The sequence below is a fragment of the Methylophaga sp. UBA2012 genome, assembly GCF_002335235.1.
Classification (GTDB): Bacteria; Pseudomonadota; Gammaproteobacteria; order Nitrosococcales; family Methylophagaceae; genus Methylophaga; species Methylophaga thalassica.
Map to the genome: position 1 here is coordinate 1 of NZ_DDCG01000006.1, position 40,889 is coordinate 40,889.

Sequence of the window (40,889 nt, forward strand, 5' to 3'; positions counted from 1 at the left end):
ATATAAGGGAAAGTATGCGCACCACAGGTATCACTCATTAATAAAGAGTCACACTCGGTATAGTTGCGAGCGTTTTCCGCGTTAGGTCCAATTCGTACCAGACCTCGATAAGCATTTTGTGAACGACCAGCCGAGATACCTTTGGAAATGATCGTTGAACTGGTGTTTTTACCCAGATGAATCATCTTGGTACCCGTATCGGCTTGCTGCATATTATTGGTGACGGCAACTGAATAGAATTCACCTACCGAATTATCACCTTGTAAAACAACGCTCGGATACTTCCAGGTAATCGCAGAACCAGTTTCTACCTGTGTCCAGGAGACTTTTGATGACTCACCACGGCATGCAGCACGTTTTGTCACAAAGTTATAGATACCGCCTTTGCCATTTTCATCACCGGGGTACCAGTTTTGAACGGTCGAATACTTGATTTCAGCACGGTCCATTGCCACCAATTCCACCACCGCTGCATGGAGCTGATTTTCATCACGCATTGGTGCGGTACAGCCTTCCAGATAACTGACATAAGCATCATCATCAGCAATGATTAATGTACGCTCAAACTGTCCGGTATTGGCGGCGTTGATACGGAAGTAAGTTGATAATTCCATTGGGCAACGTACACCTTTAGGAATGTAAACAAACGAGCCATCAGTGAATACCGCCGAGTTCAGCGCGGCATAAAAGTTATCTTTATGTGGAACGACGCTACCAATATATTTTTTCACTAATTCAGGATGTTCCTGAATTGCTTCTGAAATAGGCATAAACAAGATGCCTTCTTCAGCTAATTTATCTTTGAATGTATTGGAAACAGAGACACTATCAAAAACGGCATCAACAGCTACACCAGCCAGACGCGCTCTTTCATCTAATGGTACGCCGAGTTTTTCATAGGTTTTTAACAGCTCAGGATCGACTTCATCCAGACTTTTAGGACCATCAGTTTTTTTCTTTGGAGCAGAGTAATAACTGATTTCCTGATAGTTGATGGCCGGATAATGAACATGAGCCCACTCTGGCGTTTCCATAGTTAACCAGTGTCGATACGCTTCTAAACGCCATTCGAGCATCCAGTCAGGTTCATTTTTGATGAGTGATATTTGTTTGATCACATCCTCATTCAAACCAGGCGGCAGGCTGTCTACTTCAATATCAGTGACAAACCCTGCTTTGTATTCTTTTTGTGTAATCGCTTCAAGTTGTTGACTTTGTTCAGTCATGGAACTCACCATCCTGTAAAGTTGTTTTATTCACCTCGTTATAAGATGAATAGAATCTGATCGGACTGATACCCAGTGAAGTCTGTGGTGTCAGCATATCCGATAGTTTTACTTCGTCTAATGCCTGAAAAACGGCATCATTAATTTTGGTCCAATTAGTCTGTACGGCACAGTGCGTTTCCTGATCACAGTGACTGTCACTGCTCACACACTCGGTCAAAGCAATCGGTCCTTCGATCGCTGTAATAATTTCTGCAATGGTAATCTCATCAGCTTGACGGCTCAGACTATAGCCGCCCATTACGCCGCGTTCAGACTTTAACAGCCCTGAATGAGACAATAACTTTAAAACTTTTCTTACCGTTGGCAGTGGTACTTTTACTGCTTCAGCAATAGCATGTGCACTATGTTGAAGTTGAAGATTTGAGGCAAAATAGCTCATCAGCACAATGCCATAATCTGTCAATTTTCCCATTCGCAACATTGGTGCACCTCCTAATTGGTACTATTATAGTATCAATTAAAGCAATAACCAAGTGTTTTTCTCAGTTATTAGCTCATTGTAGTCGTGAAAATATTGTGGATTTAGCGTATGGTATTGAACTTTTAGCCTATGCTAATGAACTTTTAAGGCAGAGCATTGTACTAAATCGGGCACACACCTTATCTATACATTGAGAGCATTATATGAAATTAAAAACACTCGCGATTTTACCTTTACTATTATTTGGAGCAAACGTAATGGCAGCTGACAACGCCACAACATTAGATACAGATAAACAAAAAATTAGTTACATCTTTGGTATTCAAGTTGGTCAGAATATGATGCAAGAAGGTGTGGATCTTGATATTGAAGCATTTAAAGCGGGTGTAGCAGATATGCTGGCTGGCCAAAAACCACAACTTGATCAAACGACAGCAGAACAAGTTGTGCAAGCTTACCAAGCACAAAAAGCACAAGAATTAGCAAAAGTCATGAATGAAAAACAAGCTGAAGCTAAAGCTTACATGGAAAAAAATGCTAAGAAAGAAGGTGTTGTAACGACTGACAGTGGTCTGCAATATGAAATTCTGAAAGAAGGTGATGGCGCCACTCCGACAGAAAATGACAAAGTTATTGCTAACTACAAAGGTACTTTAATCGATGGTACCGTTTTCGATAGCTCATATGATCGTGGCGAACCAGCTACCTTCCCTGTCAATGGCGTAATTCAAGGCTGGCAGGAAGCATTAAAAATGATGAAAGAAGGTTCAAAATGGCGCATCGTTGTTCCTGCTAACCTAGCCTATGGTCCACGTGGCGCCGGTAACCTGATTGGTCCAAACGAAACCTTAATTTTTGAAATTGAGCTGATTGCAATCACTAAGTAATTGCCTGCTTCGATTCTTAAAAAGGCCGCCTTTAAGGCGGCTTTTTTATTTCTCTCTTTTTAGCATTGTTGTTAATTTTTGCCAGTCAAAATAAGGGCCAGGATCGGTTTTCCGTCCTGGAGCAATATGCTCATGTCCAGTTATTTTCTCGTATGTCAGCTTTGGATAGACGTGGCATAATGCTTTTATTACTTGCACAAGTTCAGTGTATTGAACTTCAGCAAACGGTTTGTCGTCACACCCTTCCAGCTCTATTCCGATAGTAAAGTCATTACACTTTTCCCTTCCTTGCCACTGCGATATGCCTGCGTGCCAAGCTCGTTGATGAAATGGTACAAACTGGACAACTTCACCATTACGTCTAATCAAAATATGAGATGAGACTTTTAAGCCATCTAACTGCTCGAAGTAAGGATGAGCGGAGCAATCCAGCTTATTCAGAAACAGATCATCAATAAATGTGTCGCCAAACTCACCAGGTGGCAAGCTGATATTGTGGATCACAATACCGCTAATATCATGTTGGTCAGGCCGCTCATCATGATTAGGTGACAGCGTAATTATTGCGTTTTCGATCAGACCCGATTGTTTATTTATTTTCACTAAGACGTCTCATTATGTAGATTAATCATGCCGCACACGTTAACCTGTTTTGATTTGCCATTACCTTATCGATATGACCATAGAAAATCCACTCCCCGACGCATTTATAGATTCACAAGTTAAACTTGCTTTGCTTGAAGACATTGGTCAGGCAGATCTGACCGCTAATCTGATTCCGATTGATGCAGTATCAAACGCCACATTAATCACACGTGAGGATGCAACAATTTGTGGCATGCAATGGTTTGAACGCGTTTTTAAACAACTTGATGCATCAATAAGCCTTAGCTGGAAAGCCCAAGATGGTGATCGAGTGAAGGCCAATACGATTATTTGTGAGTTACACGGACCAGCCAGAGCCTTATTAACAGGTGAACGTACGGCAATGAATTTTTTACAGACATTGTCCGGCACCGCTACACTCTCTTCGATTTATAGCGATGCTGTAGCCGGATTGCCTGTTAAAGTATTGGATACGCGTAAAACATTACCAGGCTGGCGTGTTGCTCAAAAATACGCAGTAAAATGTGGCGGCTGCTTTAATCACAGAGTCGGTCTATATGACGGTATTCTTATTAAAGAAAATCATATTATGGCAGCGGGTTCCATCAGCAATGCTATAAATCAGGCGAAAGCCCTATCTGCTGGCGTACCAATAGAAGTTGAAGTTGAAAATTTCTCAGAACTCGAACAGGCGCTTGCGAGCGGAGTCGATATTATTATGTTAGATAATTTTAGTATTGATGATTTAAAACAGGCCGTTGCTATCAACCAAGGCCGAGCAGAACTTGAAGCTTCAGGTAATATTACTTTGAATAATATTCGTCGTGTTGCAGAAACAGGCGTAGATAGAATCTCAGTAGGCGCATTAACAAAAGATATTAAAGCCGTTGATCTTTCTTTACGTTTTTCATAGATAAAAAAAACCGCAGTGCACTTAGCGAAATATGCACTGCGGTTGAGAGAGTAAAACGAGAAAATTTATTCTAAACCGACTTGCCAGAGCTCAAGGTTTTTCTCAATAATCTTCCCAGAACTCGCATCGACCTCCACTTTCATTTCTTTTCCATCTTTTGTGGCAATATCAAATTCATAGGTGGCTTTTCCACCTTCTTCAATTTCATATTCCACTTCAACCACTTCGCCAGGATAGAGCGCTAAGGCAATTTGTCTTGCCTCTAACTCGCTAATTTTGGCGTGTGCTTTAAATTTCGGATGGTTCGGATGATCGACTTCTTGTTCCACTTCTATAATTTCGCCCGTTTTTACTAAGCACTCAAGGTCCCAGTCAGCACCATCAATACCACGGATATCAAATTCATAAACATCACGCTCGTCTTCGACTTTACGTTCAACCTTAATAACATGACCTGGTTTCAAGGTTTTAGCCGCTGTTAAACAACGCTCGAAATACTGAGGTGTTTCCTCGGCCCATAGCAAACATGGAAATAATAATGTGAAACAAAGAAATAGAACTTTCATTTATGTACCTTACAAATGAAAAGGGGCTGAAATCAGCCCCTTTTAAATAGATGATTACATGGTTAGTTTGAAACCAATCCATCCTGCACGAGGTGCACTTGTACCGACGAAATGTTCATCACTGTCATAAGCATCCAGACCCGGTGCTTCATCAGGCTCACCGTATAAACCAAAAGTGTTGTACTCGCTGTCGAATAAATTATCGACTTTTGCGAAGAACTGCAGATGCTCATTGACTTTGTAACGGCTGTGCAGGTTCACAACACGATAACCCGCAATTTTCTTATCGTCATTGGCTTCATCACCACGGTAGTACTGACTAGAGTGATATGACGCGGTTAAACCTGCAGAAAATTGTTGCGTGAATGCATAGTCCAGACCTACATTTAAGTTATGTGCAGGAATGCTTGGCAGACGATCACCTTTAGACACGTTATATAAATCACCATCACGTGAATAAGTGAAATCATCTTCAAATGTCGCACGAACATAACCATAGTTTGCTGACCAGCTTAGCTTCTCATATTGTCCGGCCATACCCAGTTCAACACCCGCACGCGCTGTTTTATCAATATTTCTGAAGTTACCTAAGCCTAAACGCCCACTCACATCATCCGATTGACTTTCATCTTCTGGGAAAAACAATAAATCATCTTTTAACTGGGTGTAATAAACATTGGCATACCAGTTGAATAATTCTTGTTGGCCACGTAGACCTGTTTCAATGGTTCTGGCAACAACATCATCTAACGGTGGATCTGCTAAGAACGCATTTGGATAAGCACAAGGTGAATCTGGTTCAGCACAAGTCAATTCAGTTGCTGTTGGTGCACGATTTGATTCGTTATAGCTGACATAAGAAGTCATAGTATCTGTCAATTTATACGTTAAACCCAATGAAGGATTTAAACGTTTAAATGTATGAGAATTTCCTGACTCATTCAGATCTTGATCACCACCTTCACTCGTACCTGAAATATCCACTTCAATCCAGTTATAACGAGCGCCAACCGTCATGGCTAGACGATCAGTTAATGAATGCGTATTAGTGAAGAAAATACTATAAGTATCGGTCTTAACGTTACCATCGACTACTGTGTCATCAAGAACATATCCAGTACCTACTGTACCTCGAGTATCATCGAAAGTAGCCAATTCTGTTTGTGAGGAATAATCCACATTTGAATGATCAAAACCTACACCCACAATTAATTGATTATCGCGACCAAACAAATCATTTAAAAAGGTTGATTGTAAAGCAAAGCCAAAGCTGTCTTGCTCTGTTTTACTTGTATTATTCGCTGCAAGGTCTTCAGTACCATCTAGACCCAAGGTAGTGCCATCAACAATCGGATTACCATCTTCATCTTCAATGTCTGTGCCATTAAATTCATTCTCGGTACCATCACCATTAAATGAATCACGATCACTCTTACGATAGTAAGTGTTAGCAGCCAACATAGTTTTATCATTTAACCAGTGAGTGCCATTCAGGGTAAACATACGCAGTTTATTTTGCGTATTATCTGGATGCGTGAACACTGCTTCACGGTCTGCATCGACTAACAGAGTAGGAGATGCCCCATTACCATTTAAATCACTATCAACCGCAGTGATACCAAAATCTAATGTGGTGTCTTCATCAGCATAGCTTAAGTTTGTGAAAAACTGCTCTACACGCGATGGAGAGTAATCACGCCAGCCATCTTCTTTAGTAATAGAACCAGTCACAAAGTAAGCAAAATTACCATCACTACCACCACTTTCAATGGTGCCTGAGTCACGACCAAATGAGCCTGTGTAAGCTTCTAAGCTATGTCCAGGATTTGTGAAACCTGTTTTGGTTTTAATCGATAAAGCACCACCCAGTGTATTCAAACCAAACAGCGGGTTTGAGCCTGGAATCAGGTTCATGCTGGCAATCGCAGACTCTGGAATTAATTCAAAGTTAACCGCGTCACCAAACGGCTCATTAACACGAATGCCATCAACATAGACAGACAAACCTTGAGAGTTACCCACTAAAGGTGAAGCCGTAAAGCCACGGAATTGCAGATCAGGCTGGAATGGGTTGTTTTGTGCCTGATTCAGACTGACACTGCCCAATGTTTTATTCATGAAATCAGAAATATCTAACGCCTGAACACGCTCGATATCCTCATCAGTTGCTGTCTGCACATTCGCAGCAACTTGATCCTTAGGTAAGCCTACTCCATGTAGAGGGGTTGTTCCCACGACTTCAATGTCACTTAATTTAACATCATCGTCAGCAGCAAAACTCGCACTGGAAAACAGCGCGGAAGCTAGCATGACGCAAATCAGCTTTCTCTTTTGCGGAAATTGCATTACCTATACTCTCCTGAGTTATTTTTATGGTTGTAAAACTCAGATAAGGCTGCACATATAGTGCCAACTTCCTTAATGCTTTTTTTACAAACACTTACAAATCTTTAACTTTATGGATATGGCACAAACGGCTGCAATAAACCAACCACAATGGCTGATATCAACCAGATCTAAACCAGGCCAATTTCTCATGTAAGCGTGTGACTTCACCAATGATAAGCAATGTAGGTGCTATCGGTTTTTCACGCTCAGCAAGCTCGGGTAACTCTGCTATCGTACTTAACCAGACTTTTTGATTTTCAGTTGTTCCTTGCTGAACCAATGCGGCAGGCATATCGGCTGGCATTCCATGCTCTTGTAACTTCTGACTTAGCTGGGGCAGGCCCGCTAACCCCATATACACAACCACTGTTTGTCTGGGTTTGACTAATACTGACCAATTTAAATCTAATTCACCTTCTTTTAATTGGCCGGTTACGAAGACGCAGCTTTGTGCATAGTCTCTATGTGTCAGGGGAATACCGGCATAAGATGCGCAGCCTGATGCTGCTGTGATGCCCGGTACAACCTGAAACGGAATAGCATTTTCAGCCAGTGTATCGATCTCCTCACCACCACGGCCAAATATAAAGGGATCGCCCCCTTTTAAGCGTAATACCCGCTTACCCTGCTTCGCGTGTTCCAGTAATAAATTATTGATTTCTTCCTGTCTGACGGCATGCCATGCCCGCTGTTTACCAACATAGACTAATTCAGCTTCTTTACGAACCAGCGCCAGAATTTCTTTACTCACCAGACGATCATAAAAAACAATGTCGGCCTGTTGCATGAGTCTTAGTGCTTTAAATGTCAGTAATTCCGGATCACCAGGTCCAGCACCCACCAAAAAGACTTCGCCGGTTTCAACAGTTTTGATTTCATCAGCCAGTTGCTGCTGTAATATCTGTTCGGCAATCCCTTCCCGCCCAGCCATCACGTGCTCAGCAATAGGACCAGACAAAACGCTATCCCAGAACTGCCTTCTCTGACGGAGTTCACCAAATTTCTGTTTGACTGTCTCGCGGTACTTACCCATTAATTCACCCAGCTTACTATACGCAGGCGGAATTAATGTTTCTAAACGGGCACGTAAGTTTCTGGCTAAAACTGGTGATTCACCACCACTGGATACCGCTACAATAATCGGCGATCGATCTAATACAGAAGCAAAAATAAAGTCGCTGTCATCAGGATTGTCTGTCAGATTAGTTAATATATGTTTTTGCTTAGCAATATCATGTACCAGATGATTAACTTGTTCATTATCTGTTGTCGCAATAATCAGGCGTTGATCCGTAATATGCTCAGCTTTAAATATGGATTGCACCCAGCGAAGCTGGCCTTGTTTAACCAGCGTCCCAAGTGCATCACTGATTTCAGGTGACACCACGCTGACCTTGGCCTGTGCTTTCAGTAATAACTTCACTTTTCGTGTAGCAACGCTACCACCACCGACAACCAGACAGTCTTGCTGTTTTAAATCTAAAAATATTGGTAAATAATCCATCTATCTATCTTTTAAAGGTAAGGCCAGCCCTTGTAAGACATAACCATTTTCCATATTTTGAACAATTGCCACTAATGACATATCAGCTAATTTCCACGACTTTTCGAGAGCAACTTCAGTCGTCATATCCGCTTTACCGTTGGCATCTAACTTAAACGGCCCTAACCACTTTCTCACGAGATGTTGATGATTAAATGTGGCGCCGGCATTATCGCCTCCCCTTACCTCACTAATCACATTATTTTCAGTCAAAGCGAGATACAACTGGCTATATTGCTTATTTTCATCGCCTTCAACGCTTACCCGACTATGAACAGAAAGACTGTTTTTATCTTGCTTTGCCTCGAGGTTGATATTAGCTTCAGGCTTAAACTCACTGACAAAATTGATGGCATCAAGCCCATGAGCGCGCCAATCATGTAGCACTTCACCACTGATAAAGAACTCAGGGGTATACACTGTTTGGAATAAATTTAATCTGGCCAGCTGCTTTTGTCTGTCAGTAAAAACCGGACTGGCAAATTTATCAACCCAGCCCTTCTTCTGGTCAAGATAATCGACATGGAAATTTAATATCACCACATCGTTATCTGTAAGCCCTTTCTGTGGCAGTTGTTTAACCCAGCGTTCTGCCGCCGGACATAAGCCACAGCCTTCAGCAGTAAATAGCTCTATTACTACAAGGTGCTTGTCAGTCGTTTTTGCCTGCCAATCACCAGCACAAGCGAGAGAGCTTATAAGCATGCTAGAGAAGGCAAATATTAGACATAATCGTTTCAACATAGCGCCTTCCTCCTTTCTGTCATTACTATACTGACTCTCTGTCAGCCTGAATAATTCTCTCACTGCTATCTTCAACAACAGCCATTTCTCTCAAAACGGCTGTCGCAAAACAGCCCGAAGGTAAAAAGAATGTGAGTTGTAAACGTGAGTTATGCCACTGCCAGTTAAATTCTGTCGGCACCAGACGTAAAGCCCGTCGCTCCTGTTTCAGGCCCTGCCTTGATAATCCCTGAACCCAAGCCTGCCATGCGTCAAGCACGGCTGTTTCCAGCTGCTTGCATTCATCATGACTCTGAAGTTCTCCCTGCCCTGCAAGTGCCCCTGTAGGGTGAATATCAAAGGTTTTCAGGCGCTCAAATAACTCAGTATCATCATTTTCTGACTGAAAACAACTGTGGTTGCCATTTAACTGCATCACATCACCCGGAATAAATTGATTCCAGTTTTGTGCTTTTACTCGCTCGCTGACAACAAGATTAAACAACCATGACCGTGCAGCAGAAAGATACAGACTTTTTTTATTACGGCTTTTAGGTTTTCTACCCTGCTCAAACCACTGCTCAACACCATGTAAATTGCCCATCTGATAACCAAAGCGCTGTTCACCAAAATAATTAGGTACGCCTTGCTTTTGTATCTGACTGAGTGCCGATTCCCAGCTATCTCTATCGCCATCAAGTACTTCAAGATTTAGCTTAAAGCTATTGCCAGACAAAGCGCCTCGTTTTAACTTCTTATTATGGCGTGTAATAAGGTTAATTTTTATCAGATCCGACTCAAAGGCGGACCAATCAGGTTCAGCCACACCCTCGGTATTCACACTAAACCACTGTGTCGTCACCGCATGGCGATCTTTTAGTCCTGCATAACCAATGGCCACCTCATCGACACCTGCAAATTGTGCCAGCTGTTTCGCCAGCCAATCGGTATTGGTATCCGTTTTGGTGATCTGTAACATCACATGTGGCCCAGACCCTGCCGGTTCGAAAGGCAGTTTTTCTTCCACCTTAAAATCTTCCGGCGTTTGGCGAATACGGCAACGGTAACTCAAGGCGGCTGGATTAACTCGGGCTAATGACTCAAAATCAAATGCTGACAATGTCATTAGTCCGCTTGTCTAATCAAGGCAACTGCATGCGTGGCAATACCTTCTTTTCGACCAGCAAAGCCTAATTTTTCGGTCGTGGTTGCTTTGATATTAATCGCCGTTACATCTACTTCCATGTCTACAGCCAGTAACGCTCGCATTTGTGGAATAAAAGGTGCCATCTTGGGTGCCTGAGCAACAATCGTGGCATCCACATTACCAACACACCAGCCGCGTTCTGAAAGATCACTAATCACTCGCCGTAAAAGTACACGGCTATCTATTCCTTTAAATGCGTCATCATTGTCAGGAAAATGATGACCAATATCCCAGAGGCCAGCAGCACCTAACAAGGCATCACAGATCGCATGAATAAGCACATCACCATCTGAATGCGCTTCAAGACCATGTGTATGTGGAATGGTGACCCCACCGATGATTAATGGTGCATCCTCAATAAAGCGATGAACATCATAGCCATGCCCTATACGCATTAATTGCCTCCAGCCTGTTGACGTAAATAAAGTGCTGCAAGCGCTAAGTCCTGCGGTACGGTGATTTTGATATTGTCGCTGTGCCCTTCCACCATGCGCGGCTGATAACCAGCTAACTCTATCGCGCTGGCTTCATCCGTCACAGCTAATGACTTTTCTGCCGCTGAGATTAATGCCTCAGAAAGCGGTGCCAAGCGAAACATCTGCGGCGTGGCAGCTCGCCATAAACCCTGGCGGCAAACGGTTTCCTGGATCATATTATTGTCATCCACACGTTTAACGGTATCGGAGACGGGAACCCCGAGAATCCCCCCGACGGCATCATCCGCAAGTGTATCTAACATGGCATCAATATCAGCATGTCGCAGACAGGGTCTGGCTGCATCATGCACTAATACCCATGGGTTATGCTCAATGTGCTGCTGTAATAGTTTTAAAGCATTAGACACGGAATCTGAGCGATCTTTACCGCCTTTAGCGATTAATAATTCACAGGATAAAGACAGTGATAAAGACGGCCACCATTGATCATTTTCTGCTAATGCAATCACAATCCCTTCAATGGCTGGGTGTGAAGCCAATCTCTCAAGCGTTAACTGTAAAACAGGCTTATCATCGATCAATAAATATTGCTTTGGTATCTCAGCCTGCATACGACTACCAATACCGGCAGCAGGCACCACAGCCCAAACAGCCTGTTTACTGCTCATCTGGTTTATCAATAATCTGGAAAAAGGTTTCGCCAGGTTTCACCATACCGAGTTCGCTACGCGCTCTCTCTTCCAAGGCATCAAGACCACTTTTCAGATCTTGCACCTCAGCAGCTAACACTTGGTTACGTTCTTTTAACTCAGTGTTATCAAGACGTTGCTTTTCTACAGCTTGGTGAAGGCGTAATAAAGAAGGAAGCCCGTCATGACTGAGCCACAATCGGTATTGAAGTAATACCAAAATTGCGGCTAACAAAATCATGACGGGTTTAGACATAAGACCTAGGCTTGTTGGACGTTAAACGCCTTCATCCCAGGGTAACTGGCGGCATCACCTAATTCAGCTTCGATGCGAATCAATTGATTATATTTTGCTACACGGTCAGAGCGTGATAATGAGCCAGTTTTGATTTGGCCAGCATTTGTCGCTACCGCTAAGTCAGCAATCGTCGTGTCTTCAGTTTCACCACTACGATGAGAAACAATAGCCGTGTAACCGTTGGCTTTCGCTAAATTAATCGCGTCCAGTGTTTCAGATAAAGTACCAATTTGATTTACTTTGATAAGAATCGAGTTGGCAACGCCTTTATCAATACCTTGTTGCAGGATTTTCGGGTTAGTCACAAACAAGTCATCACCGACCAACTGTACTTTGTCACCGATTTTATCAGTCAACAATTTCCAGCCTTCCCAATCGTTTTCATCCATACCATCTTCGATGCTGATGATAGGGTATTTATTTGCCCAATCAGCCAGTAAGTCAGCAAACTCTGCGGATGTTAATGAGCGGTTTTCAGAAGCCAGAACATACATGCCATCTTTGTAGAATTCTGAACTCGCAGCATCCAGTGCCAGCATAATGTCTTTACCAGCTTCATAACCGGCATTTTTGATCGCTTCCAGAATGACTTCTATCGCTGACTCATTAGACGGTAGATCCGGTGCAAAACCACCTTCATCACCCACCGCTGTATTCAGACCACGGCTATGCAGCACTTTTTTCAATTCATGGAAGACTTCAGCACCATAACGCACGGCTTCTGTCAGGCTTGATGCACCGACAGGCATAATCATAAATTCTTGTAAATCAACGCTGTTATCCGCATGTGAACCACCGTTGATGATATTCATCATCGGTACTGGCATCACCGCTTTTTCTTCAGTTGACAGATATTTGTACAGCGTTTTCTTTGAATCAGCAGCGGCTGCTCGCGCTGTCGCCATAGAAATAGCTAATAACGCATTGGCACCTAAACGGCTCTTGTTTTCCGTACCGTCAGTTGCAATCAATTTATTGTCTAAAGCACGTTGGTCATGAGCATCCATCCCCAACACCGCTTCTCTTAATTCGCCGTTAACCGCTTCAACCGCTTTAAGAACGCCTTTACCCAAGTAACGGCCTTTATCACCATCACGCAATTCAACTGCTTCACGCTCACCAGTTGAGGCACCTGATGGCACCGCTGCACGTCCAAACGCACCGCTTTCCAGAATAACGTCAGCTTCGACCGTTGGGTTACCACGTGAATCGATGATTTCTCTTGCTTTTACATCAATGATTTTGCTCAATGCTCTGCTCCCGTAATGTTTTTTTGATATCGACTGTTATCGACGAGCTAACAGCTCATCTTCGATAAAGTCTTGTTGTTTTACTGTTGCATCTATTGCTTGCAGCATTTCTAACAATGCTGTCATTTTATGTAATGGCCAGGAATTAGGCCCATCACTTAAGGCTTTTTCAGGTTCTGGATGCGTTTCCATAAACACACCGGCAATACCCGTGGCTACCGCAGCACGTGCCAATACGGGTACAAACTCACGTTGGCCGCCTGAGGCTCCACCTTGTCCACCGGGTTGCTGAACAGAATGTGTCGCATCATAAACCACCGGACAATCCATATTTCGCATGGTAGGTAGACCACGCATATCAGAAATTAAGGTGTTATAACCAAAGGATGTGCCACGTTCACACAACATAATTTGTTGGTTACCGGTCGACTTGGCTTTGTCTGCGACGTGTTGCATATCCCAGGGCGCTAAAAACTGGCCTTTTTTGATATTGACCGGCAAGCCTTGACTGGCCACATTGACGATGAAGTTCGTCTGACGGCATAAGAACGCTGGCGTCTGTAACACATCCACGACACTGGCGACTTCGGCTAACGGCGTGTCTTCATGCACATCTGTCAGCACTGGCAGATTAAATTCTTTTTTCACTTTTTCCAGAATCGCTAAGCCTGCTTCCAGACCCGGTCCACGATAACTCTTTGTCGAGGTACGATTGGCTTTATCGAAAGACGATTTATAAATGAACGGAATGCCCAGCTTGTCAGTGATTTCTTTCAACTGACCTGCCACATCCATGGTCATTTGTTCACTTTCAATGACGCAGGTGCCCGCGATTAAAAATAAAGGCTGTCTGCCGCCCACTTCATGACCACATAACTGCATGGTGTTACCCTCTATTTTTTTTGTTAGCTTTGGCCGCATTAATAAACCCTTCAAATAAAGGGTGGCCATGGCGCGGTGTCGATGTAAATTCTGGATGGAACTGGCAGGCAACAAACCATTGATGTTCTGGAATCTCAATCATTTCGGCCAGCGTTTCATCTTTCGACATGCCAGAGAAAACTAAACCTGCTTGCTCAAGTTTCTCTTTATAGTTGCTGTTGAACTCGTAGCGGTGACGATGACGTTCGACAATTTCTTGCTCACCATAAATTTTCTGGGCCAGACTGCCTGGTTTCAATACACAGGGATAACCACCTAAACGCATGGTACCGCCAAGATCAGAATCATGATCACGCTGTTCCACACTGCCGTCTTCTTTTTGCCATTCCGTAATCAGGCCGATAACAGGATCAACAGTATTTAAGTCAAACTCTGTACTGTAAGCTTCTGGCATACCGGCTTTGTGACGGGCGTACTCAATCACAGCAACCTGCATACCTAAACAAATGCCCAGATACGGAACATTATTTTCGCGGGCAAACTGGGCAGTTTGGATCATGCCTTCAACACCGCGTTCGCCGAAGCCACCCGGCACCAGAATCGCATCCATATCTTTGATGCAGTCTGGTCCTTGCTGTTCAATCAGCTCAGAATCAACATAATGCACGTTGACTTTAGTTCTGGTGTGAATGCCCGCATGTATCAATGATTCAGACAGTGATTTATAAGCTTCAGTCAGTTCCATATACTTACCGACCATAGCAATATTGACTTCACCTTCCGGCTTCGTCAGGTTGTTATAAACCTGTTGCCATTGGCTTAAATCAGCCGGTTTTGCATCTAAGCCTAATTGCTTGACGACGATGTCATCTAAGCCCTGGCGGTGTAATTCCATTGGAATTTTATAGATACTGTCGACATCGACACATGACACAACGTTATTAACGGTCACATTGGTGAATAAAGCAATTTTCTTACGTTCAGATTCCGGCAGAGGACGATCCATACGGCAGACCAGCACATCAGGCTGAATACCAATGGTTCTGAGCTCTTTAACAGAATGCTGGGTAGGTTTGGTTTTGATTTCACCCGCAGACGCGATATACGGCACCAGCGTTAAATGTAAGAACAGGGCACGTTCACGGCCTAACTCAGATCCCATCTGACGAATGGTTTCAAGGAACGGCAAGGATTCAATATCACCGACCGTACCACCAATTTCAATCAAGGCGACATCGGCATCACCAGCACCTTCAAAAATACAGCGTTTAATTTCATCTGTAATGTGCGGGATAACCTGAACGGTATTACCTAAATACTCACCACGACGTTCTTTACGAATCACGTTCTCATAAATCTGTCCGGTCGTATAGTTATTGCTACGGGTCATATCCGCATCAATAAAACGCTCATAGTGACCGAGATCAAGATCAGTTTCTGCACCGTCTTCTGTGACAAAAACCTCACCGTGCTGAAGCGGGCTCATCGTGCCGGGATCAACGTTGATGTATGGGTCAAGTTTTACCAACGTGACTTTCAGTCCACGAGCTTCAAGAATAGCAGCCAGTGACGCCGCGGCAATCCCCTTACCCAGGGAAGACACAACACCACCAGTGACGAAAATAAATTTAGTCATAATATGGAGAGTTCAATAAAAAACGACGCGGCCAGAATGGCTGCGCTCAAAATAGCGTATAAATTATCAGAATTGCCCTTCTCGCTCAATCTAAATCTGGTCGAAAATCACCTGCCAGATAAGGCAGCCAGCCTTTTTCGCCAGTCTCGGCTGCATAATGTTCGGCATAACCATAGCCAACGACAGCGACTAACTCGGTTCCAACAAAAAACAGCGGAATAATTGACCGCTTCCAAGGAGGAACAGACCACTCCTGAAAAAGTTGTTTTAATGATTTATGTTGCGAATGCCCCCTGAGCCGGATCTTTTCCCCACCCTGACGATAACGCATGATTATATCGCCATTCAGTACCGATGTTTTCAAGCCATCACCAGAAGTGAGCTGCCATTTGAGCGTGCAGCCGTTGGACAAAACAAGTTCAGCAGGACCAGTGAAAGTGACTTCTGCTTGTAGAGGTTCTGAATGTGTCGATGTCTGAAGATATAACTCATCACGATAACGCCTGACTTCAACATTGGACCAGCGAACTATCGGCGTTTTGTCTTCAGCGGCACTGATCACATCCTCAATAATGCGCTGTAAAATCGCGGTAGACGGCAACTCATAACCAGCTGTTTCAATCATAAACCGCAACAGGTTCCGTTGTCGCTCTGCAGGCAGTTGCTTCACAGCAGCAATAGACAAATGTCCATCATCTTGCAACTGACACTGTGCTCTGTCCTGTTCCGCCAATTGTGCTAATAACAGGCTAGTCTCCTGACAATGCGCGGCACTACGAGCGATTGTTTTTTCCAGCGAGGGCCAGCGCTCCTGTAATAAAGGCCAGAGGGTTTGCCGTAAATAATTGCGATTAATCTCAGTGTCCTGATTACTGGGATCATCAATCCAGTCAAGCTGATGAAGTTCAGCGTAATGAACAATCTCGTGTTTAGACACATCCAACAGTGGTCGGATAATGGTCATACCATGCGAGTGACTTTCCGGCCACATAGCAGAAAGACCCAATGGGCCGGCACCACGAAATAATTGTAATAAAAGTGTCTCGGCCTGATCATGCTGATGTTGGGCTGTCACCAGTACTTCATCAGGCAGCAGTTCCTCGCTCAAAGCCTGATAGCGGGCTTTTCTGGCTGCCGCTTCCATGCCTAATTCATTAATGTCCTGAACATCGACATCAATATTTTTAAATGGAATATCAAGCTTGTTGGCAACCTCAGCGCAGTGTTGAGCCCACTGCGCTGCTGCGTGATTTAAACCGTGATTGATGTGTACTGCACGAACCTGAGCGAGCTGTGGATGCTGTGTGGTTGCTAACAGGTGTAAAAAGACGTGAGAGTCAACACCACCACTATAGGCAAGACAAACAGAACGTCCTGCCGCCAGTGTTGTGATGTCAGTGATGATTTTCTGGGGATTTAATGCCACCCCGTTTTTTATCCCTCAAAAGCGCCGTAATTCAGTAGTTTTTCCTGACGGCGTTTGATTAATTTATCAGCTGGGATTTTTTCTAATTCTTTTAGTTTAATTTCAATGGCTTGCTTGACACGTTTTGCCATCTCAGGAACATTGCGATGCGCGCCACCTAAGGGTTCAGCGACGACTTCATCGATTAATTTCAGTTCTTTCAATCGTGATGAGGTCACACCTAATGTGGCAGCTGCATCCGAGGCTTTTTCTGCACTCTTCCATAAAATAGAGGCACAGCCTTCTGGTGAAATCACTGAGTAAATACCATATTCAAGCATCATCAAATGATCAGCAACACCTACCGCTAATGCACCGCCAGAACCGCCCTCACCGATAACCGTACTGATAATTGGCGTTTTTAATTGTGCCATTTCAAACAGATTACGGGCGATCGCTTCACTTTGACCACGCTCTTCGGCACCAATGCCAGGGTATGCACCAGGTGTATCGATAAAGGTAATCACAGGCATACCAAACCGTTCCGCCATTCTCATCACACGTAATGCCTTACGATAACCTTCTGGTCGGGGCATGCCGAAGTTTCTGGCGACTTTTTCTTTAGTATCACGGCCTTTTTGATGACCGATAACAACAACGGGTCGCCCATTCAAACGACCAATACCTGTTACCAGAGCAGCATCATCGGCATAAGTGCGATCGCCATGTAACTCTTCGAAATCAGTCAGTAATAATTTAATGTAATCAAGGGTGTATGGACGCTGAGGATGACGCGCCATTTGGGTGATTTGCCAGGGCGTTAATGAGGCGAAAATCGATTTTGTCAGACTTTCACTTTTTTCCTTTAACTTTTGAATCTCTTCAGTGATGTTTAAATCACTGTCATTACTCATATAACGCAACTCATCAATTTTCGCTTCCAGCTCAGCGATGGGTTGTTCGTAGTCAAGGAAATTTAACTGCATCAGGATTACCTTAGATATTCAAAAATGGGTGAATTATACACATTAAGCCAGTAATACACTTAGCTGAGAATTAATTCATCTGGTGCGTCTGACCCGGCACTGTCATCACCAAGACGAATCGCCAGACTCAAATCGTTGCGTGAATCGGCATTCATCAATGCGTCTTCTTCTGTGATCTTACCACTGCGATAAAGGCCAAGCAGCGCCTGATCAAATGTGATGGTGCCTTTTTCATTACTATCACGCATGGCATCTTTGATACTGCCAATTTCTCCTTTATTAATCAAATCGGAGATATAAGGCGAGTTGATCATCACTTCCACTGCCGGCACACGACCCGCGTCTTTCGTGGGTAATAAGCGTTGAGAAATAATGGCACGTAAGTTCAAAGATAAATCCATCAGTAACTGACGGTGCAAAATTTCAGGGAAAAAGTTAATAATCCTGTCCAGCGCCTGATTCGCGTTATTGGCATGCAGTGTCGCTAAACATAAATGACCGGTTTCAGCGTAATTAATCGCGTGTTTCATCGTTTCCATATCACGGATTTCACCGATAAGAATCACGTCAGGTGCTTCACGTAAGGCATTCTTTAGGGCATTTTCGTAAGATAAGGTATCAATACCCACTTCACGCTGTTGCACAATTGAACGTTCATGTTTGTGCACAAACTCCAGCGGATCTTCAATGGTAAGAATATGTGAACTGGAATTACGGTTACGATGACCGATCATTGATGCCAAGGTCGTTGATTTACCGGAGCCAGTTGCACCCACTACCAGAATCAGTCCGCGTTTCTCCATGACCACATCACCGAGCACATCAGGCAGGCCAATTTGTTCAAAGGTGGGGATCGTCGTTCTGATATAGCGAATGACAATCGAACATTCACCACGTTGACGGAAAATATTCACCCGGAAACGCCCCACACCTTTGAGAGGGACAGCAAAGTTCATCTCAAGCGTGCTTTCAAACTCTTTTGCTTGCTCATCCGTCATCATCGAATAAGCCATTTCTTTCACATCACCCGGGGCTAATTTCTGCGTGCCGACCGGTCTGATAACACCCTGAATTTTGATATGGGGTTCAGTGCCGGTGCAGAAAAACATATCTGAGGCATCCTTGTCTGCCATCAGTCTGAAATAAGGTGTCATATCCACTTTGCGAGTCCTCTTGCAACAATGCTCAGATAGTGTGTTTATCGTACAACAATGCGAGTTTCCATACTATTATGCCTGTCACGCTTTATACGCGTTCAGTTTGCCACCGTGGCACGGTATCTGATCGTGACTTTTTGACTTTCCGGCAACATAGCTAACTGACTCATCAATGTATCACTCGGGGTAACCTGCCAGTCATCACCTAACATAATCACGGTACTCGCCTGTTCATTCTGATATAACAATTCCAGTGATAAAGCGCCGCCTTTGAAGGGCGTGAGCATATTTTTTATTTGCTCAACCCATTGGCTGGCCATCTCTTTATTATCAATATTAATCTGCAAGGAATGACCAAATGCTTCGCGTGCACCCGTGATATCAAATACTTTTTCTGCGGTCGCTGCCAAGCCACCAGTGAAGTTATCCTGGCCGATTTTGCCTTGAATCACTACCAGCTTGTCAGGCTGAATAAAGCTCTGATATTGGTCATAAACATCGGCAAACACACGCACTTCCAGACGACCACTCTGATCATCCAATGTGATAAAAGCCATACGACCACCATTTTTTGACTTCATGGTGCGAATCGCCACCACCAATCCAGCGGTTAACACAGGCTTCTCATTGCGCTGGTAACCTTTTGACTCAGGCGCATCCAGTTCATTGATACGTTTGGGAATGAATTCAGCCAGTTCTTGCTGATAACGATCAATCGGATGACCACTCAGGTACAAACCCAGGGTGTCTTTTTCAGCCTGTAATAAATGTTCTTCTGCCCACTCCGCGGCCTGTTCCAGAGGCTCATCCTGACCGTTATCTACTTCCGGACTGAGTCCAAACAGATCATTCTGACCACTATCTTTATTACGCCGGTGTTGATCGGCAATCTGCATGGCTTTGGTGAGGCTGGCTTCAATACTGGCTCGATGACCACCTAATGAATCCATCGCACCCGCTTTCACCAGTGACTCCATCACGCGTCGATTAATCTTACGCATATCGACCCGGCGGCAGAAATCATACAACGAGCTAAAGGCATCGCCTTGTTCACGTTCTGACACAATACCAGCCAGGGCTGACTCACCCACCCCTTTAATCGCGCCTAAGCCATAGCGAATCGTTCTTTCATCTTCAACGGTAAACTTGATTTTGCTGTGGTTAACATCCGGTGGTAACACCTTCAGTTTCATATCACGACATTCATCAATCAGGCCAACGACTTTATCGGTATTATCCATATCCGCTGATAACACGGCCGCCATAAACGCCGCTGGATAATGCGCTTTTAGCCACGCCGTCTGATAGGCCACTAAGGCATAGGCTGCTGAGTGAGATTTATTAAAACCATACTCCGCGAATTTTTCCATCAGATCGAAAATAGGACCGGCTTCTTTTTCTTCAATGCCACGTTTAGCTGCGCCTTCCAGGAACAATAAACGTTGCTTAGCCATTTCTTCCGGTTTTTTCTTACCCATGGCTCGACGCAACATATCGGCGCCACCCAGGCTGTAGTTCGCCAGAATCTGAGCGATCTGCATAACCTGTTCCTGGTAAACAATAACCCCGTAGGTCGGCTTCAATACAGGTTCAAGATCAGGGTGCGGATAATCGACTTTTGCCCGACCATGTTTACGGTTAACAAAGTCATCCACCATGCCTGATTGCAATGGACCTGGACGGAATAAAGCCACCAGCGCCACGATATCCTCAAAGGTATCTGGCTGCAGACGTTTGACCAGCTCTTTCATTCCGCGTGATTCAAGCTGGAATACCGCTGTAGTTTCACAGCGTTTTAATAAAGCATAGGTCGGTTTATCATCCAACGGTAAGTTGGCAATATCGATTTTATCGGCTTCTTCTTTAGGTAACAGGCTGCGAACATTTTTCATCGCCCAGTCAATGACGGTCAGTGTTTTCAGCCCCAGGAAGTCAAACTTCACCAGCCCTACACTTTCCACATCATCTTTATCAAACTGAGAAACCAGCCCCGCCCCGTTGTGCTCACTATAAATGGGCGTGTATTCCGTTAATACCTTCGGGGCGATGACCACACCACCGGCATGTTTGCCGACATTTCTTGTTAACCCTTCCAGCTGTAAGGCCAGATCAATCAGGGTTTTAACTTCTTCCTCATTGTCATAACGCTCTTTCAGCAATGGCTCCTGCTCCATTGCTTTACTGAGCGTCATTTTTAATTCAAACGGGACCAATTTCGCTAACTGATCCACAAAGCCATAGGGATGACCTAATACACGCCCCACGTCACGCAGTACCGCTTTGGCGGCCATGGTCCCGAAAGTGATGATCTGTGATACGTGATCCCGACCATAATGTTGTGATACATATTCAATGACCCGGTCGCGACCATCCATACAAAAGTCGACGTCAAAGTCAGGTAGGGAAACACGTTCAGGGTTAAGGAAACGTTCAAACAGCAAGTCATACTGCAAGGGATCAAGATCGGTGATTTTTAAGGCATAAGCCACTAATGAACCCGCACCAGAACCCCGTCCGGGGCCAACGGGAACATCATTATTTTTGGCCCACTGAATGAAGTCAGCAACGATCAGGAAGTAACCTGGGAACCCCATTTGGTTGATCACATCCAGCTCAACCTGCAATCGTTCTTCATAACGGGGTTTATTCGCTTCTCTGTCTGCTTCATCGGGAAACAAGACTTCTAAGCGTTCAGCCAGACCTTTGAAAGACTCTTCACTAAAGAACTGTTCAATGGTCATGCCTTCCGGTACCGGGAAGTCAGGCAGATAATGTTCGCCAAGCGTGAGTTGCAGATTACAGCGTTTGGCAATTTCAACGGTGTTTTCTATCGCTTCCGGAATGTCCTCAAATAAGGAGGTCATTTCTTCTGCACTTCGCAGATATTGATGTTCAGAGTAATTACGTGGCCGACGCGGATCATCCAGTTGCCGACCTTCATGAATACACACTTTGGCCTCATGTGCTTCGAATTGATCCGGCGTTAAAAAGCGTACATCGTTGGTCGCAACCACTGGCAAGTCTTTTTCAGCCGCTAATGCGATAGCCGCCCGGATAAACCGTTCTTCATCTTCCCGTCCGGTACGGATGAGTTCCATATACAAACGATCAGGAAATAATGGCTGCCAAAAGGCTAATTGCTGCTCAATTTCGTCTTTCTGATGATTCAGTAAGGCTTTACCCAAAATACCTTCACGACCGCCCGATAAACAAATCAGTCCATCGGTCTGGCCCTGCAACCAGTCAGCTTCCAGCATCGGTACACCAAGGTGCTGACCTTCCATGTAGGCTTTTGATAACAGGCGTGACAGATTATGAAACCCTTCAAGATTCATACATAACAACACAAAGCGTGTGCTTTGTTTTGCATCACTAGGATCGCGTAAACGCAGATCAGCACCTAATATCGGTTTCACACCGGCTTGAATGGCGGCATTAAATAATTTCACTGCCGCGAATAAATTATGATGATCGGTGATCGCAATAGCAGGCATACCTGCATCGGCCACTTGCTTGACCAAGGGTTTGACTCTGACTAAACCATCAACCAGAGAGTAGTCAGTGTGAAGATGAAGATGAACAAACGCTTTGGGCATTAAAACAATACACCTGTTTTGAAAAGTTAATTATCGAGGAAATTCTACCGGTCCCGGGATTTCATCGCCCAGGGTCTGGCTGACAATTGATTCCGCTTCCTGTTGTCCGCGTGTAAAGGCTTCTTGTTGACTCATTCCTTGTCTGAACGCACTGGGTTTTGGATGCTCAACATCGCCTTTTTTCAGGTACAAAGTCTGGGTGGGGAAAGCAAATTCTACTTCCAGCTGTCTTGCCAACCGCAATACATCTAATAAAAACCGGTGTCGTTCACGTAACTCAGTATTCCAGTCGGGTGTTGCCCAGAACACATAGACCAGAATTTGTAAGGAATCTGCTGCATATTCATTGAAATACACCTGATAATAATCTTTGCGCATATAAGGATGCATTTGAATGATTTTTCTGATGCCTTCACAGAACGCTTCAATTTTTTCAGGTGAAGTGTCATAAGTCACAGAGAGTTTGGTGCTCATACGACGGTAACGCCGTGCCCCCATATTATCTATCTTGGTGGTTGTTAATATGGAATTTGGCATTGTCACTAATGAGTTATAAAAGGTACGGATTCGGGTACTACGGAATCCAACCTCTTCCACCATACCTTCGATATCACCAATGACTACCCAATCACCAATATGAAACGGTCTGTCTAATAAAACGGTGATAGATCCAAAAAAGTTACCCAGCAAATCTTTTGCGGCTAAAGCAAAGGCCAAACCACCTAAACCGAGACCAGCTAATAAACTGGTGACATCAATGTTTAGATTATCCGCTGCAAAGACGATGCCCATCACCACAACAAATACTTTTAAGCTTTTGCTGATCATCGGCACCAGTAAGTCATCAAACTTGGTCGTCGTTTTTGCTGCCCGCGAAGTCCAATGTGCATCAAAAATATCGACAATTCTGAATGCACTCCAAATTCCGGAAATGGATACCAGTAACTTCACTGCTACCAACAAAATGAGCAAAGCCGTATCTGGCAATCCCAATAAATTTAGTCCTGACCACCACATTAACGCCATTGCCATCAAACCCAATGGACGTAATACATTACTGTCGAGATGAGTGAACATGCCCTGCTTTTTCTTCCAGCGGGTGACATTGAGTTTTAGCATCCAGGCAAGGCCTTTATCAGCAATGGAGCCTATGACAATGACCACAAACAGCCCAATCCACTGCCAATACTCAAGTAAAAACCCTTGCTTGAGAAAGCCCGGCATTTCTGCACGTAATTGAACACTGGCAGGTAACGACACCTGTGATGATGATTTATTAGTCAGACTTTTATCATCGGTCAATGCATTAAAGATATCTGGGATCGCATCAACTGTTTGGGTGCTGAATAACCAGTTTTTTTGCTCATTCTGGCGTAAGACAATATTGCCGCTGTCAGTTCTTAGATAAACGTACTCGTCTTGCTTTGAATGAGTTGGTATAGAGGAAAGTTTGGGCACATCCGATAACTGGATGATAGTGAATAATAAGCGCGCTGTTTCTTGACCACGCTCACGACGAATCAAAGAGCTGACTTCGGATAAATCTAATGTATCGACAGCTCGGGACATCATTTCATTATCACCCGCTGACACTCGTGTCATTGCATGAATGAACTGCTGCACAGCAACGCGAGGTGAATCTAAATGCACTGAGTCGGAATCTGAGGATTTTTCAACTTGTTCAACTTGAGATGTATTTGTCTGTGCACCGATAGCTGCTGCGCCAGGGTACACCCCGCCAGCTTCGATATTAAAAGCAAATAAACTAAGCAGACAAAAAATGATTATCTTATTCATGACAAGTTTAATTCCAGAGAAGGATCAGGGGCATAGTCTGCCACTGTGTTCACTGCTTGTTTCCATTCTGCACTCATGAGTAATTCTTTGCGCGGTACCGAATGACGTCCATGCAAACGGACCAGCCGTGCGTGTCTCAAAGGATCTGTTTCGACTCTCAGGCCATCAATCACCTGCTCTACACTGCCCGGATTATTACATACCAGTACCATGTCACAGCCAGCAGATAATGCAGCTTCCGCCCGCTCCAAAGGCCCGCCCATAATAGCCGCCCCTTCCATACTCAGATCATCACTCAGAATAGCGCCTTGAAATTGCAACTTACCCCGTAACATTTCCTGAAGCCAAAATGGTGAAAAACAGGCCGGTAATTTGTCATTATTCTCGTAGACAATATGTGCAGGCATAATGCCGGCCAACTCTGTTTGGCATAAGCGTGAAAATGGCAACATATCAGCCTGAAGCATATCTTCCAGATGACGGCTGTCAACAGGCAAGCCAAGATGTGAGTCAATTTCTACTGCGCCATGACCAGGAAAATGTTTTCCTACCGCCGACATCCAGGCCCGTTTCATTCCCTGAATATAAGCACGGGCAATATCCGTGACAGCAAGCGGATCCCGATGAAAGGCTCTATCGCCAATCACCTGACTGACACCATAATCTAAGTCCAGTACTGGCGCGAAACTAAAATCGACACCGACGGCTCTTAATTCTGCCGCCATTAACCAGCCGGTTTGTTCTGCTCTTTCCAGCGTCAATTTTGGATGTTGATGATATTCCTGACCAATAGCAGCCACGGGTGGTAGACGACTAAAACCTTGTCTGAACCGTTGTACCCGGCCCCCTTCGTGATCCACAGAAATCAATAAATGCGGCTGTCTGAGTTGATGGATGTCATCACACAAACGTGTAATCTGCTCTACCGACTCAAAATTACGACTAAATAAAATTACACCACCAACCAGCGGGTGTTTGAGAATATCTTTTTCTGTTTCGCTCAGCTCAGTACTGAGCAGATCGACCATCAATGGGCCTAATGCCATAGTGATTTAACCTTATTCGTGGATCCAGACTTTGAGGCCAGCTTGTACCTGGTTAAACAAAGACAACACATCCTGATTACGCATACGGACACAGCCATGAGACAACGCCTGCCCCATTGGCAGCGAATCAGGACAGCCATGGATATAAATATACCGGCGCATTGTATCAACATTTCCCAGTCTGTTTTTACCGACTTCCAATCCACTGAGCCAGAGAATGCGTGTGAGAATCCAGTCACGGCCTGGAAATTTATCAGCGAGAGCTTGACTAAAAATCTCTGCTGTCGGACGTCTTCCAACAAAGACACTATTGATAGGCTGATGCTCACCAATTTTGGCACGAATAATATGCCAGCCACGCGGTGTACAACCACTGCCGTTCTGTTCACCAGCGCCATTGAGTGCAGTAGACACAGGTGCATCAAACAATATCTGATCCTGCTGACGCAGCCAACAATGCTGCTCTTTCAGCGAAATATCCAGCCAGACTTCATTGTCTTTTATAAGGTCGGTATTATTCATTCGTTATTAACGGATTCTTCAGTATGTGGCAATAAATGAGACTCATCCTCTTCCTCTATTGCTTCAACAATCATGGTTAACGGTTCTGTTTCATAATCACGTTCAACCGTTTCTAATTGTGGCAACGATTTACTGACCTTCGTCGACAACTGACCAAAACGGTCGACTTTGCCATAAAGCCCTTGTTTGCCGGCGATCCCTTTGATGACCTGATTATATTGATTACTGACAGTGCCCAAGGTATTACCTAGTTTTTGCAAACGCTCGGCAACAATCGCAACCTGATTATAGATATCGCCAGCTTTCTCACTGATTTCCCGTGCTTCAGCATTACTACGTTCCATCATCCACAGATTCGATACCGTTCTGAGAATGGGTATCAATGTGGTATGAGACACCAGGACAATGCCTTTTTTATAACCATACTCAAACAAATCTTTATTATTTTTCAGTGCTTCAATATAAGCGGGTTCAATCGGCATAAACATCAACACAAAGCTGGGACTACGCATACCAACAACATTGGTGTAATCCTTCGAAGCCAAATCGTCGATATGTTTACGTACCGCTCTGACATGGTCAGCCATCGCCACAGTGTAGGCCTCTGGTGTATCTGCTGATACAGCCCGGTCATAGGCATTCAAGGACACTTTGCTGTCAATAATGATGTGTTTATTATCGGGCAGCTTAATCAAATAATCCGTTTGTTTCTGTTTGCCTTCGGCATCTTTAAACGCTGTTTGCACTTCAAAATGGGCATCTTCAATCAGGCCACTCATTTCCAGTGTACGTCTGAGTTGTGCCTCACCCCAGGCACCACGCTGCTGAGAGTCACCTTTTAAAGCAGAAGTCAGGTTATGCGCGTCCTCACTCATTTTCAGACCGATATCCAATACCTTTTTGATCTCGGCATTCAGATTGGTATTGCCTTTGATCGAAGCATCATGGACTTCGTTGATACGTTTTTGAAACCCTTCAATTTGCTCACGAAACGGTTTCAGTAATACATCAATACTGGACTTGCTGGTATCGGTAAATGTTTTGCCTTTTTCTTCAAAAATCTTATTGGCAAGATTCTCAAATTCTTTGGTCATGGCCTGTTTGGTTTCAGCCAATTGCGCCATTTGTTCTTTGAAATGCTCTTCCCTTCTCTCGAGTGTCGTTTTTAACTCGGTATGTTGATTGGACAGTGAATGATAGGCTTGTTGTAACTCTTGAAACGCGTCCAACTGCTGCTGCAGCTCTGTCTTTTTATCGGTGAATTGTTGTTGTAAAGATTGGTTATTAGCCTGAGCAGTTTCAAAGTGTTTTTCGGCCTGATGTAACTGTTGTTTTGTCTGCTCAAGACTTTGATTTAACTGCTGAACCTGCTGTTTATATTCAGCTACTGTCTCAGTCAAGCGTGACTCGGTCGACAACGCCGTTTGTAACTGTTGCTCCTGTCGGCTGTGACTGAGTTGTAACTCATATAATTGCGATTGCAAGGCGGTTAATTTGCGACTATGACGCAAGGCAAATAACAAATACGCCAGTGCAGCAGAAACACAGCCAACAATCACGAATAAACCAATAAGTTGATCGGGTGACAGACTTTCTAGCATTGTGATTCCTGCTGGTTAGAGGGTGATTTATCAACCTTCCATATGACGGCTGAATAAGCCTTACAAGATAACAAAGCCAGCGTAGAAATGCGATATTAGCTAGTGTTTATGTGCAGCCTTTTTGACGCCCCATACGGTGATAACACGACTCAGCATAAGGGGAAATAAGCTCAGCCAGGCAAGCCATAAAAATACATCATGATGATGCTGTTTAGGCACACGTTCTTCCACAATCAAAGGCTGTGATTGCTGTTTATGAATTTCATCAATGGCTTGTGCAAATTCATCTAAAGAACCAGCTTCAAAAGCCTGATACGGCACCCCAAGAGTTTTAAATGTCTTATGCAATTTCCGTTCAGGCATATCAATCCACAGCAGGCTGTCATTATCGCTGGGTTCCAGTGTCATGCCTCGCATCGAACGCAGATAAATCCAATATAAGTTCAGGCGCATTTTCTTAAAAACCTTCTGCAGATATTGTTTCTGTTCCGTCGATAAAATCTGGCCACCATCGGAAATGAGCAGAATATTTCGTGAACCCCGGTAAGGTTGGTCTTTATACATATTTACCGCCAGACTCAGTGCTTGAAAAATATCGGTTTGAGATAATCCTCTCCCAAGCCCACCCGCATTGATAGTCGCCAGCACAGCATCTTTGTTATAAGTGAGCTTCAATATTTCTGTTGATTTGGTGCTAAAAAATACATAACCAAAACGATCGTCAGGACGGCGTTTCACAAACTCAGCCAAATAATCGCGCGATACTTCGCGTTTGCTCTTTTTAACGCCGGTATAGCGTTGTAAGGTATTGCGTGGCGGACGGGCAAATTGGTCGTCCATGCTACGACTGCGGTCTAATAAAATGACAAACTCTGCCCCTTGACGGGTGCGTTCAACAATTTGTTCGGGAATATATGGATCTGCCAGCGTTAAAATCAGGCAAATCATCACGACTGAAGTGGCTAACTTGCTGAGTACGGAAAGAATGCCTGACAAGTTATCTTTCGGTATAAAACCTTGCCAGGCTATTTTTTTTGTCGTGTTTTGAAAAAGCCAGGGCAATAAAGCCAATGGCAGTCCGTAAAAAAAGACAGGATGAGCCCAACTGAGCTCAGACATCAGTCGCTCCCACACTGCTATACACTGGGGAGCGCTGACACAACATCAAGTGAAAATGACAATCCATGTCAAACATAGGTTATTCCATTTAGTCATTAATCGTCTGTTCGTACAAACCACCTGTATGGCAAAAATACTAATAAAATCAGAATCAAAGCTGCTCCGGAAAACCAGGCGTATAAGTCGTAATCAATAGTTTGCTCACGGGTATTGGACTCATCACGAATGGTGTCTACCAAATCAACCGGATCGTTAGGGGAAGACACAAAAGCAAATCCGACGCGATTCGCCAATGTGGATAAATGTGATTTTTTCTGTGATGATAAATGCTCAGTTCTGGGTCTATTCACCTGCACATCTTTATCTGATCGCATGGAAGCATAAACATCTTCATGCATGACTTCATTCACACCCCAGACACCGTCAATCACACCCTTATCATTGGTTTTAGGTATAGGCAGTAGTTCATCTCCCCCCACGCCGACCAGAATCCCATGAATTTCGCCCGGAGTGCCAGCAAATTTAGGAAACAACGTCGGGTTAATCGGCGGTGACTCATGACCATCCGTTAGCATGACAATCGTCGGTTTTGGCTCAATCTGTTTGGCCTGACGAATCGCAGTATAGACCGCTTTCGACACTTCACTAGAGCGTGCCCATGCCATATAGGGGTCGACTTGCTCCAGCATCTGTGTCAAATCATGATAAGAAGAACAGACTTCTACCGGGTTCATCAGAATCAAACTTCTGGCTTCACTAAAAATGGCGAGCCCGGCATGAGCACCACATGGCATTTCTAACAATGTCCTGCGCGTAAATTCTTTGGCCCAAGCCAGACGACTGACTTTTTTACCATCAATTTCAGCGTCTTTCACGTTCATACTGTCAGTGATATCAAGGACAAAAATAGCGTCCATAATTTTGACATCACGCTTGACCAGTGGGAACCATAAAGCCGCCATCACTAATATTAAAGCTGTCAGCATAATGATAGCCGTCAGCAAAATACGTTTTTGGTAACTCAGTATCATGGAAGATCTACCTTAAACGCTTTACTCTCGATAGAACGCTGACTACTGATAATGTTTTTCTCAAAGTCAGGATTCACATCCGGATCTTCAGGTACAGCCCGTAAAGCCACTTCCAGATTATAGCGGGCATCCCACATATCAGGATTGATAGCCAGAGCACTACGAAAATCCTGCTTCGCCAATTCAATCAAAGGCAACTGACGTGCATCCGCTTCCGTCATTTCTAATGCGGTCCGTAAATTGATATTGGCACGGTTGTAATAAGCCAGAGGCATCAGATCTTTAGGGGCATCACCCAAAGCAATGGTTAGCTGATCCAGTGCCAACTCATGTTTATCCTGCTTCTCAAAATCAGCCGCTTTGGCAAAATGTGCTCTTGGATCATCAGGGACTTCTTCACTACTGGAAGGTGAAGCAATGTACTGTTCGATTTGTATTTCCTGCCACAGTTTAATGCCAAGATAAATCGCCGAAGCAGCACTACAAATAATCAATAAAATCAGCACAAAACGTAATGTTTGTAATTTTTTATTCATGGGCTTTTTTCACTCCCCACCATGTATATAAATGTGAACTTGCCAGTAACAACATTGCTAACATCGCCAACCAAAGAAAAACATCTTCCTTGGGTTCATGAGGCAGCGTTTCTTCCACAATCAAGGTTTGATAGTGGCGTCTGTCGATTTCGGCTAAGGCGTCAGCAAAGCTCTCTAAAGAACCAGCCTCAAACGCACGATATGGCACACCTATAGATTTAAAGAATGTATGTAATTTCCGTTCCGGAATATCAACCCATAACAAGTTGTCATTATCACTTGCTTCGAGTGTCATCTCCTGTCTGGATTTGAGATATATCCAGTAGATAGTCAGGTTCATTTCACGGTAAATCTTGGTAATTTTTTCTTTTGCCTCATCCGTTAATATCTGACCACCATCAGACACCAATAAAACAATCCGGGAACCACGATAAGGCTGACCTTCAAACATCTTGGCACTGCTTAACAGTGCCTCAGCCATATTGGTATCGGATAAACCTTTACCCAAAGCATTGGCATTAATGGTTGCTAATACTGCCTCTTTGTCATAAGTTAGCGGTAAAAGATTGATAGCTTTGGTACTGAAAAATACAAAACCAAAACGATCATCCGGACGATTTTTGACAAACTCGGTTAAATAATCGCGGGCGACATTACGCTTGGAGTTATCGCCCCCCACACTCACCGACGCTGCCTGTGTTTTAACCGCAAAAGGATCATCCATACTTCGGCTGCGATCTAACAATAAGACAATCTCAGCCCCTTCACCGACACGCTCCCTTTTTTGTTCTGGCAGGCTTGGTGCAGCCAGAGCAATAATCAGACAGGCAATGGCTAGTGAAGACAGTGTTTTTAGTGTGAGATTGATGACTCGTGATAATGGGTCAACCGGCACAAGGTTCACCCACGCCACCGTTTTGTCGAGGTTATGATTGAACCAGGGTAATAATGCCAATGGCAATAAAAGTAATAGCCAGGCATGATCCCATTCAAAGCCAGCTAACATCATGCCATTTTCTCCTTAGCACGACATTTTTTAGCCAGCTCGAGTGATTCTGCAAAACTTTTTTGTTCCATCGGTTCGCGACTAAAAAAGTGACTTGCCGATTGCTGATAAAAGCTTTCAATGTCTGCAGCTAAGGGTTCCAGCCACGGACATTCTGCCCAAAGGAGTGGCAGATCATTTTTGACAAGCACACGTCCGGCACAACGATTAAATGCATGGTGTAACTGACGACTGGCTTCATCGGCATTTTTGCGACCGAGAAAACGCATCTTATTCAGCTCAAACACCGCCGTTGCAAAAGGCAGACGATGGCGTGGACGTAAACCAAAGTGCCAGGCCAGCCAGATCAGAATGGATAACAGCAAGACAGCAATGGCAATCCACAAGTTTGTCAGCAGTTGCTGATGACTCTGTGCAGGTAACACCGCATCGGCACGCGGCTGATGTTTGCTACCTTCCGCATTGGGTAGAAACGAGCCCAACTCGATTGTCGCTGCAGGAATCGTTAAAAACTGACCATCCTGTGTACGCAATTCCAGTTCAGGTGTTTTTACATCGCGGGTATGAGCAGGCACATTAATTATCTGAAACGTCAATGACATAACAGAACCTTCTGACTCACGCTTTAATAATTGAACCCAAGGTCCATAACGTTTATCAACTTGAGGCAGAGAGTGTTCCTCAAGTTGACTGCTATCAACAGGTAAATTGACCGTTGCATGGATTTGGTCACCGACCAGTAATCCCCAGCTACGATCAAAACGAATAGTGACATCTTCCGCATACACGTTAGTTGTCACCAGAGTGAATAAAAACAGAGCAAATAATCGCATTGTCTGCATTCCTATGAGTTTTTCATGGCGTAAAAATATTCGGTCAACTGCTGTGGTGTGATATCACCCTCAACATAAAGCGGTCTGATGCGATAACGCATAAAACAGGCTGAAAGTTGAGAAAAATGATCCTCCATCTGCTGTTGCCAACGCTTCTTAATACTGGGTCGCATCCACACGCTATGCCGTTGCCCCGTTTCTGCATCTCGCGTTTCAGCCCAACCTGCGTGAGACGGAAAATGATCAACATCATCATGTCGCCATACAATCGGAATCACCGTGTATTGAGATAATTTGCGCAGACTTTGTTCTAACAAACTGAGATCAAAACAGAAATCAGAGGCTAGAAAGATCATGGCCCGTTTACTATTAATCAGATCTGTTGCCTGTGTCAGTCCGGCCGCACCCGCCGCTTTTGGTTTAGCAGCGCCCATCAACCGTTCAGCTGCAAACGCGGGCATACTACGTTGTCTGGTCGGCATAATCGTCATGTCCTGACGCCATTCACTATCAAAGGCTGTCATGGCAAAACGATCACCAATACCAATTGCACTATGGGCAATCATATGGGCCAACTTAGCCAATCGTTCATGATTAACACTGGATACGGTCATAGATTGACTGATATCTGACATTAACCACAGAGTGACGGAAGCACGCTGCTGATAACGTTTTACCAACCAGCGCTGCTGACTCTGCTGTGTGACATCCGCTGCCTGCTGACGCAAGCTGGCACGAATGTCCAGGCGCCGTGGATCAGGGTAATCAAACAAGTCAGCAAACCCAGCAAAACGATCACCACTACCTAATGCTGTGCCGCTGTGAGCACCAGGCACATGGCTAAACACCTTATCTGGGAAACGATAAACAAACTCCTGCTGAGGCAGGTTTCTGGTAGCCATACGACTTAAGGTGTCGCAATATGATCGCGAAGTGCTCGAACAAATTGCGGCATAATTTGTTCACGTCGACCTTCATATACTGGTGAAAGGAAGACGCGGTGCGTCATCGAAGGTAATAGGACAGTATGAATATCATCCGGTAGAACATGATCTCTGCCATCAAGCCAGGCCGCCACTTTTGCCGCTCTCACCATGGCTGACATACCACGTACGCTGGCGCCAGCAACCACCAAATCTTCCACATAAATATCAGGCATCTCGATACCTAACTCATGCGGAGTCCAGCTGGCATCCCATAATCGCACCACGTAGTTTTCAATTTCTGGTGACACAAAAATAGCGCGTTGAATGTCGTGATCCAGTGCGTTTAATTGCTGGTAATCCAGTAATGGCTCTCCAATATTACTCAATAGCTGATCAACATCATGGAAGGCTGGATCAAAAATAAGCTGGCGACGAATCGCATCGTCTGTTGGGCGGCTGATATTAATTTCGAATAAGAAACGGTCACGTGCTGCTGCACTGAGTTCAAAGGTTTCTTCTTTTTCAACGGCATTACGATCTGCAAACACCACCATATGCGGGAAACGATATTCTTTACCAAAGGCTTCAACACTTCGCTCTGCCATGGCACGCAGTAATAAAGACTGAACCTGAGGACGGGCACGATTAATTTCGTTAAAGAAAAATACCGCGGTTTCTTCACCATGGTTAATCAGCGGACCCGGATCAATCACAGGTTTACCTTCAGCGTTAACCCAGGCGCTATAAAGCAGGTCATTAGGCATTAAGTCCACACTACCTTCGATACGACCAAAGGAACCGCCCAGTGCTTTTGAAAAGGTACGCAGTAACGTGGTTTTACCCACACCGACACCACCTTCCAGCAACACGTGACCACGAGCATGCAAAGCTATTAAAATCAGCCGAACGGCTTCTTTTTGACCAACAACTACCTTGTTAACAACATCTTCTAATTCCAGCGCGTGTTGTCTCGCTGTTTGTAAAAGCTGAGATTCAGCCATTTTCTCTCCCCTTATTGGTTTTTTGTTTTGTTACTTTAGCAAGTCCATTTACAAAAAGTCATTGTGAATCAAAAATTAATCTATTTAATTCCTCACTCAGACCGCTTCGTTATACATAAAAAAATAAATGCGTTTAGATGCGAACCATGTTCAATCAATGAATGCTATTAGAACTGTATCCTAATCTGTGTTCAGCTGAAATATGCCTAGCATCATCGGGCAAATTTCCCGATGCCTGAAACAGCGCTTTGCAGATACATGGATTGCTCCTAGACTAGCTCTATCTTTGTATTAGTGAAAAACGGATGAATCTACAACTCCAACTCTTTGTGCGGATTTTGATTATTGCTGTTATCTGCCTTATCGCTAGCGCTTGGTATGTCTTATATCAAACAAATCAACAGGCATTAAGTGAGGCTGAGTCGACTGCGACCCGAATTGAACATCAGATCAGACAACAACTGTTACAGATGTTTCAACGTTATGATTTTTCTCAGTCTTTCCCTGATATCGGTTTGTGGCAAAAAATTGAAAGTGTGCCCGGTTCATGTACTCAGTTTTTATCTCGTACACAAAGTCGCCAACGCAGCTTATGCAACGCAACACAAACATCGAATAAAAACTATCCCATCTGGTTCGGCCATTTTTATGCACAGTTTTTTAACCCTGGCGTGGAAGTGAAACGCTCTGTCAGCTTTAATGCAATAAAGTACGGAACGATACTGGTGACGTTAAATGTGGATATTGAAACAGCCCGTGCCTGGCACAACTTACAGGCTGCTTTGGGTGTGCTTGTGGTGACCATCCTGGCTTTATGTTGTCTGGTATTTATCACCATCAATCGTATGCTAAAACCGGCAAAAGATATCGTTAGCGGCTTGGAAAAAATGCGCGCTGGTGATTTGTCTGTTCGCTTACCTGACTTTGATATCGCTGAGTGGAAACGCACCAGTCATGCAATCAATGCATTGGTCAATACTCAGCAAAATATTCTGGCAGAAAACAAACAGCTGTCTATTAAGATTATGAACACGCAGGAAGAGGAACATCGTTATATTTCACGTGAGCTACATGATGAGTTTGGTCAATGTCTCGCGGGTATAAATGCCGTCACCACTTCCGTGTCACAGACAGCAAAAACCTCTTGTCCTGAATTAGTTGAGGAAATACATTCGATCCGTCATATCACTAGCCACATGATGAGTGCACTGCGTGATTTGTTAACACGTTTACGGCCAGCCGAACTGGATGAGCTCGGACTGGAAACCAGTTTGAAACAACTCATAAAAAGCTGGAATCAACGTAGTTCAGGGAAAACCAGTTACACCTTATCGCTGACTGGCAATATAGATGAGTTACCAGAAACATTGGCCGTGCATGTTTACAGAATCGTGCAGGAATGCCTAACCAATATCGCCAAACATGCCGGTGCCGAACACGCTAACGTTGTCTTGGATATTCAAGATGGCACACTTTTATCATTGATCATTAAAGATGATGGTATCGCTGATTTAAGTGCCTTTTCCAGCAGCAACGGTCTGGGCTTACTCGGTATCCATGAACGTGTAGCAGCCCTAGGAGGTGATCTCAGTCTGGATACACAAACCAACGGTGGTCTGGTTGTCACCATTATCTTGCCCATGAACCCAAAACCGGAAGCCAAACTATGAGCAACTCTATTCGAATTATGTTAGTTGATGATCATGCCATCGTCAGAGAAGGCTACCGTGCATTATTACAGAAACAAGCCAATTTCGAAGTCATTGCTGAAGCGTGTGATGGTGCTGAGGCCTACTCTCTCTATAAAGAACATCGTCCTGATGTAGTAGTGATGGATATTTCCCTGCCCGGTCAAAGTGGTCTGAAAGCCATTGAACGGATTCGACAGTTTGATAATCAGGCGAAAGTCCTGGTATTCAGCATGCACCAAAATCCCAGCTTTGCCCTACAAGCCACTCGCGCTGGCGCGCTGGGTTATATTACTAAAAGCAGTGATCCGGAAGTTTTGATTCGTGCCATCGTGCAGATAAGCAATAATAAACATACCTTAAGTGCCGATATCGCTCAGGCGCTGGCAATGGAAAAATTAGGCCAAGATCAGTCAGCCATTGATGAACTGACCGTTAGGGAGTTTGAAATATTAAGACTTCTGCTCGAGGCTAAATCGAGTCAGGAAATAGCTGAATTATTGAACATCAGCCCAAAAACGGTAGCCAACTCACACTACATCATTAAAAAGAAATTAGGGGTGAACAGCGATATTGAACTGACTCGCCTCGCCATAAAAATGAACCTCGTCAACCTGCTAGAGCTGGTTGACGAGGCAACGTAATCAAATGATTATCTGAACCATAAGGTATTAACGTGTGTATTGATAGATAAAAGGTTCACTTCCATCCATGAAATACAGACATTGAAAGCTGTCTTCTTTGATATTGATCATTTCACACACCAGTGTTTCTTTAGTCTCTTCCTGCTGCCACTCATCCTGGCAAGAATCACGGTATTGTGGTGCTGAGATATCAGTCAGCGTAAGTGTTCTGCCATTTTTGTCCCATTGGTAGTTAGATTTGTACAGGTCACAGCTTGCTGCGTCATTGTTTTCCTTATAACTACCCGTGCCGTCCTCATTCCATTGCTCAGCACCATCTGAAACCCAGTGACAGGTATCATCCAGATAAGCGGTTTTCCACTGGCCTGTAATATTGATATCACTGACTTTCATCTGTGGTTTGTTGAATGTAATGGTACTTTCAAGGCCCAAACCACGTTTATTCACTGCAGTTTGATAACTTAATTGCATTTCCGTACCACGGAGAGTGTCCAGTGCAGAGTACATTTCCATACACCCTTCCATACTGGTTCCTGGCAACGCACTAAAGTCAGTCTTTTCAATAAGCTCAACCAATTTTGTATAGTTCATGCTTGAGCCGAAGCCTAGCGCATTTGGGCTTAGGTCTTCAGAACTGATTGCTGCGACAGCCTGTTTCCCTTTCTCTCCACTATAAACAACCACATGTGAGCCTTTGATAGCGGCATACACGGGGAAGTCCACGGGTAATGGCAGATCTAAAGTCACTTCGCTACCATCATCTGGTATACGGATACTAGCCAGTTCAGGTACCATTTGTAGTAACGATAAAATCCCGGTTGGATTGGTGGTTTCAACACTGAATAAAAAATCGAGTTTCAGAGGAAGCTCACTCTCAGCATCCAGCTCTAAATCAAACAATGACAGGCCAACACCTTTTATTCCCTGAGCCATACCCGTAAATGCGCCCAACATCATCGGACTCATCTGTTTAGACTTAAGTTGAGCCTCTTGCAGATCTGGACAACTAAAATCAGCGTTAGTGAATGCTGTCCATAACTTTGTTATGCCAGGTGTCAGATTATCCATATCCAGCGCGAGTCCCATACTGGTAATCTTATCGCTTGGATCAGAGATATGGTTTGGAATATGGCCCTGCAGACTTTCCAGCACATTAATGACCATCTCATTGTTTATTTCCAGTAATGCACTCACATTGGCAATGAGTTGATTACCTTTCACTTCCATATCGTTATAACCCATCAACACGCGTGGCGCCTGACTAACCAGTTTCAAGGTATCAGCCTGACAAAGTTGAGCATCAGGGTCATTCATTGCTCTTTTGGCTAATGGCGTGTCAGAAAAATAGCGTTTGAAATCTTGTGAAGCTCTTGAATTATCAGCTGTGAACAGGCCTTTCATTAACTTTTCGATATCAAACATGAATACCAAATCATTGGTATAACCTTGCTGCTCGCGAATATCCGCTAAGGTTTTCTCAAAAGAAACAGGTACGGGTTTCTGGGCGAGACGCTCATCAATGTCGGTCTCCGAATCTTTAGGGGTGATCATCGTCACAATAGCGGAAGAATCTGTTGTGGCTAGAATCAGTTGCAGATCATTTTTATCAATTACCCAACTTAAAACCGATTGCTGAGCCACGGTTTTTTCCTGAAAACTCACGCCCGCTTTTTCTGAGATGGTTTTAAACAGATTAACGATTTTTTGTTTATCCGCTATGGGCATATTAATGACAGGGACTAAACCGTGTAAGTAAGCCGCATAGTCACCTTCAGAAGCCAAACCAAAATAGTCGTTAAAAGCACCATAAGTGCCATCTGTGTTTTCAGTGTAGTCGGTCAATAAGGCATTTAGAAATTTTGTGGCAGGCGTATCAGACATTAAGAGTTCTGACTGAATTTCATTTAAAGCGCGTTTTTCTGATGGAGAAAAACCTAAAATTGGCGAGTCAACTAAAAAATCAGCTAAGGACTTGCTCGTCGTTCCACCCATGTAAAATGCTGTGTCATCAGGCACATACTGCACAATCGCTGATGTCGAAGAATGCTGTTGTTTGTATTTCCAAACACCCAGCCCAGCAATAACGATAATGACTAATACAAAAAATGCTTTTTTCATTACACCTCCCTGCCCTATTCAAAAAAGCTAACATGGTGCAACAAAACAACATCAAACAAAAACCGTTTTTGCAAAAACGTTAAGTACTTTGCAAAAAAAAGCCCGCTGACATTTGTCAGCAGGCTTTTATTCATGAAACAAACAGGATTAAGTCCTAGGCTGCTTCACTTTTATCGTCAAAATCATTACGTATCAGGTAATCAAATGCTCCCAGCGCAGCTCTGGCACCATCCCCCATCGCCATAATGATCTGCTTGTATGGAATGGTGGTTACATCACCTGCGGCAAATACACCGGGTAATGAGGTTTGACCATGGTTATCAATTTCAATCTCACCAAATTTACTTAATTCGATAGTGCCTTTTAACCAATCGGTATTCGGCAACAAACCAATCTGAACAAACACGGCATTTAATTCAACCGTGTGTTCTTGCTCAGTCGCTCTATCGATATAAACCAACCCATTAACTTTGCCATCATCGCCGGTAATTTCCGTTGTTTGGGCACCGGTGATAACTTCAACGTTATCAAGCGAGAACAGCTTTTTCTGTAACACGGCATCAGCACGTAACTCACCATTGAATTCAATGAGTGTGACGTGACCCACAATACCGGCTAAATCAATGGCTGCTTCCACACCGGAATTACCACCACCGATCACCGCTACGGGTTTACCTTTAAATAATGGACCATCGCAGTGTGGGCAATAGGCAACACCATGACCACGGTATTCCTTCTCACCAGGCACACCCAGTTCACGCCAACGTGCCCCGGTCGCTAAGATGACAGTTTTACTAGACAGCGTCGCTCCACTTTCCAGCTCAACGTCAATCATCTTGCCATTCTTTTTCAGACCTTTTGCACGCTGAAGATTCATCACGTCCACTTCATATTCTTTGACGTGTTCTTCTAAAGCCGCTACTAACTTAGGCCCTTCAGTTTCTTTGACAGAAATGAAGTTCTCAATCGCCATAGTATCCATCACCTGACCGCCAAAACGTTCAGCCACGATACCTGTGCGGATCCCTTTACGTGCAGCATAAATAGAGGCTGACGCACCGGCAGGACCACCACCGACAATCAGTACATCAAAGTCTTCTTTCGCACTGATTTTTTCTGCCTCGCGTTTAACCGCACCCTTGTCTAATTTGGCAATAATTTCAGGCAGACTCATACGGCCTGAACCAAAATTTTCACCATTTAAATAAACAGTAGGCACCGCCATGATTTTTCGCTGATCCACTTCTTCCTGATATAACGCACCGTCAATCATGGTGTGCGAAATATTCGGGTTATGAACCGCCATCACATTTAATGCCTGCACCACTTCCGGGCAGTTTTGGCATGAAAGCGAAATATACGTTTCAAAGTGATATTCCCCTTCCAGCCCTTTAATCTGGTCGATCACTTCCTGATCGAGTTTTGTTGGATGCCCACCGACATGTAGCAGAGCCAACACCAGCGATGTAAATTCGTGGCCCATAGGAATACCGGCAAAACGAATTTTTTCCTGTCCATCGGGTTGTTTAATCTGAAACGACGGTTTACGTGAATCGCTATCAGCATCATCAATAAAGCTGATGTCCGCTGACATATCGGCGATTTCTTGCAATAGATCGCGCATTTCAGTCGCTTTAGCACTGTCATCTAATGCCGCAATCAATTCAATTGGGCGTTTGATGTTTTGCAGATAACCTTTCAGTTGTCCGGCGATATTTGCATCCAACATAATAATTTACCTTAATCTATAAGTAGTTTAGTGACGCTGCCCGGGCAAAGCCCGGACAGGTCGATATAGCCTGATTAGATTTTGCCAACCAAGTCTAATGATGGAGACAGAGTCTCTTCACCTGGCTGCCAAGAAGCAGGACATACTTCACCATCGTGAGTTGCAACATATTGTGCAGCTTGTACACGGCGAACTAAATCTTTGGCATTACGGCCGATGCCCAGGTCATTAATTTCAGCGGCTTTGATAATACCTTCTGGGTTAACAATAAATGTACCGCGAAGAGCCAGACCTTCTTCTTCAATCATCACTTCAAAGTTACGGCTGATAACACCTGTTGGATCACCAATCATTGGGAATTTAATCTTTTTGATGGTTTCTGATGCATCGTGCCATGCTTTGTGAGTGAAGTG

The 40,889-nt window shown here is 44.2% G+C and carries 36 protein-coding genes; 4 read left to right on the forward strand and 32 right to left on the reverse strand.

Annotation, left to right across the window (positions count from 1 at the left end):
• Both sufB and B2248_RS06260 read right to left on the reverse strand, forming a co-directional pair.
• Positions 1-1,226 (reverse strand): Fe-S cluster assembly protein SufB (gene sufB / locus B2248_RS06255; protein ID WP_286722450.1); only part of this gene is annotated, 1,226 nt, incomplete at its 3' end.
• Complete coding sequence (locus B2248_RS06260) at positions 1,219-1,701, reverse strand: SUF system Fe-S cluster assembly regulator (RefSeq protein WP_273181886.1); 483 nt, start codon at positions 1,699-1,701, stop codon at positions 1,219-1,221. The genes B2248_RS06260 and sufB, both read right to left, overlap by 8 nt.
• Positions 1,702-1,913: 212 nt before the next feature.
• On the opposite strand from B2248_RS06260, the gene B2248_RS06265 reads away from it, so the two are divergent.
• A complete protein-coding gene (locus B2248_RS06265) occupies positions 1,914-2,597 on the forward strand; it encodes an FKBP-type peptidyl-prolyl cis-trans isomerase (RefSeq protein WP_007145508.1) in 684 nt (227 codons plus the stop codon).
• Between the two features lie 45 nt (positions 2,598-2,642).
• On the opposite strand, the gene ampD is transcribed toward B2248_RS06265, so the two are convergent.
• Positions 2,643-3,200, reverse strand: coding sequence for a 1,6-anhydro-N-acetylmuramyl-L-alanine amidase AmpD (gene ampD / locus B2248_RS06270; protein ID WP_273181887.1), 558 nt, complete (start codon positions 3,198-3,200; stop codon positions 2,643-2,645).
• Between the two features lie 73 nt (positions 3,201-3,273).
• On the opposite strand from ampD, the gene nadC reads away from it, so the two are divergent.
• Positions 3,274-4,116, forward strand: a complete 843-nt coding sequence (gene nadC / locus B2248_RS06275) for a carboxylating nicotinate-nucleotide diphosphorylase (protein ID WP_273181888.1) — start codon at positions 3,274-3,276, stop codon at positions 4,114-4,116.
• A 65-nt stretch (positions 4,117-4,181) separates the two neighbouring features.
• On the opposite strand, the gene B2248_RS06280 is transcribed toward nadC, so the two are convergent.
• The 26 genes from B2248_RS06280 to B2248_RS06405 form a co-directional block, all read right to left on the reverse strand.
• Positions 4,182-4,682 (reverse strand): PepSY domain-containing protein, encoded by a 501-nt coding sequence (locus B2248_RS06280; protein WP_007145511.1) that lies wholly within the window; start codon positions 4,680-4,682, stop codon positions 4,182-4,184.
• Between the two features lie 54 nt (positions 4,683-4,736).
• Positions 4,737-7,028 carry a TonB-dependent receptor gene (locus B2248_RS06285; RefSeq protein WP_273181890.1) on the reverse strand — a complete coding sequence of 764 codons (2,292 nt, stop codon included), beginning with the start codon at positions 7,026-7,028 and terminating at the stop codon, positions 4,737-4,739.
• A gap of 160 nt (positions 7,029-7,188) precedes the next feature.
• Entirely contained in the window at positions 7,189-8,574 is a 1,386-nt protein-coding gene (cysG, locus tag B2248_RS06290; protein WP_273181892.1) for a siroheme synthase CysG, read from the reverse strand.
• Positions 8,575-9,357, reverse strand: a complete 783-nt coding sequence (locus B2248_RS06295) for a DUF1223 domain-containing protein (RefSeq protein WP_273181894.1) — start codon at positions 9,355-9,357, stop codon at positions 8,575-8,577.
• Positions 9,358-9,382: 25 nt separating this feature from the next.
• Entirely contained in the window at positions 9,383-10,462 is a 1,080-nt protein-coding gene (gene truD, locus B2248_RS06300) for a tRNA pseudouridine(13) synthase TruD (RefSeq protein WP_273181898.1), read from the reverse strand.
• The gene (gene ispF / locus B2248_RS06305) at positions 10,462-10,938 is read right to left on the reverse strand and encodes a 2-C-methyl-D-erythritol 2,4-cyclodiphosphate synthase (RefSeq protein WP_007145516.1); all 477 of its coding nucleotides are present in this window, start codon (positions 10,936-10,938) and stop codon (positions 10,462-10,464) included. Before ispF ends, truD begins: the two co-directional genes overlap by 1 nt.
• Positions 10,938-11,648 (reverse strand): 2-C-methyl-D-erythritol 4-phosphate cytidylyltransferase, encoded by a 711-nt coding sequence (ispD, locus tag B2248_RS06310; RefSeq protein WP_273181900.1) that lies wholly within the window; start codon positions 11,646-11,648, stop codon positions 10,938-10,940. The genes ispF and ispD overlap by 1 nt, the downstream gene beginning before the upstream one ends.
• Positions 11,638-11,925 (reverse strand): cell division protein FtsB, encoded by a 288-nt coding sequence (gene ftsB / locus B2248_RS06315; protein WP_007145518.1) that lies wholly within the window; start codon positions 11,923-11,925, stop codon positions 11,638-11,640. The genes ispD and ftsB overlap by 11 nt, the downstream gene beginning before the upstream one ends.
• A 5-nt stretch (positions 11,926-11,930) precedes the next feature.
• Positions 11,931-13,217 carry a phosphopyruvate hydratase gene (gene eno, locus B2248_RS06320; protein ID WP_273181903.1) on the reverse strand — a complete coding sequence of 429 codons (1,287 nt, stop codon included), beginning with the start codon at positions 13,215-13,217 and terminating at the stop codon, positions 11,931-11,933.
• 36 nt (positions 13,218-13,253) lie between these two features.
• Positions 13,254-14,099, reverse strand: coding sequence for a 3-deoxy-8-phosphooctulonate synthase (gene kdsA / locus B2248_RS06325; protein ID WP_040576241.1), 846 nt, complete (start codon positions 14,097-14,099; stop codon positions 13,254-13,256).
• A 4-nt stretch (positions 14,100-14,103) separates the two neighbouring features.
• On the reverse strand, positions 14,104-15,735 hold the full coding sequence (locus B2248_RS06330) for a CTP synthase (RefSeq protein WP_007145521.1): 1,632 nt from the start codon (positions 15,733-15,735) through the stop codon (positions 14,104-14,106).
• 85 nt (positions 15,736-15,820) lie between these two features.
• Positions 15,821-17,161, reverse strand: coding sequence for a tRNA lysidine(34) synthetase TilS (tilS, locus tag B2248_RS06335; RefSeq protein WP_273181907.1), 1,341 nt, complete (start codon positions 17,159-17,161; stop codon positions 15,821-15,823).
• Positions 17,162-17,169: 8 nt separating this feature from the next.
• Entirely contained in the window at positions 17,170-18,126 is a 957-nt protein-coding gene (locus B2248_RS06340) for an acetyl-CoA carboxylase carboxyltransferase subunit alpha (protein ID WP_273181910.1), read from the reverse strand.
• A 59-nt stretch (positions 18,127-18,185) separates the two neighbouring features.
• Positions 18,186-19,286, reverse strand: a complete 1,101-nt coding sequence (locus B2248_RS06345; protein WP_379008017.1) for a PilT/PilU family type 4a pilus ATPase — start codon at positions 19,284-19,286, stop codon at positions 18,186-18,188.
• A 95-nt stretch (positions 19,287-19,381) separates the two neighbouring features.
• Entirely contained in the window at positions 19,382-22,879 is a 3,498-nt protein-coding gene (dnaE, locus tag B2248_RS06350; RefSeq protein ID WP_273181911.1) for a DNA polymerase III subunit alpha, read from the reverse strand.
• 30 nt (positions 22,880-22,909) lie between these two features.
• Positions 22,910-24,676: a mechanosensitive ion channel family protein gene (locus tag B2248_RS06355; RefSeq protein WP_273181914.1), complete on the reverse strand. Its 1,767-nt coding sequence runs from the start codon at positions 24,674-24,676 to the stop codon at positions 22,910-22,912.
• On the reverse strand, positions 24,673-25,722 hold the full coding sequence (gene nagZ / locus B2248_RS06360) for a beta-N-acetylhexosaminidase (protein WP_273181916.1): 1,050 nt from the start codon (positions 25,720-25,722) through the stop codon (positions 24,673-24,675). The genes B2248_RS06355 and nagZ overlap by 4 nt, the downstream gene beginning before the upstream one ends.
• A gap of 12 nt (positions 25,723-25,734) precedes the next feature.
• On the reverse strand, positions 25,735-26,244 hold the full coding sequence (locus B2248_RS06365; RefSeq protein ID WP_273181921.1) for a L,D-transpeptidase: 510 nt from the start codon (positions 26,242-26,244) through the stop codon (positions 25,735-25,737).
• A complete protein-coding gene (gene rmuC / locus B2248_RS06370; RefSeq protein ID WP_273181923.1) occupies positions 26,241-27,845 on the reverse strand; it encodes a DNA recombination protein RmuC in 1,605 nt (534 codons plus the stop codon). Before rmuC ends, B2248_RS06365 begins: the two co-directional genes overlap by 4 nt.
• Before the next feature lie 99 nt (positions 27,846-27,944).
• Entirely contained in the window at positions 27,945-28,964 is a 1,020-nt protein-coding gene (locus B2248_RS06375; protein WP_273181926.1) for a vWA domain-containing protein, read from the reverse strand.
• Between the two features lie 95 nt (positions 28,965-29,059).
• A complete protein-coding gene (locus B2248_RS06380; RefSeq protein ID WP_273181928.1) occupies positions 29,060-29,995 on the reverse strand; it encodes a VWA domain-containing protein in 936 nt (311 codons plus the stop codon).
• On the reverse strand, positions 29,992-30,531 hold the full coding sequence (locus tag B2248_RS06385; protein ID WP_273181931.1) for an MxaK protein: 540 nt from the start codon (positions 30,529-30,531) through the stop codon (positions 29,992-29,994). Before B2248_RS06385 ends, B2248_RS06380 begins: the two co-directional genes overlap by 4 nt.
• Positions 30,524-31,540 carry a vWA domain-containing protein gene (locus B2248_RS06390; protein ID WP_273181933.1) on the reverse strand — a complete coding sequence of 339 codons (1,017 nt, stop codon included), beginning with the start codon at positions 31,538-31,540 and terminating at the stop codon, positions 30,524-30,526. The genes B2248_RS06385 and B2248_RS06390 overlap by 8 nt, the downstream gene beginning before the upstream one ends.
• A complete protein-coding gene (locus B2248_RS06395; protein ID WP_273181936.1) occupies positions 31,537-32,370 on the reverse strand; it encodes a hypothetical protein in 834 nt (277 codons plus the stop codon). The genes B2248_RS06390 and B2248_RS06395 overlap by 4 nt, the downstream gene beginning before the upstream one ends.
• 11 nt (positions 32,371-32,381) lie before the next feature.
• Positions 32,382-33,272: an MxaS protein gene (locus tag B2248_RS06400; RefSeq protein WP_273181939.1), complete on the reverse strand. Its 891-nt coding sequence runs from the start codon at positions 33,270-33,272 to the stop codon at positions 32,382-32,384.
• A gap of 5 nt (positions 33,273-33,277) precedes the next feature.
• On the reverse strand, positions 33,278-34,297 hold the full coding sequence (locus B2248_RS06405) for an AAA family ATPase (protein ID WP_273181942.1): 1,020 nt from the start codon (positions 34,295-34,297) through the stop codon (positions 33,278-33,280).
• A 305-nt stretch (positions 34,298-34,602) separates the two neighbouring features.
• Between B2248_RS06405 and B2248_RS06410 the strand changes: the two genes are divergently transcribed.
• On the forward strand, positions 34,603-35,967 hold the full coding sequence (locus B2248_RS06410; protein WP_273181945.1) for a HAMP domain-containing sensor histidine kinase: 1,365 nt from the start codon (positions 34,603-34,605) through the stop codon (positions 35,965-35,967).
• Complete coding sequence (locus B2248_RS06415) at positions 35,964-36,629, forward strand: response regulator (protein WP_273181947.1); 666 nt, start codon at positions 35,964-35,966, stop codon at positions 36,627-36,629. Before B2248_RS06410 ends, B2248_RS06415 begins: the two co-directional genes overlap by 4 nt.
• A 27-nt stretch (positions 36,630-36,656) precedes the next feature.
• Here B2248_RS06415 and B2248_RS06420 read toward each other — a convergent pair whose 3' ends face one another.
• The 3 genes from B2248_RS06420 to B2248_RS06430 form a co-directional block, all read right to left on the reverse strand.
• Positions 36,657-38,747 carry a hypothetical protein gene (locus tag B2248_RS06420; RefSeq protein WP_273181949.1) on the reverse strand — a complete coding sequence of 697 codons (2,091 nt, stop codon included), beginning with the start codon at positions 38,745-38,747 and terminating at the stop codon, positions 36,657-36,659.
• 154 nt (positions 38,748-38,901) lie between these two features.
• Positions 38,902-40,476: an alkyl hydroperoxide reductase subunit F gene (gene ahpF / locus B2248_RS06425; protein WP_273181953.1), complete on the reverse strand. Its 1,575-nt coding sequence runs from the start codon at positions 40,474-40,476 to the stop codon at positions 38,902-38,904.
• Positions 40,477-40,550: 74 nt separating this feature from the next.
• A partial coding sequence (locus B2248_RS06430) for a redoxin domain-containing protein (RefSeq protein ID WP_286722472.1) occupies positions 40,551-40,889 on the reverse strand: 339 nt, incomplete at its 5' end.

Coding starts and splice junctions, on each gene's coding strand:
- B2248_RS06265 (WP_007145508.1), top strand. CDS start 1,914: ATGAAATTAAAAACACTCGCGATTTTACCTTTACTATTATTTGGAGCA.
- B2248_RS06405 (WP_273181942.1), bottom strand. CDS start 34,297: ATGGCTGAATCTCAGCTTTTACAAACAGCGAGACAACACGCGCTGGAA.
- B2248_RS06415 (WP_273181947.1), top strand. CDS start 35,964: ATGAGCAACTCTATTCGAATTATGTTAGTTGATGATCATGCCATCGTC.
- B2248_RS06295 (WP_273181894.1), bottom strand. CDS start 9,357: ATGTTGAAACGATTATGTCTAATATTTGCCTTCTCTAGCATGCTTATA.
- B2248_RS06395 (WP_273181936.1), bottom strand. CDS start 32,370: ATGCGATTATTTGCTCTGTTTTTATTCACTCTGGTGACAACTAACGTG.
- B2248_RS06365 (WP_273181921.1), bottom strand. CDS start 26,244: ATGAATAATACCGACCTTATAAAAGACAATGAAGTCTGGCTGGATATT.
- nadC (WP_273181888.1), top strand. CDS start 3,274: ATGACCATAGAAAATCCACTCCCCGACGCATTTATAGATTCACAAGTT.
- B2248_RS06355 (WP_273181914.1), bottom strand. CDS start 24,676: ATGAATAAGATAATCATTTTTTGTCTGCTTAGTTTATTTGCTTTTAAT.
- ftsB (WP_007145518.1), bottom strand. CDS start 11,925: ATGTCTAAACCCGTCATGATTTTGTTAGCCGCAATTTTGGTATTACTT.
- B2248_RS06280 (WP_007145511.1), bottom strand. CDS start 4,682: ATGAAAGTTCTATTTCTTTGTTTCACATTATTATTTCCATGTTTGCTA.
- nagZ (WP_273181916.1), bottom strand. CDS start 25,722: ATGGCATTAGGCCCATTGATGGTCGATCTGCTCAGTACTGAGCTGAGC.
- dnaE (WP_273181911.1), bottom strand. CDS start 22,879: ATGCCCAAAGCGTTTGTTCATCTTCATCTTCACACTGACTACTCTCTG.
- B2248_RS06340 (WP_273181910.1), bottom strand. CDS start 18,126: ATGCAGTTAAATTTCCTTGACTACGAACAACCCATCGCTGAGCTGGAA.
- ahpF (WP_273181953.1), bottom strand. CDS start 40,476: ATGTTGGATGCAAATATCGCCGGACAACTGAAAGGTTATCTGCAAAAC.
- B2248_RS06420 (WP_273181949.1), bottom strand. CDS start 38,747: ATGAAAAAAGCATTTTTTGTATTAGTCATTATCGTTATTGCTGGGCTG.
- cysG (WP_273181892.1), bottom strand. CDS start 8,574: ATGGATTATTTACCAATATTTTTAGATTTAAAACAGCAAGACTGTCTG.
- B2248_RS06410 (WP_273181945.1), top strand. CDS start 34,603: ATGAATCTACAACTCCAACTCTTTGTGCGGATTTTGATTATTGCTGTT.
- truD (WP_273181898.1), bottom strand. CDS start 10,462: ATGACATTGTCAGCATTTGATTTTGAGTCATTAGCCCGAGTTAATCCA.
- kdsA (WP_040576241.1), bottom strand. CDS start 14,099: ATGCAGTTATGTGGTCATGAAGTGGGCGGCAGACAGCCTTTATTTTTA.
- rmuC (WP_273181923.1), bottom strand. CDS start 27,845: ATGCTAGAAAGTCTGTCACCCGATCAACTTATTGGTTTATTCGTGATT.
- B2248_RS06380 (WP_273181928.1), bottom strand. CDS start 29,995: ATGATACTGAGTTACCAAAAACGTATTTTGCTGACGGCTATCATTATG.
- ispD (WP_273181900.1), bottom strand. CDS start 11,648: ATGAGCAGTAAACAGGCTGTTTGGGCTGTGGTGCCTGCTGCCGGTATT.
- B2248_RS06390 (WP_273181933.1), bottom strand. CDS start 31,540: ATGATGTTAGCTGGCTTTGAATGGGATCATGCCTGGCTATTACTTTTA.
- B2248_RS06375 (WP_273181926.1), bottom strand. CDS start 28,964: ATGTCTGAGCTCAGTTGGGCTCATCCTGTCTTTTTTTACGGACTGCCA.
- ispF (WP_007145516.1), bottom strand. CDS start 10,938: ATGCGTATAGGGCATGGCTATGATGTTCATCGCTTTATTGAGGATGCA.
- B2248_RS06400 (WP_273181939.1), bottom strand. CDS start 33,272: ATGGCTACCAGAAACCTGCCTCAGCAGGAGTTTGTTTATCGTTTCCCA.
- B2248_RS06260 (WP_273181886.1), bottom strand. CDS start 1,701: ATGGGAAAATTGACAGATTATGGCATTGTGCTGATGAGCTATTTTGCC.
- B2248_RS06385 (WP_273181931.1), bottom strand. CDS start 30,531: ATGAATAAAAAATTACAAACATTACGTTTTGTGCTGATTTTATTGATT.
- B2248_RS06330 (WP_007145521.1), bottom strand. CDS start 15,735: ATGACTAAATTTATTTTCGTCACTGGTGGTGTTGTGTCTTCCCTGGGT.
- B2248_RS06285 (WP_273181890.1), bottom strand. CDS start 7,028: ATGCAATTTCCGCAAAAGAGAAAGCTGATTTGCGTCATGCTAGCTTCC.